48 protein-coding genes and 3 pseudogenes (2 of these 51 cut by a window edge) are annotated in these 57671 nt (G+C 65.2%); 17 read left to right on the top strand and 34 right to left on the bottom strand.

What is annotated here, in order from left to right:
- A protein-coding gene (locus XH87_RS17165; RefSeq protein ID WP_271588182.1) for an MAPEG family protein crosses the window boundary here: on the bottom strand, positions 1–68 show its start. 355 nt of this gene lie to the left of the window's left edge; the window shows 68 of its 423 coding nt (coding positions 1–68); it begins with the start codon at positions 66–68; its stop codon lies beyond the left edge, outside the window.
- A gap of 122 nt (positions 69–190) precedes the next feature.
- On the opposite strand from XH87_RS17165, the pseudogene XH87_RS36610 reads away from it, so the two are divergent.
- Positions 191–286, top strand: a pseudogene (locus tag XH87_RS36610) (acriflavin resistance protein); the annotation flags it as partial.
- 69 nt (positions 287–355) lie between these two features.
- The gene (locus XH87_RS17160; RefSeq protein ID WP_271588181.1) at positions 356–1198 is read left to right on the top strand and encodes a metallophosphoesterase family protein; all 843 of its coding nucleotides are present in this window, start codon (positions 356–358) and stop codon (positions 1196–1198) included.
- 13 nt (positions 1199–1211) lie between these two features.
- Here XH87_RS17160 and XH87_RS17155 read toward each other — a convergent pair whose 3' ends face one another.
- The 3 genes from XH87_RS17155 to guaB all read right to left on the bottom strand — a co-directional run bounded on the left by XH87_RS17155 (position 1212) and on the right by guaB (position 4444).
- The gene (locus XH87_RS17155) at positions 1212–1508 is read right to left on the bottom strand and encodes a hypothetical protein (protein ID WP_271588180.1); all 297 of its coding nucleotides are present in this window, start codon (positions 1506–1508) and stop codon (positions 1212–1214) included.
- A 150-nt stretch (positions 1509–1658) separates the two neighbouring features.
- Positions 1659–2681 (bottom strand): NADP-dependent oxidoreductase, encoded by a 1023-nt coding sequence (locus tag XH87_RS17150; protein WP_271588179.1) that lies wholly within the window; start codon positions 2679–2681, stop codon positions 1659–1661.
- Positions 2682–2950: 269 nt separating this feature from the next.
- A complete protein-coding gene (guaB, locus tag XH87_RS17145; RefSeq protein WP_035706054.1) occupies positions 2951–4444 on the bottom strand; it encodes an IMP dehydrogenase in 1494 nt (497 codons plus the stop codon).
- Positions 4445–4834: 390 nt separating this feature from the next.
- Between guaB and XH87_RS17140 the strand changes: the two genes are divergently transcribed.
- Positions 4835–6325 (top strand): MFS transporter, encoded by a 1491-nt coding sequence (locus tag XH87_RS17140; RefSeq protein WP_271588178.1) that lies wholly within the window; start codon positions 4835–4837, stop codon positions 6323–6325.
- Between the two features lie 82 nt (positions 6326–6407).
- On the opposite strand, the gene XH87_RS17135 is transcribed toward XH87_RS17140, so the two are convergent.
- Together XH87_RS17135 and XH87_RS17130 are read right to left on the bottom strand one after the other, a co-directional pair.
- Positions 6408–7100, bottom strand: coding sequence for an RlmE family RNA methyltransferase (locus tag XH87_RS17135; RefSeq protein WP_271588177.1), 693 nt, complete (start codon positions 7098–7100; stop codon positions 6408–6410).
- A 1-nt stretch (position 7101) separates the two neighbouring features.
- Positions 7102–8175: a Ppx/GppA phosphatase family protein gene (locus tag XH87_RS17130; RefSeq protein ID WP_271588176.1), complete on the bottom strand. Its 1074-nt coding sequence runs from the start codon at positions 8173–8175 to the stop codon at positions 7102–7104.
- 209 nt (positions 8176–8384) lie between these two features.
- Here XH87_RS17130 and XH87_RS17125 point away from each other — a divergent pair, with 209 nt between their 5' ends.
- Positions 8385–10757: a xanthine dehydrogenase family protein molybdopterin-binding subunit gene (locus XH87_RS17125; RefSeq protein WP_271588175.1), complete on the top strand. Its 2373-nt coding sequence runs from the start codon at positions 8385–8387 to the stop codon at positions 10755–10757.
- 169 nt (positions 10758–10926) lie between these two features.
- Here XH87_RS17125 and XH87_RS17120 read toward each other — a convergent pair whose 3' ends face one another.
- Entirely contained in the window at positions 10927–11727 is an 801-nt protein-coding gene (locus tag XH87_RS17120) for a hypothetical protein (protein WP_271588174.1), read from the bottom strand.
- 106 nt (positions 11728–11833) lie between these two features.
- Between XH87_RS17120 and XH87_RS17115 the strand changes: the two genes are divergently transcribed.
- From XH87_RS17115 to XH87_RS17105, 3 genes are all read left to right on the top strand, one after another.
- Positions 11834–12325 (top strand): YaiI/YqxD family protein, encoded by a 492-nt coding sequence (locus XH87_RS17115; RefSeq protein ID WP_271588173.1) that lies wholly within the window; start codon positions 11834–11836, stop codon positions 12323–12325.
- Between the two features lie 2 nt (positions 12326–12327).
- Complete coding sequence (locus XH87_RS17110; RefSeq protein WP_271588172.1) at positions 12328–14139, top strand: ABC-F family ATP-binding cassette domain-containing protein; 1812 nt, start codon at positions 12328–12330, stop codon at positions 14137–14139.
- A 112-nt stretch (positions 14140–14251) separates the two neighbouring features.
- Positions 14252–15331, top strand: a complete 1080-nt coding sequence (locus XH87_RS17105) for a D-TA family PLP-dependent enzyme (RefSeq protein WP_271588171.1) — start codon at positions 14252–14254, stop codon at positions 15329–15331.
- Positions 15332–15412: 81 nt separating this feature from the next.
- Here the strand turns inward: XH87_RS17105 and XH87_RS17100 are convergent, their stop codons facing one another.
- The 8 genes from XH87_RS17100 to XH87_RS17065 all read right to left on the bottom strand — a co-directional run bounded on the left by XH87_RS17100 (position 15413) and on the right by XH87_RS17065 (position 24665).
- Positions 15413–16651 carry an NAD(P)/FAD-dependent oxidoreductase gene (locus tag XH87_RS17100; protein WP_271588341.1) on the bottom strand — a complete coding sequence of 413 codons (1239 nt, stop codon included), beginning with the start codon at positions 16649–16651 and terminating at the stop codon, positions 15413–15415.
- On the bottom strand, positions 16648–17565 hold the full coding sequence (locus XH87_RS17095; RefSeq protein ID WP_271588170.1) for an SDR family NAD(P)-dependent oxidoreductase: 918 nt from the start codon (positions 17563–17565) through the stop codon (positions 16648–16650). The genes XH87_RS17100 and XH87_RS17095 overlap by 4 nt, the downstream gene beginning before the upstream one ends.
- Positions 17566–17681: 116 nt before the next feature.
- Positions 17682–18161, bottom strand: a complete 480-nt coding sequence (locus tag XH87_RS17090) for a MaoC family dehydratase (RefSeq protein WP_271588169.1) — start codon at positions 18159–18161, stop codon at positions 17682–17684.
- Positions 18162–19880: an AMP-binding protein gene (locus XH87_RS17085; protein ID WP_271588168.1), complete on the bottom strand. Its 1719-nt coding sequence runs from the start codon at positions 19878–19880 to the stop codon at positions 18162–18164.
- On the bottom strand, positions 19880–20770 hold the full coding sequence (gene mmsB, locus XH87_RS17080; protein ID WP_035706117.1) for a 3-hydroxyisobutyrate dehydrogenase: 891 nt from the start codon (positions 20768–20770) through the stop codon (positions 19880–19882). The genes XH87_RS17085 and mmsB overlap by 1 nt, the downstream gene beginning before the upstream one ends.
- A 26-nt stretch (positions 20771–20796) precedes the next feature.
- Positions 20797–21864 carry an enoyl-CoA hydratase/isomerase family protein gene (locus XH87_RS17075; protein WP_271588167.1) on the bottom strand — a complete coding sequence of 356 codons (1068 nt, stop codon included), beginning with the start codon at positions 21862–21864 and terminating at the stop codon, positions 20797–20799.
- On the bottom strand, positions 21861–23006 hold the full coding sequence (locus XH87_RS17070; RefSeq protein ID WP_271588340.1) for an isobutyryl-CoA dehydrogenase: 1146 nt from the start codon (positions 23004–23006) through the stop codon (positions 21861–21863). Before XH87_RS17070 ends, XH87_RS17075 begins: the two co-directional genes overlap by 4 nt.
- A gap of 162 nt (positions 23007–23168) precedes the next feature.
- Positions 23169–24665, bottom strand: a complete 1497-nt coding sequence (locus XH87_RS17065; protein WP_271588166.1) for a CoA-acylating methylmalonate-semialdehyde dehydrogenase — start codon at positions 24663–24665, stop codon at positions 23169–23171.
- A gap of 102 nt (positions 24666–24767) precedes the next feature.
- Between XH87_RS17065 and XH87_RS17060 the strand changes: the two genes are divergently transcribed.
- Positions 24768–25676 (top strand): LysR family transcriptional regulator, encoded by a 909-nt coding sequence (locus XH87_RS17060; protein WP_271588165.1) that lies wholly within the window; start codon positions 24768–24770, stop codon positions 25674–25676.
- 154 nt (positions 25677–25830) lie between these two features.
- Here XH87_RS17060 and XH87_RS17055 read toward each other — a convergent pair whose 3' ends face one another.
- The gene (locus XH87_RS17055) at positions 25831–26457 is read right to left on the bottom strand and encodes a TetR/AcrR family transcriptional regulator (RefSeq protein ID WP_035706132.1); all 627 of its coding nucleotides are present in this window, start codon (positions 26455–26457) and stop codon (positions 25831–25833) included.
- A gap of 64 nt (positions 26458–26521) precedes the next feature.
- Positions 26522–27055, bottom strand: coding sequence for a PaaI family thioesterase (locus XH87_RS17050; protein ID WP_271588164.1), 534 nt, complete (start codon positions 27053–27055; stop codon positions 26522–26524).
- A 156-nt stretch (positions 27056–27211) separates the two neighbouring features.
- On the opposite strand from XH87_RS17050, the gene XH87_RS17045 reads away from it, so the two are divergent.
- The 3 genes from XH87_RS17045 to XH87_RS17035 all read left to right on the top strand — a co-directional run bounded on the left by XH87_RS17045 (position 27212) and on the right by XH87_RS17035 (position 30890).
- Complete coding sequence (locus tag XH87_RS17045; protein ID WP_271588163.1) at positions 27212–27982, top strand: enoyl-CoA hydratase; 771 nt, start codon at positions 27212–27214, stop codon at positions 27980–27982.
- A 312-nt stretch (positions 27983–28294) separates the two neighbouring features.
- Positions 28295–29491, top strand: a complete 1197-nt coding sequence (locus tag XH87_RS17040) for an acetyl-CoA C-acyltransferase (protein ID WP_271588162.1) — start codon at positions 28295–28297, stop codon at positions 29489–29491.
- Between the two features lie 109 nt (positions 29492–29600).
- Positions 29601–30890, top strand: a complete 1290-nt coding sequence (locus tag XH87_RS17035; RefSeq protein WP_271588161.1) for an MFS transporter — start codon at positions 29601–29603, stop codon at positions 30888–30890.
- Here the strand turns inward: XH87_RS17035 and XH87_RS17030 are convergent.
- The 3 genes and pseudogenes from XH87_RS17030 to XH87_RS17020 form a co-directional block, all read right to left on the bottom strand.
- Positions 30887–32263 (bottom strand): carbohydrate porin, encoded by a 1377-nt coding sequence (locus XH87_RS17030; protein ID WP_271588160.1) that lies wholly within the window; start codon positions 32261–32263, stop codon positions 30887–30889. The two genes, XH87_RS17035 and XH87_RS17030, sit on opposite strands and share 4 nt — an antisense overlap.
- Positions 32264–32300: 37 nt before the next feature.
- Positions 32301–33316 (bottom strand): annotated as a pseudogene (locus tag XH87_RS17025) (transporter).
- A gap of 110 nt (positions 33317–33426) precedes the next feature.
- A complete protein-coding gene (locus XH87_RS17020) occupies positions 33427–34206 on the bottom strand; it encodes an acetoacetate decarboxylase (protein ID WP_271588159.1) in 780 nt (259 codons plus the stop codon).
- 233 nt (positions 34207–34439) lie between these two features.
- Between XH87_RS17020 and XH87_RS17015 the strand changes: the two genes are divergently transcribed.
- A complete protein-coding gene (locus XH87_RS17015) occupies positions 34440–35615 on the top strand; it encodes a patatin-like phospholipase family protein (RefSeq protein ID WP_271588158.1) in 1176 nt (391 codons plus the stop codon).
- Between the two features lie 1125 nt (positions 35616–36740).
- Here XH87_RS17015 and XH87_RS17010 read toward each other — a convergent pair.
- The 3 genes from XH87_RS17010 to XH87_RS17000 are packed head-to-tail and all read right to left on the bottom strand — an operon-like array spanning position 36741 to position 39409.
- Positions 36741–37394 (bottom strand): TadE/TadG family type IV pilus assembly protein, encoded by a 654-nt coding sequence (locus XH87_RS17010; protein ID WP_035706166.1) that lies wholly within the window; start codon positions 37392–37394, stop codon positions 36741–36743.
- A 14-nt stretch (positions 37395–37408) separates the two neighbouring features.
- Entirely contained in the window at positions 37409–37969 is a 561-nt protein-coding gene (locus XH87_RS17005; RefSeq protein ID WP_035706169.1) for a TadE/TadG family type IV pilus assembly protein, read from the bottom strand.
- Between the two features lie 12 nt (positions 37970–37981).
- Positions 37982–39409, bottom strand: a complete 1428-nt coding sequence (locus XH87_RS17000) for a TadE/TadG family type IV pilus assembly protein (RefSeq protein WP_035706236.1) — start codon at positions 39407–39409, stop codon at positions 37982–37984.
- Positions 39410–39908: 499 nt separating this feature from the next.
- Between XH87_RS17000 and XH87_RS16995 the strand changes: the two genes are divergently transcribed.
- Positions 39909–41381 (top strand): FAD-binding oxidoreductase, encoded by a 1473-nt coding sequence (locus tag XH87_RS16995; protein ID WP_271588157.1) that lies wholly within the window; start codon positions 39909–39911, stop codon positions 41379–41381.
- 74 nt (positions 41382–41455) lie between these two features.
- Here XH87_RS16995 and XH87_RS16990 read toward each other — a convergent pair whose 3' ends face one another.
- From XH87_RS16990 to XH87_RS16975, 4 genes are all read right to left on the bottom strand, one after another.
- Complete coding sequence (locus XH87_RS16990; RefSeq protein WP_035706177.1) at positions 41456–42049, bottom strand: hypothetical protein; 594 nt, start codon at positions 42047–42049, stop codon at positions 41456–41458.
- Between the two features lie 251 nt (positions 42050–42300).
- Positions 42301–43998 carry a GMC family oxidoreductase gene (locus XH87_RS16985; RefSeq protein ID WP_271588156.1) on the bottom strand — a complete coding sequence of 566 codons (1698 nt, stop codon included), beginning with the start codon at positions 43996–43998 and terminating at the stop codon, positions 42301–42303.
- A 277-nt stretch (positions 43999–44275) separates the two neighbouring features.
- Entirely contained in the window at positions 44276–45835 is a 1560-nt protein-coding gene (locus XH87_RS16980; protein ID WP_271588155.1) for an acyl-CoA carboxylase subunit beta, read from the bottom strand.
- Complete coding sequence (locus tag XH87_RS16975) at positions 45765–46739, bottom strand: IclR family transcriptional regulator (RefSeq protein ID WP_035706186.1); 975 nt, start codon at positions 46737–46739, stop codon at positions 45765–45767. The genes XH87_RS16980 and XH87_RS16975 overlap by 71 nt, the downstream gene beginning before the upstream one ends.
- A 93-nt stretch (positions 46740–46832) precedes the next feature.
- On the opposite strand from XH87_RS16975, the gene XH87_RS16970 reads away from it, so the two are divergent.
- The 4 genes from XH87_RS16970 to glsA all read left to right on the top strand — a co-directional run bounded on the left by XH87_RS16970 (position 46833) and on the right by glsA (position 52388).
- Positions 46833–47054 (top strand): acetyl-CoA carboxylase biotin carboxyl carrier protein subunit, encoded by a 222-nt coding sequence (locus XH87_RS16970; protein WP_035706189.1) that lies wholly within the window; start codon positions 46833–46835, stop codon positions 47052–47054.
- 161 nt (positions 47055–47215) lie between these two features.
- Positions 47216–48382 (top strand): TAXI family TRAP transporter solute-binding subunit, encoded by a 1167-nt coding sequence (locus XH87_RS16965; RefSeq protein ID WP_271588154.1) that lies wholly within the window; start codon positions 47216–47218, stop codon positions 48380–48382.
- Positions 48383–48443: 61 nt separating this feature from the next.
- Positions 48444–50519 (top strand): TRAP transporter permease, encoded by a 2076-nt coding sequence (locus XH87_RS16960; RefSeq protein WP_271588153.1) that lies wholly within the window; start codon positions 48444–48446, stop codon positions 50517–50519.
- Positions 50520–50540: 21 nt separating this feature from the next.
- Positions 50541–52388, top strand: coding sequence for a glutaminase A (gene glsA / locus XH87_RS16955; protein ID WP_271588152.1), 1848 nt, complete (start codon positions 50541–50543; stop codon positions 52386–52388).
- A 53-nt stretch (positions 52389–52441) separates the two neighbouring features.
- Here glsA and XH87_RS16950 read toward each other — a convergent pair whose 3' ends face one another.
- The 7 genes and pseudogenes from XH87_RS16950 to XH87_RS16920 form a co-directional block, all read right to left on the bottom strand.
- Positions 52442–52744, bottom strand: a complete 303-nt coding sequence (locus tag XH87_RS16950) for a nucleoside triphosphate pyrophosphohydrolase family protein (protein WP_035706239.1) — start codon at positions 52742–52744, stop codon at positions 52442–52444.
- Positions 52745–52770: 26 nt separating this feature from the next.
- The gene (locus XH87_RS16945; RefSeq protein ID WP_271588151.1) at positions 52771–53298 is read right to left on the bottom strand and encodes a carboxymuconolactone decarboxylase family protein; all 528 of its coding nucleotides are present in this window, start codon (positions 53296–53298) and stop codon (positions 52771–52773) included.
- Positions 53299–53782: 484 nt separating this feature from the next.
- A pseudogene (locus XH87_RS16940) lies at positions 53783–54143 on the bottom strand (Zn-ribbon domain-containing OB-fold protein).
- Positions 54140–55276 carry a thiolase family protein gene (locus XH87_RS16935; protein WP_271588150.1) on the bottom strand — a complete coding sequence of 379 codons (1137 nt, stop codon included), beginning with the start codon at positions 55274–55276 and terminating at the stop codon, positions 54140–54142. The pseudogene XH87_RS16940 and the gene XH87_RS16935 overlap by 4 nt, the downstream one beginning before the upstream one ends.
- A gap of 143 nt (positions 55277–55419) precedes the next feature.
- The gene (locus tag XH87_RS16930; protein WP_271588149.1) at positions 55420–56619 is read right to left on the bottom strand and encodes a CaiB/BaiF CoA transferase family protein; all 1200 of its coding nucleotides are present in this window, start codon (positions 56617–56619) and stop codon (positions 55420–55422) included.
- A gap of 125 nt (positions 56620–56744) precedes the next feature.
- Positions 56745–56951, bottom strand: a complete 207-nt coding sequence (locus tag XH87_RS16925; protein ID WP_158669597.1) for a hypothetical protein — start codon at positions 56949–56951, stop codon at positions 56745–56747.
- A gap of 126 nt (positions 56952–57077) precedes the next feature.
- Positions 57078–57671 carry the 3' portion of an acetyl-CoA acetyltransferase gene (locus XH87_RS16920; RefSeq protein ID WP_035706215.1) on the bottom strand. 576 nt of this gene lie beyond the right edge of the window, so the window shows 594 of its 1170 coding nt (coding positions 577–1170); the start codon falls outside the window, past its right edge; its stop codon occupies positions 57078–57080.

The raw sequence follows: 57671 nt of genomic DNA, 5'->3' as shown, positions 1-57671 counted from the left end.
CCGATCAGAAGCGCGAAGGTGAGAGCGACCTGCACGAAGACCGGGAGCAAAACCATTTGAACGGACATCGGAACTTTCCCGAGAGGCGAAATGCCGCCGACCGTCATTAGCCGCGACTTTTGCCGCTGACAATGAACGACTTGAACCGGCGTTCCCGGCCTTGCGACCAACCATCGACAGCTAAAGCGATTTCGGCCCCTGGCATCTCGCCGACCGCATCGCCTCGCCGATCGCCGGCCCCGTCGCCCCGCAGGACGGCTACACGATCCGCTACCGCGTGCTTTAAACTTTGTTCGTTGCGATCCATGCCCGCGCCGTCATCGTTCCGACGCGAGACACCGGGTAAGCTGGTTGCATGTCCGAATTTCGCCTGACCCAGATTTCCGACACCCATCTCGGCCGGCGCTTTCCCGGCCTGATCGCCAACTTCCACCGCATCAGCGAGCACATCGACGCCGACAGGCCCGATCTCGTCGTCAACACCGGCGACGTCTCATTCGACGGGCCGACCAGCCGGGACGATGTCGAATTCGCAAAAGGCCTGCACGAGGCCCTGCCCGTCAGCTGCCGCTACCTCCCCGGCAATCACGACATCGGCGACAATCCGACCGCGATCGGGCCGGCGCCGAAGCCGCCGGTCAGCGAGACGCACCGCCAGCTTTTCTGCGACATCATCGGCGAAGACCATTGGTCGTTCGAGGCCGCGGGCTGGCGCTTCATCGGCCTCAATTCGCTGGTGATGAATTCAGGCCTCGCCTTCGAGGCCGAGCAGTTCGACTGGCTCGCCTCCGAGATCGCGCGCACGAACGGCAGGCCGGTCGCGCTGTTCCTGCACAAGCCGCTGTTTCTCGGCCTGCCCAACGACCCGGAGACGCCGGAAACCTCGATTCGCTACGTGCCACAACCGGCGCGGGCGCGGCTGATCGAGATGTTCGGCACTATCGACCTGCGTCTGATCGCCAGCGGCCATGTGCACCAGCGGCGTGACTTTACCCATCGCCACACCCGCCACGTCTGGGCGCCGTCGGCCGGTTTCGTCATCAACGATCAGCGCCAGGACCGCGTCGCGATCAAGGAAGTCGGCCTCGTCGAATACCGCTTCCAGCCAGACGGCCTCGAGGTTCGCCACGTCCGCGCGGCGGGCCAGGTGGACGTCGACATCGAGGAGCTTCTCGCCCAGATGGGCGGCGAGCACTGACGCGCCTGGCCGCTCAGGCGACGCTCTTGAGATCCTGCTGGATGGCGGCGAGCAGGGATTGCAGCGCCTCGCTGTTCACCGGCCTGGCCGCGGGATCATCGGCAGGCGGCTGCCGGGCAGTTTGCACGGCCTTGCCCGGTCGCTTCGGAAATGGCGGCGGCGCCGGCATCGCGGGGCGGGCTAAATCGCCCTCCTCGTCGACATGGACGAACTTGCCATGGATGACGTCGTCGCGACGGCCCATGACGAACATGGTCGTCCAATAACCGGCGGCCAACAGGATTACGCAGAAAAAACCAATCTCTAACATCGCAGCACCTGAAATATGCGCGATGATTCAACGTCTTCGCCTTGGGGTCAATGAACCGGCGATCACACCTGCGGCTTTTGCGGAGCAGGTGTGGCCGATTGATCACTCTTTGTTAACCATGTCCGCCGTCCCGGAGGCGGAAGCGGCGTGTCAGGCCTTGTCCGGTCCGACCCGGACCAGCTGCTTGCCGAAATTGGCGCCCTTCAACAGGCCCATGAAGGCGCCGGGGGCGCTTTCCAGGCCCTCGGTGACGAACTCCTTGTATTTGACCTTGCCGTCACGAACCCAGCCGGACATGTCGCGCAGGAAGTCGCCATGGCGGGCGGCGAAGTCGGAGACGATGAAGCCGCGGAAGGTCAGGCGCTTGGTCAGCGTCGCGCGCATCAGGCTGGCGGCCCATTTCGGCGGCTTGGCCTCGGTGTCGTTGTAATGGGCGATCAGCCCGCAGACCGGCACGCGCGCGAACGGATTGAGCAGCGGAAACACCGCCTCGAACACGGCACCGCCGACATTCTCGAAATAGACGTCGATGCCCTTCGGGCAGGCCTCCTTGAGCTTGGCGGCGAGATCGGGATCGCGGTGATCGATGCAGGCATCGAAGCCGAGCTCCTTCACCACGTAGTCGCACTTGTCCTTGCCGCCGGCAATGCCGACCGCGCGTGCGCCCTTGATCCTGGCGATCTGGCCCACGGCCGAGCCGACCGCGCCGGAGGCGCCGGCGACGACGACGGTCTCGCCGGGTTGCGGCTTGCCGATGTCGAGCAGGCCCGTGTACGCCGTCATGCCGGGCATGCCGAGCACGCCGATCGAGGTCGAGATCGGACCGAGCTTGGGATCGACCTTGATCAGCCCCTTGCCGTTCGAGATCGCATGCGTCTGCCAGCCCGAACGGATACGCACGATGTCGCCTTTGGCAAAATCAGGATTGTTGGAGGCCGCGACCTCGCTGACCGCCTCGCCTTCCATCACGCCGCCGAGCGGCACCGGAGCTGCATAGGACGGCCCCTCGCTCATGCGGCCGCGCATATAGGGATCGAGCGACAGCCAGATCGTGCGCAACAGGACTTCGCCCTGCCCCGGTGTCGGGACAGCGAATTCCTCCAGGCGAAAATCAGACGGCTTGGGCTCGCCGACGGGACGCGCGGCGAGAACAATGCGTTTGGCTTGGGACATGGCTTCCTCCGGATTTTGTTTCGGCGTGAACGGAAGCGGAGGCAGCGAGGCGCGTCAATACAAAAGGATTGGAGAAGATGGTCGCAGAGGCGGTCACCACTCTCGTGTCCCGGACGCGCTGCAACGCGCAGCGTTGCTGCGCAGAGCCGGGACCCCAGAACGCAACACGGCAAAAGCGGAGATATGGGCCCCGGCTCTGCAGCGCATCACCGAAGAGGCGCTGCGCTGCGTCCGGGGCACGAGACCGGAGCTGAAAGCGCGACCGGCGACTAACCCCCGCCCGGATAATTCGGGCTCTCGCGCGTGATCGTGACGTCGTGAACGTGGCTTTCGCGCAGGCCCGCGCCGGTGATACGGACGAACTGCGCCTTCTCGTGCAGCTCCTTCATGTCGCGCGCGCCGACATAACCCATCGCGGCGCGCAAGCCGCCGGCGAGCTGGTGCATGACGTGGCCGACCGCCCCCTTGTAGGGCACCTGGCCCTCGATGCCTTCGGGCACGAGCTTGAGCGTGTCCTTGATGTCCTGCTGGAAGTAGCGATCGGCCGATCCCCGCGCCATCGCGCCGACCGAGCCCATGCCGCGATAGGCCTTGTAGGAACGGCCCTGCCACAGGAACACTTCGCCGGGCGTCTCGTCGGTGCCGGCGAGCAGCGAACCGACCATGGCGATATCGGCGCCGGCAGCGAGCGCCTTCGCAAGGTCGCCGGAGTATTTGATGCCGCCGTCGGCGATGACGGGGATGTCCGACTTCTTCGCCGCCTCCACCGCATCCATGATCGCGGTGAGCTGGGGAACGCCGACGCCGGCGACGATGCGGGTGGTGCAGATCGAGCCCGGGCCGATGCCGACCTTGATGCAATCCGCGCCTGCATCGATCAGCGCCTGCGCGCCTTCCGTGGTGGCGACGTTGCCGGCGACGACCTGCACCGAGTTGGACAGGCGCTTGATGCGGTTCACCGCGTGCAGCACGTGGCGGGAATGGCCGTGCGCGGTGTCGACGACGACGAGATCGACGCCGGCATCGATCAGCCGCTCGGTGCGCTCGAAGCCTGTGTCGCCGACGGTGGTGGCCGCAGCGACGCGCAGGCGCCCTTGCGCGTCCTTGCAGGCGAGCGGATGGGCGACCGCCTTCTCCATGTCCTTCACGGTGATGAGACCGACGCAGCGATACTGCTCGTCGACGACGAGCAGCTTCTCGATGCGGTGCTGGTGCAGCATCCGCCGCGCCTCGTCCTGGCTGACATTCTCACGGACCGTGACGAGGTTTTCGTGCGTCATCAGCTCGGAGATCTTTTGCTGGCGATTGGTCGCAAACCGCACGTCACGGTTGGTGAGAATGCCGACCAGCTTGCCGGGCGTCGACTTGCCGGCGCCGGTGACGACGGGAATGCCGGAGATCCCATGGTCGCTCATCAGCTTCAGCGCGTCGTCGAGCGTGGCCTCGGGGCTGATGGTGAGCGGGTTCACCACCATGCCGGATTCGTAGCGCTTGACCTGCCGCACCTGGGCAGCCTGCCCCTCAGGATCGAAATTGCGGTGAATGACGCCGAGGCCGCCGGCCTGCGCCATGGCGATCGCCATGCGGGCCTCGGTGACCGTGTCCATGGCGGAGGCCATGATCGGGATGTTGAGCGGAATGGCGCGGGTGACGCGGGAGCGAATGTCGGCCTCGCCCGGCATGACGTCGGACAGGCCCGGCTTCAACAGCACGTCGTCGAACGTAAAGGCTTCGCGGATGCCTTGAAGTTGCACCGTGGCCATATGCCAACTCCTTCCTGCGGCCCTGCCGCAAATGCTTATGGATGAGCGCCGCCCTCGGCGTACCTTGCGGCATCGCCTTAAGAATCGGAGCCCATCGGTGGGGTTGACGCCGGTCGATAGCACGGCCGCGTGACGAATCAAAGCAATTCGGGCCGCCTGCCAGCCATGCACAGGCTTTTTTGGCCGATTCAGGCTGGGATAGCCCGGTGGGGCAACCCTCGTCATTCCGGGGCGCGGCGAGGCCGCGAGCCCCGGAATGACGAAGGGGGAAGGTCACACCGTTGTTACGCGGGATCTAGGTGCCATGCACCGATCCGCAATGGTCCCCGGCAGACGGCGGTGATAAGCCGCAACTCCGCCGGTCCTTCCGATTTCAAAAACCAATCCGTCATGGTCGACAAGCAACGCGTCATTCCGCTGATCGTGGCCACTGCTCTCTTCATGGAGAACATGGATTCGACTGTCATCGCCACCTCGCTGCCGGCGATCGCGGCCGACATCGGCACCAGCCCGCTGACGCTGAAGCTCGCGATCACGTCCTACCTGCTGTCGCTGGCGGTGTTCATCCCGGCGAGCGGCTGGACTGCCGACCGGTTCGGCGCGCGCATGGTGTTCGCGATCGCGGTCGGCGTGTTCATGGTCGGCTCGGTCGGCTGTGCGCTCTCGACCTCGGTCACGGATTTCGTATTCGCGCGCATCCTGCAAGGCATGGGCGGGGCGATGATGACGCCGGTCGGACGCCTCGTGCTGCTGCGCTCGGTCGACAAGAGCGCGCTGGTCAATGCCATGGCCTGGGTGACGGTCCCCGCCCTGATCGGCCCCGTGATCGGCCCGCCGCTCGGCGGCTTCATCACCACCTATGCGTCCTGGCACTGGATCTTCCTGATCAACATCCCGATCGGGCTGCTCGGCATCTTCATGGCGCTGCGCTTCATCGATCCCATCAAGAGCGAAACTCAGGAGCCGTTCGATCTCTACGGCATGGTGCTCGCGGGTATCGGGCTTGCCGGCATCGCGTTCGGCCTCTCCGTTGCCGGACTGAACCTTCTGCCGTGGAGCACGGTCGCCACCCTGGTCATGGGCGGTGCGATCTCGATGACACTGTATGTCCTGCACGCCCGGCGCACGGGCTCGCCGGTGCTCGACTTCTCGCTCCTGAAGCTGCCGACACTGCGCGCGGCGGTGTTCGGCGGCTTCATGTTCCGGCTCGGCATCGGCGCGCTGCCGTTCTTGCTGCCGCTCCTGATGCAGATAGGCTTCGGGCTGTCGCCGTTCCATTCCGGCCTCGTCACCTTTGCCTCTTCGCTCGGCGCCATGGGCATGAAGACGCTGGCGGCGCGGATCATCCGCACCTTCGGCTTCCGCAATCTGATGACAGTGAACGCGATCGTCAGCGCCTTCTTCCTCGGCGTCTGCGCGCTGTTCACGGTGACGACGCCGCTGCTCATCATCATGGTCATCCTGGTGGTCGGCGGCTTCTTCCGCTCACTGGAGTTCACCGCGATCAACACGGTCGCCTATGCCGACGTCGAGACCGCGCAGATGAGCCGTGCCACCACGCTCGTGAGCGTCAACCAGCAGCTCGCGGTCTCCGCCGGCGTCGCCGTCGGCGCGGCCTCTGTCGAGACCACGATGTGGTTCAGCCATGTCAGCGAGCTCAACGCCACCGTGTTCGCACCGGCCTTCGTCGTGGTGGCGCTGACCTCGGCCGCCTCGAGCTGGTTCTTCTGGCAGATGCCTGCGGATGCCGGCCACGAGATCTCCGGCCGCAAGGCGGTGGAGATCGCGAGCCGCAAGGGCGCCGGCAAGGGCGCGGCCAAGGCCGCCGTCAAGGCGGCGAGCGAGGATACGCAGGACGTGCGGGATCAGCGGCTGGGGTAGTCGGCAACGGACGAAGACACCACACATTCGGTGTCGTCCCTGCGAAGGCAGTGCGTTCGCAGGGACGACAGCGGAGGTCGGCTCAGACAGCTCCCCGAAATCCCGTCGCCAGCACGTAGCGCTCCGAGGAATCCTGCCGGCTCGCCGCCGGTTTCACATGACGCACCGTTGCAAAATCGCGCTTGAGCTGGGCGAGCAGGTCGGCGTCGGCTCCGCTCTGGAACGTCTTGGCGAGGAACGTGCCGCCGGGCTTGAGCACATCGCAGGCAAAGGCTGCGGCGGTCTCGACCAGGCCGACGATGCGGAGCTGGTCGGTCTTGCGGTGACCTGTCGTGTTGGCGGCCATGTCGGACATCACGACGTCGGCGCCGCCGCCCAGCATCGTGGTGAGTTTTTCGGGCGCGTCGTTGTCCATGAAGTCGAGCTGCGCGAAATCGACGCCGGGAATCTCCGGCATCTCCAAGAGATCGATCGCGACCACCTTGCCCTTGCCTTCCGTGGAGCCGACGCGCTTGGCGGCGATCTGGCTCCAGCCGCCGGGGGCCGCGCCGAGGTCGACCACGGCCATGCCGGGCTTCAAGAACCGGAACTTGTCGTCCATCTCCAAGAGCTTGAACGCGGCGCGGGAGCGATAGCCTGCCGCCCTGGCCTTGGCCACATAGGGATCGTTGAGCTGCCGCTCCAGCCAAAGCTTCGACGACAATTTGCGCTTGCCGCCGGTCTTGACCTTGGTCTTGACCTGGACGTGCAAGCGGCCGGTGGTGTCCTTGGCCATCTCACCAGCTCCTGAGCGCGCCGTCCTCGCGCATCATCTCGACCAGCATGCCTTCGCGCAGACCGCGGTCGGCGACGCGCAGGCGCGGCAGCGGAAAGGCGCGGCGGATGGCATCGAGGATGGCGCAGCCGGCCAGCACGAGGTCGGCGCGCTCGACGCTGATGCAGTTGTTGTTCGCGCGCTCCTCGTAGCTCATGCCGAGCAGCTTGTTGATGGTCGCGGTGATGTCGGAATCGTTCATCCAGATGCTGTCGATGCGGCGGCGGTCGTAGCGCGCAAGATTGAGATGGATGCCGGCGAGCGTCGTCACCGTGCCGGAGGTTCCGAGCAGATGCATGTCCGCGAGATCGCGGCCGTGCTCCTCGGCGAACGGCGCGACGTGGTTCGCGACCTCCTGCTCCATCGCAGCGTAGATCTCCGGCGTGACGTCGCGGCCGCCGAACTGCTCGGCAAGCGTGACGACGCCATAGGGGATCGACATCCAGGCTTTGATGCGCGGCTGCGGATTTTCAGCGTCGCGCTCGATCCGCACCAGCTCGGTCGAGCCGCCGCCGATGTCGAACAGGATGGCGCCGCGTCCTCTGGAGTCGACCAGCGGCGAGCAGCCGAGCACGGCGAGCGAGGCCTCGGTCTCGCGGTCGATCACCTCGAGCTCGATGCCCGTCTCGGCCGCAACCCGGCTGCGGAACCCCTCCGCATTCGATGCGGCGCGGCAGGCTTCGGTCGCGATCAGCCGCAGCCGCCGCGCCTTCCGCAAGTTGATCTTGTCGCGGCAGATGCTGAGCGCCGCAATGGCGCGCTCGATCGCGGCGTCGCTGATGCAACCGGTCGCCGAGACGCCCTCTCCGAGCCGGATGATGCGCGAGAAGGAATCGACGACGCGAAAGCCGTCATGAGTCGGACAGGCGATCAGCAGCCTGCAATTGTTGGTGCCGAGGTCCAGCGCCGCATAGACGCCGGTTCCCGGCGCTTGCGCACCGACGGCCGGACCGGCGGCCAGCGCCACCGCCGCCATCGACCCCTCCAGCTCGCCGTGCGGCCGATGGCCGTCGCGGAGCCGCGTGTGGTCATTCATACAAACTGTCTTTCCGCGGCCGGTCGGGCCGGTCTGGAATTGATTTTTCGCCTGAAACATTAGCAGCGCGGTCGCCCTGCGCAACAACGCATCACATGGGACCATGCCCATTCGTGCGTTGTCGTGAACGGGGCGGTGGGTTATCTGAACAGGGTCCGGTCCTCCGCTGCCGCGAAAATGCGCAAATGCCGGCTTTTCAGGTCAATTCCATGCAAGAACACACCAAATCGTCCACGATCGAGAACGCTATTGCACTGCAAAAATATGGCGTCGGGCAACCGGTTCGCCGCAAGGAGGACGACACGCTGGTGCGCGGCAAGGGCCGCTACACCGACGATTTCAACCTGCCCGGCCAGGCCTATGCCGTGATCGTCCGCTCCACCCATGCCCATGGCGTCATCCGCGGCATCAACAGCGAGGCCGCCAAGGCGATGCCGGGCGTGTTGGGGGTGTGGACCGGCAAGGATCTCGATGCCGCCGGTTATGGCCCCTTCACCTGCGGCCTGCCGCTGAAAAGCCGTGACGGCTCGCCCCTGCTCCAGACCAACCGCCAGCCGCTGGCGACCGACAAGGTCCGCTTCGTCGGCGATCCCGTCGCCTTCGTGGTGGCGGAGACGCTGGCGCAGGCGCGCGACGCCGCCGAGGCGGTCGAGCTCGACATCGAGCCGCTGCCGGCGGTGACCGATCCCGAGGAGGCCGCCAAGCCCGGCGCGCCGCAGCTCTACGACCACATCCCGAACAATGTCGCACTCGACTACCACTTTGGCGACATGGACAAGGTCAACGCGGCCTTTGCCAGCGCCGCCCATGTCACCAAAATCGACATCGAGAACACCCGCGTCGCCGTGGTCTCGATGGAGCCGCGCGTTGGCCTTGCCTCCTACGACAAGAAGACCGAGCGCTACACGCTTCAGGTGCCGACGCAAGGCGTGGCCGGCAACCGCGCCAATCTCGCCAAGAATCTGAAAGTGCCGAACGAGAAGGTACGCATCCTCACCGCCAATGTCGGCGGCTCCTTCGGCATGAAGAACGTCAACTATCCCGAGTACATGTGCATCCTGTATGCGGCCAAGGCGCTGGGACGTCCGGTGAAGTGGCTGGATGAGCGCTCCACCAGCTTCCTCTCCGACAGCCACGGCCGCGCGCAAAAGATCCATGCCGAGCTCGCGCTCGATGCCGAGGGGCATTTTCTCGCGGCGAAGCTGTCCGGTTACGGCAATCTGGGCGCCTACATCACCGGCGTCGCGCCGGGGCCGCTCTCGCTCAACACCGGCAAGAATTTCTCCAGCGTCTATCGCACGCCGCTGATGGCGGTCGACATCAAGACGGTGCTGACCAACACCACGTTGATGGGCGCCTATCGCGGCGCCGGCCGGCCCGAGGCGAACTACTACATGGAGCGGCTGATCGACCGCGCCGCCGACGAGATGGGCATCAACCGGCTGACCTTGCGCAAGCGCAACTTCATCAAGCCGAACCAGATGCCGTTCCCGGCCTCCTCCGGCGTCACCTATGACAGCGGCGACTTCCAGGCGGTGTTCAACAAGGCGCTCGAAATCTCCGACCACGAGAATTTCGCCAAGCGCAAGAAGGAGAGCAGGAAGGCCGGCAAGCTGCGCGGCATCGCCGTCGGCTCCTATCTCGAAGTCACCGCGCCGCCGAGCCCGGAGCTCGGCAAGATCGTGTTCGATCCTGACGGCACCGTGCAGCTCATCACCGGCACGCTCGATTACGGCCAGGGTCATGCGACCCCGTTCGCGCAGGTGCTGTGCCAGCAGCTCGGCGTTCCGTTCGAGAGCGTCAAGCTGGTGCAGGGCGACAGCGACATCGTCCACAGCGGCAACGGCACCGGCGGCTCGCGCTCGATCACGGCGAGCGGCATGGCGATCGCGGGCGCTGCCAAGCTCGTGATCGAGAAGGGCAAGCGCGCCGCTGCGCATATGCTGGAGGCCTCCGAGGCCGACATCGAGTTCGAAGGCGGCAGCTTCACCATCGCCGGCACCGATCGCAGCATCGACATCATGGAGCTGGCCAAGCGCCTGCACGACGGCAAGGTGCCGGAGGGCGTGCCTGACTCGCTCGACGTCGACCATACCAGCGAGCCGGTGCCCTCGGCCTTCCCGAACGGCTGCCACGTCGCCGAGGTCGAGATCGATCCCGAGACCGGCGTCGTGCAGATCGTGCGCTACAGCGCCGTGAACGATTTCGGCACGGTGATCAACCCGATGCTGGTCGCGGGCCAGCTCCATGGCGGCGTCGTCCAGGGCATCGGCCAGGCGCTGATGGAGCACATCCGCTACGACGAGAGCGGCCAGCCGATCACGGGCTCACTGATGGACTACGCCCTGCCGCGCGCCGAGGACGTGCCGAACATGACGGTCGGCGATCATCCGGTGCCCGCCACCACCAATCCGCTCGGCAGCAAGGGCTGCGGCGAAGCCGGCTGCGCCGGCAGCCTGTCGACCGTGGTGAATGCGGTGATCGATGCACTGTCGGAGTACGGCATCAAGCACATCGACATGCCGCTGACCCCCGAGCGGGTGTGGCGCGCGATCCAGGAGGCGCAGGCCAAGGCGGCGTAAGGGGCACTGTCGTCGCCACAAACTCTACTGTCATCGCCCGCGAAGGCGGGCGATCCAGTACTTCGAGACGGCAGCGATTGACCGAAAAGCTGCGGCGTACTGGATGCCCCGCCTTCGCGGGGCATGACACCGTCTTTGGAGTGACGGGCTTGGCCTTTCCTGTCCCCCGCTACGCCGCCGCCTGCTCGCGCGGCTGGTAGATCGCGGTGTGCTGGCAATGCGCGAGCGCCGTCGTGCCGTTGGCGACGACGAGCGCGTCTAGCTCGACGAAGCGGTGACCCTTCTTCTCGTAGTTCGCGGTGACCTTCGCCCGTGCGGTGATCTCGTCGCCGGCGCGTGCGGCGGACAGCAGCTGCATGCGGCTGCCGACGTGGATCCACGGGCCCAGGATGGTGTTGTCCACCAGCACGCGGTTCATCACGCGCTGGATCAAGCCGGGATGGCCAAGCCCCTCGCGCGCGAAGATCGGATCGGTCTCCCTGATGTCGGCGAGATAGTCGGTCGCATCTTGCCCCACCCATCGGCGCGGCACTGTGCCCAGGCATCTTCCGGTCTCGAAGGTGGCCGGGCTGACCGGCTTGCGCTCGGCGACCGCGGGGACCGCAACATAGTCGCTCAATGACACGGCAGGCGCCTTCGCCGGCAGCGAAGCCGTCCCCGTGGCGCAAAGCTCGGTGCGGCTGAACACCTCGATGGTGAGCAGGTCGTTGTGCTCGGTGGCATCGACGTCGGCGGTTTCGCCGTCATAGACCGGCTTGATGAAGCGGGCCTCGACCAGCCCGCGCGACAGAAAATCGCGCCCCCAGCGGGCGATCGGCACGTGCATCATGTAGGCGAAGACATCGACGCCGGGGACCAGTCCGCCGGAAAAGCCGAAGCGGCGGGCGACCGTATCGTCATGCATCTTGTTTTCGGACTGCTTGGCGGTGTTGTAGGCCTCGACGCGCCAGGTTTCGAGCCGGTTCGGCATGGCTTGGCTTTCCCCATATTCTTGTTGTTTCAGGGCGATCGTAGGGCCTGAGGAACCAGGGTCAATCCCCTCGCCTTTGCGGCGCGAATGGGGTACCACGCGGCGAATGAATGTCGCCCCCACCCGCATCTATGTCGACGCCGACGCCTGTCCGGTGAAGGACGAGATCTACCGCGTCGCGCTCCGGCACGGCGTGCCCGTGAGCGTCGTCGCCGGCAACTTCATTCGCGTGCCTCAGGATCCGCTGATCGAGCGCATCGCCGCAGGTGCCGGCATGGACGCAGCGGACGACTGGATCGCGGAGCGCGCCAGGTCCGGCGACGTGGTCGTGACATCGGATATTCCGCTGGCGAGCCGGTGCGTGAAGGCGGGCGCCGACGTGATCGCGCCGAACGGCAAGCCGTTCACCGAGGAATCGATCGGGATGACGCTGGCGGTGCGCAATCTGATGACCGATCTGCGCTCGGCCGGCGAAGTCACCGGCGGGCCGCGATCGTTCGCGCCGCGCGACCGCTCCGCCTTCCTCTCGGCGCTCGACCAGACGCTGCGCCGGATCCAGCGCCGCCGCGCCGACCAGGCCGCTACGAGTCAGGGCTGATCATGGCGCCGCCGCTGATCCAACTCAAAGACATCAGGCTGACCTTCGGCGGCACGCCGCTCCTCAGCGGGGTCGAGCTCAACGTCGCGCCGGGTGAGCGCGTCTGCCTGATCGGCCGCAACGGCTCCGGCAAGTCGACGCTGCTCAAGATCGCCGCCGGCCTCGTCGAGCCCGATGGCGGCACCCGCTTCGTGCAGCCCGGCGCCACCGTGCGCTACCTGCCGCAGGAGCCGGATTTCGGCGAGCACAAGACCACGCTTGCCTATGTCGAGTCCGGGCTCGCGCCCGGCGACGACCAGCACCAGGCGCGCTATCTGCTGGAGCAGCTCGGCCTCACGGGCGACGAGAACCCGCATGATCTCTCCGGTGGCGAGGCCCGTCGCGCGGCGCTGGCCTATGTGCTGGCTCCCTCTCCCGACATTCTGCTGCTGGACGAGCCGACCAACCATCTCGATCTCGCCACCATCGAATGGCTGGAACAGGAACTCGATGGCCGCCGCAGCGCACTCGTGATCATCAGTCACGACCGCCGCTTCCTCACCAATCTGTCGCGCTCCACGGCATGGCTCGACCGCGGCAAGATCAAGCAGATCGACCGCGGCTTCGCCTCGTTCGAGACCTGGCGCGACGAGGTGCTCGCGGAAGAAGAGCGCGACCAGCACAAGCTCGACCGCAAGATCGCCGACGAGGAGCACTGGCTGCGCCACGGCGTCTCGGGTCGGCGCAAGCGCAACGTCAAGCGCCTCGCCAATCTGCATGCGCTGCGCGACCGGCGCCGCAACTATCGCAGCACCGCCGGCAGCGCCAATCTCGCAGCTAGCGAAGCCGAGCAATCCGGCAAGTTGGTGATCGAGGCGAAATCCATCACCAAGGCCTATGGCGATCGCAAGATCGTCGAGAACTTTTCGACCCGCATCCAGCGCGGCGACCGGCTCGGCATCAGCGGGCCGAACGGTGCCGGCAAGACCACGCTGGTCAACCTGCTCACCGGCGGCATGCAGCCTGATTCCGGCACGGTACGGTTAGGCGCCAATCTGGAGATGGCGACGCTCGACCAGCACCGCGAAAGCCTCGATCCCAAATCGACGCTGGCGGAAGCCCTCACCGGTGGCCGCGGCGATCACGTCATGGTCGGTGGCAAGCCGAAGCACGTCGTCGGCTACATGAAGGACTTTTTGTTCGCGCAGGAGCAGCGCGGCACGCCGCTCGAAGTGCTCTCCGGCGGCGAGCGCGGCCGGCTGATGCTGGCGCGCGCGCTGGCCAAGCCGTCCAACCTGCTGGTGCTGGACGAGCCGACCAACGATCTCGATCTCGAAACGCTCGACGTGCTCGAGGAGATGCTCGGCGATTACGAAGGCACGGTCATCCTGATCAGCCACGACCGCGACTTCCTCGACCGCGTCGTCACCTCTGTGATCGCGCCCGAGGGCAATGGCAAGTGGATCGAATATGCCGGCGGCTACAGCGACATGCTGGCGCAGCGCGGCGCGGACCTGAAACGCGAAACGGCGAAGGCGCAAGCCCCGGCGGAGAAGAAAGAGGAGCGGCCTGCTGCTCTAGCATCCGCGCCCAAGCGAAAGCTGAGCTTCAACGAGAAGCACGCGCTGGAAACGCTGCCGAAGAAGATGGAAGCGTTGCAGGCCGATATCGCCAAGCTGCAGCGCGTGCTCAACGATCCCAGCCTCTACGCCAGGGATCGCAAGACATTCGACGACACCTCCGCCGCGATCGCCAAGGCGCATGAAGAATTGTCCGCTGCCGAAGAGCGCTGGCTCGAACTCGAAATGCTCCGCGAAGAGATAGAACAGGCTTAAATCGTAGGATGGGTAGAGCGAAGCGAAACCCATCGACACCTGCCCGGTTGCTGCAAATGATGGGTTTCGCTGCGCTCTACCCATCCTACAGAACCGAACATAGAGACATCATATGACAACTCCCCTCGCCGCCAGAATCGCCCGCGAATACGGTACGCCCTGCGCCGTCATCGACATGGACCGGGTCGAGCGCAACATCGCGCGCATCCAGAAGGCCTGCGACGACGCCAGCATCGCCAACCGTCCCCACATCAAGACGCACAAGAACCCGACCATCGCCAGGATGCAGGTCGCAGCCGGCGCCAAGGGCATCACCTGCCAGAAGCTCGGGGAAGCCGAAATCATGGCCAATGCCGGCATCGACGACATCCTGATCAGCTACAACCTCCTCGGCGACGAGAAGATGGCGCGCCTCGGCGCGTTGCAGGCGAAGGCGAACATGACGGTGGCCGCCGACAATTCGACCGTCGTCGCGGGGTTGCCCAAGGCAGCGGCAGCATCGGGGCGTCCGCTCTCGGTCGTGGTCGAATGCGACACCGGCCGCAAGCGCGCGGGCGTCGAGACCCCGGCCGAGGCGATTGCGCTGGCGCGCGAGATCGCGGCGTCCAAGGGGCTGCAGTTCGCCGGATTCCTGCTGTACCCGACCGAGACCGGCTGGGCTGAGGCACAGAAGTTCTACGACGAGGCGCTGGCCGGTGTGCGGGCGCACGGGCTCGATGCCAGGATCGTCTCGACCGGCGGCACGCCGAACCTCGTCAACATCGGCAAGCTCAAGGGCGGCACCGAGCATCGCTTCGGCACGTATATCTACAACGACCGCATGCAGGTCGCCGCAGGCTCGGCGACCTGGGACGATTGCGCCCTGCACATCTATTCGACCGTGGTGAGTCGCGCCGCGCCCGAGCGCGGCATCCTCGATGCCGGGTCGAAGACGCTAACCACGGACACCGGCGGCCTCGACGGCCACGGCCTGATCCTGGAGCATCCCGAAGCCAAGATCGCAAAATTCGCCGAGGAGCACGGCTTCCTCGACCTCTCCCGCAGCAACACGCGGCCGAATGTCGGCGACGTCGTCCGCATCGTGCCGAACCACGTCTGCGTCGTCGTCAACATGATGGACGAAGTGGTGATGGTGCGCGGCGAGGAGATCATCGGCACGCTGCCGGTCGCGGCGCGGGGGAAGTTGCGGTAGGCGCGCCGCTTCCACACTCGTCATTGCGAGCGTAGCGAAGCAATCCAGAATCCCTGCGCAGAGACAGCCTGGATTGCTTCGCTACGCTCGCAATGACGGCGTTGCACCGGCAAGCCACTCCAGAGCACCCCTGCCCGCGGCAGCGCCCGTCGCGAACGAGGCCTGCAACAGATAGCCACCGGTCGGCGCCTCCCAGTCCAGCATCTCGCCCGCGGCAAACACGCCTGGCAACTTGCGCAACATGAAGTGTTCGTCGAGTTCGTCGAAAATGATTCCGCCTGCCGTCGAGATCGCCCGATCGATCGGGGCGACGCCGGTGAGCCGAACCGGAATTGCGTTGATCAGGCGCGCGAGCTCGGCCGGTGCGAACGACGCCAGCGGCCGGCCGGATGCGATGGCCGCCTCCTGCATCAGGCCGATACCGACCGGCGACAATTGCGCCGCCTTGCGCAGAAAGTTTGCCAGCGATTGCTTGCCGCGCGTGCCAGACAGGCGCGTTTTCAGGTCGGCGACGGCAAGGTCCGGCCGCAGCGCGATCATCAGCATCGCCTGCCCGAGATTCAGCACCGCCTCGCGCAGCTCGGCCGACAGCGCGTAGATCGCACCGCCTTCGATGCCGCTGCGCGTCACCATCGCTTCGCCGCGCACCGTGTGCGCACCAATCGTCAGCGCCACGCCCTTGAGCGGCTGGCCCTCGAAGCGGCCGCGAAACACATCGGACCAAGCCACAGTGAAGCCGGAATTCGCCGGCCGGAGCTTCGAGACGGCAATGCCCCTTGCGGCGAGAAGATCGACCCAGCCGCCGTCCGATCCCAGCCGCGGCCAGCTTGCGCCGCCGAGGGCGAGCACCACTGCCCTGGCCTCGATCGACCGTTCGCCGTCGCCGGTGCGAAACAGCAACCGGCCGTGCTCGTCCCGGCCAATCCAGCGGTGACGAAACGCAAAGCGCACCCCGGCGGCATCGAGCCGACGCAGCCACGCGCGCAGCAAGGGCGAAGCCTTGAACGCTTTCGGGAACACCCGCCCGCTGGTGCCGACGAAGGTCGCCTCGCCCAGCGCCTCGCTCCAGGCGCGCAGCGCGTCCGGCGGGAACGCCTCGATTGCCGCTTGCAGCTTAGGTGCTGCCTCGCGATAGCGTGCCAAGAACTGCGGCAGCGGCTCGCTGTGGGTGAGATTGAGGCCGCCGCGGCCGGCCATCAGGAATTTGCGGCCTGCGGACGGCATCGCGTCGTAGACGGTGACGCGGACGCCGCCCTGCGCCAGCACCTCCGCCGCCATCAGCCCGGCGGGACCGGCGCCGATGACGGCGACGGCCGTCAGAGCTTGATCCCCGCCCGTGCCGCGGCCTGCGCGACGTATTTCTGCGTCTGCTCGAAGGCGCCTTGCAGCGCTTTCGCCTTCGACATGTCGCTGATCTCTGCGAAATGTGCGGCAACCGCATCGGGCGTCCACTCGCTCTCCGGCAGGTTGATGCCTTCGCTCTCCAGAATCTTGATCACGGCGAAGGAGCCGGCACCGGCGCCCATGATGGTGCGGGTGGGCGCGTCCTCGCTGAGCATATACTCGACCGCGGGCGTGATCGCGTTCGGCTTCATCAGTTGCAGCGCCTGGGGCGGCAGCAGCTCTTCCGTCATGCGGGTCGCCGCCGTCGGCGAGATGATGTTGACGCGGATGTTGTTCTTGCGCCCCTCTTCGGCGAGCACGTTCATCAGGCCGACCATGCCGGATTTCGCCGCGCCGTAATTGGCCTGGCCGAAATTGCCGTAGAGGCCGGAGGACGAGGTGGTCAGCACGATGCGTCCATAGTTGCGGTCGCGCATGCCGGCCCAGGCCGCCTTGCAGCAGTAGAAGGTGCCGACGAGATGCACGTCGAGCACCTTCTGGAAATCGGCCGCTTCCATCTTGCCGAACGACTTGTCGCGCAGGATGCCGGCATTGGCGCACAAGAGGTCGACGCTGCCCCACTCCCTGGTGGCGCGCTCGACCATGGCGGTGACCTGCTCGAAGTTCGAGACATCAGCGCCGTCGGCCATCGCCGTGCCGCCGGCCTTGCGGATCTCCTCGACCACGGATTCGGCCGGCGACAGCGAGCCGCCGGTGCCGTCACGCGCGCCGCCGAAATCGTTGACCACGACTTTCGCGCCTCGGCTGGCCAGCCCCAGCGCATGCGCCTTGCCAAGACCATTGCCCGCGCCGGTGACGATGGCGACGCGTCCGTCGAACCTGATTGCCATGAATGCTTTCCTACATGCTAGTCGTCATGGCCGGGCTTGACCCGGCCAGCCGTCAAATCGACAGGCTTTTGAGCAGCGATGGGTTGCCGGGTCAAGCCCGGCAACGACACGCGGTATCAGGCGAAATAGATCAGGCCGAGCCAGTCGGCGACCAGCGCGGGCTTGTCCTCGCCTTCGATCTCCACCGTGACATTGGTACGGGATTGCAACTCGTTCGGCTTGCGGAGCTTGGCTTCGGCCAGCACGAAACGGCCGCGGATGCGCTTGCCCGAGCGGACCGGCGAGATGAAGCGCAATCTGTCGAAGCCGTAGTTCACCCCCATCGTGGTGCCTGCGATGACGGGCATCACCTCATAGGACATGATCGACAGCAGCGACATCGTCAGGAAACCGTGCGCGATGGTGCTGCCGAAAGCGGTCTCTTTCTTCGCTCGTTCCGGATCGACATGGATGAACTGGTGATCCTCAATCACGTCGGCATAGGTGTCGATGCGGGGCTGGTTGATCAGGTGCCACGAGGACACGCCGATCTCCTTGCCGACCATGGCCTGATAGGCCTGAAGCGTAATCGGCGGCTTCTTCCAGACTTCGTTCACTTAGGTCTCGCTCCGTGTCTTTGCCAGCTCCGGAAACTCCTCCTCGCGGAATTCCCGGCCGCGCAGCGGATCGTCGCGATCATTGTCGCGTTCCAGCCGTCGTAGCTGGACGCGACGGATTTTTCCAGAGATCGTCTTCGGCAGCTCGGTGACGATTTCGAGGCGGCGGATGCGCTTGAATGGCGCGAGGCGCGTGTGCAGATGTTCGAAGATGGAGAGCGCGGTCTCGGGTGACCGCTCCGCGCCCGACGTCAGCAGCACGAAGGCCTTGGGGATGGCGAGCCGGATCGGGTCGGGGCTCGGCACCACCGCGGCTTCCGCGACCAGCTCATGCTCCAGCAGCACGCTCTCGAGCTCGAACGGACTGATGCGATAATCGGACGACTTGAATACGTCGTCGGAGCGGCCGACGAAGGTGAGATAGCCCTCGTCGTCCTCGAACACGACATCGCCGCTGCGATAGAGCTCGCCTTCGGCCCCCAGCAACTCGCCATGGTCGCCCTGATAGCCTTGCATCAGGCCGGCCGGGCGCCCAGTCCCAAGCACCAGCGTGACCTCGCCTTCCCTGGCCGGGCTCCCGTCGGCGTCGCTGATCTGCACGCGATAGCCCGGCAGCGGCCGGCCCATCGAGCCGACCTTGATCTTCTGGCCCGGCGAGTTGCCGGCGAGCGCCGTGGTTTCGGTCTGGCCGTATCCGTCACGGATGGTGAGGCCCCAGGCCGCGCGCACCTGATCGATCACTTCAGGGTTCAGCGGTTCGCCGGCGCCGCAGACTTCGCGCAGGGCCACCTTAAACGATGCAAGATTCTCCTGGATGAACAGCCGCCATACCGTCGGCGGCGCGCACAGCGTGGTGACGCCGCAGCGGCCGATGGTGGCGAGCAGCGCTTTGGCATCGAAGCGCGGCTGGTTGACCACGAATACGGTCGCCCCGGCATTCCACGGCGCGAAAAAACAGCTCCAGGCATGCTTGGCCCAGCCGGGCGACGAAATATTGAGATGGATATCGCCGGGCTTCAGACCGATCCAGTACATGGTGGAGAGATGGCCGACCGGATAGCTGCGCTGGCTGTGCCGCACCAGTTTTGGTTTTGCGGTCGTACCCGAGGTGAAATAGAGCAGCATCGGGTCGTCGGCATTGGTTGGACCGTCAGGCGTGAAGCTCTCCGACGCTTTCGACGCCTCGTCATAGGCCAGCCAACCATCGGAAGCCGCGCCGACCACGATGCGAGCGACATTCCGGGTGCCAAGGCTCGCAAACTTCGCCACCTGGTCCTCAGCGGCCACCACCGCCCTCGCCTTGCCACGATCCAGCCTGTCGCGAAGTTCTTCTGCGGTGAGCAACGTCGTCGCTGGAATCACGACGACGCCGAGCTTCATCGCCGCCAGCATCGTCTCCCACAGCGGAACCACGTTGCCGAGCAGCAGCAAAAGGTGGTCGCCGCGCCTCAAGCCCTGCGCGCGGAGGAAGTTGGCGACCTGGTTCGAGCGCTTCGAGAGGACCGAGAAGGACAGCTTGGTCTGCCGATCCTGCGCAGCATCGACGATCCAGAGCGCCGGACGATCCCTGCTGTCCGCATTTGTCGCCAGCTCGGCGTCGAACCAGTCGAGCGCCCAGTTGAAGGGCGCCGGATCGGGCCAGCGGAATCCTTTGACCGCTGCCTCGTAATCCGTGCGGTGCTTTAGCAGAAACGCGCGCGCTTCCTGGAATGTCGTCATCAAGCTTTCCCGGCCAGGCTCCTAACGTGCTTGATAATTCCGGAAAAATCCACCCCACCCTGACCGGCTGCGTCGAAAGACTGATAGATCTCCTGCGCATGCTTGCCGAGCGGCGTCGCCGCGCCCGCAGCCTTCGCGGCGTCCTGCGCCAAGGTCAGGTCCTTCACCATCAGCGCCGAGGCAAAGCCCGGCTTGTAGTCGTTGTTGGCCGGCGAGGTCGGCACCGGGCCCGGCACCGGGCAATAGGTCGTCAACGACCAGCACTGGCCGGAGGAGGTCGAGGCGACGTCGAAGAGGGCCTGATGCGAAAGCCCGAGCTTCTCGCCGAGCGCAAATGCCTCGCTCACCGCGATCATGGAGATGCCGAGGATCATGTTGTTGCAGATTTTTGCCGCCTGGCCCGCGCCGGCGCCGCCGCAATGGACGATCTTCTTGCCCATGTTCTCGAGCACCGGCTTTGCCACCGCAAATGCCTTGTCGTCACCGCCGCACATGAAAGTGAGCGTCGCCCCCTTGGCACCGCCCGTGCCGCCGGAGACCGGCGCGTCGACCGAGAGCACACCTTGCTTGGCAGCCAGCGCATGCGCGGCCCTCGCGCTTTCGACGTCGATGGTGGAGGAGTCAATGATCAGCGCGCCCCTGGTCATGGCTGGCACGACCTCGTTCCAGACGCCGAGCACGTGCTTGCCTGCGGGGAGCATGGTGACGACGACATCGGCGCCCTTCACCGCACCGGCTGCGCTCTCGGCAATGCCGGCGCCATCGGCCTTGGCCTGATTGCGCGAGGCCTCGACGAGATCGAACGCCACCACCCTGTGGCCGGCCTTGACCAGATTGGCGGCCATCGGACCGCCCATGTTGCCGAGACCGATGAATGCGATCGTGGCCATTGTCGTTTCCTCCGCTGCAGCGTTGACTAGTTAAACTTCAATTCGTCGGCGCCGATCTCGGCGAGATACGGCGCAAGCATCTCCGGCGTCACATCCTCGATCCGCGGCGGCGACCAGGTCGGGTTGCGGTCCTTGTCGATCACGGCGGCGCGCACGCCTTCGCGGAAATCGTCGCTGCGGAAGACTTCCAGCGCGGCGCGGTACTCGCGCACCAGGCACTCTTCCAGGCTCGACGATTTGCGCGCGAGCCGCAAGAGCTTCAGCGTCACCACCATGCCGCGCGGCGATTTCTCGTTGAGCGTCTTCAGCGTGGCCTGTGCGAAGTCGGAGCCGTCACGGTTCAGCGCCGAGAAAATGTCCTCCATGCGATCGAAGCCGAACAGCGCATCGATCGCCGGCTCCTTCGCCGCGACCGGCCCTGCGATCTCGCCGGTTGCAAAGCCGTCGATGAACTTGCCGACATCGGCTGCGTTCACCCCGGAGCGCAGCCTCGTCAGCGCCTCGCGCAACTCCGGGAGCTTCAAAGCCGGCACCACCCAGTCCGCGAACTTCGCGTGGATTGCGTCCGGCCCGTTCATGGTCTGGCCGGTCAACCCGAAATAGGTGCCGATCTCGCCCGGCGAGCGCGACAGCAAATAAGTGCCTCCGACATCGGGAAAGAATCCCAGCCCGACCTCGGGCATCGCCAGCTTCGTGCGATCCGTGACAACGCGGTGGCTCGCATGGGCGGAGAGCCCGACACCGCCGCCCATCACGATGCCGTCCATGAAGGCGACATAGGGTTTAGGAAATTTCTTGATCCGGGCATTGAGGATGTATTCCTCGCGCCACAGGATCTTGCCGAGGTCGCCATTGACCTTCGAGCTTTCCCAGAGCGTGCGGATGTCGCCGCCGGCACACAAGCCGCGCTCGCCGGCGCCTTCGAGCAGGATCACGGCCACGGCCGGATCGGCCTCGAAGCGGTCGAGCGCCTTCTCGACATCGCGAAACATCTCCAGCGTGACGGCATTGATCGCCTTGGGACGGTTGAGCCGGATGATGCCGGCCGTCCCCTCGACACGGGCGACCAGATCGCCCTCCTCCACTGACGTCATCGCGCACCCTCGATCAGTTTGCGCGCCACGATGAGCCGCATGATCTCATTGGTGCCTTCGAGGATCTGGTGCACGCGCAGGTCGCGCACGATCTTCTCGATGCCGTATTCGCTGAGGTAGCCGTAGCCGCCGTGAAGCTGGAGGGCGTGGTTGGCGACCTCGAAACCGACGTCGGTGCCGAAGCGCTTGGCCATCGCGCACAGCATGGTGGCATCAGGGTCCTTGCGGTCCAGCGCCGCAGCTGCGCGCCACAGGAACGTGCGGGCGGCCTCCAGCTCGATGGCCATGTCGGCGAGACGGAATTGCAGCGCCTGGAATTCGTCGAGACGCTTTCCGAATGCCTTGCGTTCCTTCATGTAGGCGCGCGCCTTGTCGAGCGCGGTCTGCGCGCCGCCGAGCGAGCATGCCGTGATGTTGAGGCGGCCACCGTCGAGGCCAGCCATCGCGATCTTGAAACCTGTGCCTTCCTCGCCGAGGCGATTGGCCACCGGCACCCGGGCGTTCTCGAACATCACCGTGCGGGTCGGCTGCGCGTTCCAGCCCATCTTGCGCTCATTGGCGCCGAACGACACGCCCGGCGTCTTGCCGTCGATGACGAGGGTCGAGATGCCGCCGGGGCCGTCGCCGCCGGTCCTGACCATCGCGACCAGGAGATCGGTGCCGCCGGCGCCCGAGATGAACTGCTTCTGGCCGTTGAGAACGTAATGATCGCCGTCGCGCACCGCGCGCGTGCGCAGCGCTGCCGCATCCGAGCCGGCGCCCGGCTCGGTCAGGCAGTAGCTCGCAATCAGCTCCATGGTGCAGAGCTTAGGCAGCCATGTGTGGCGCTGGGTGTCGCTGCCGAAGGCATCGATCATCCAGCTCGCCATGTTGTGGATGGAGATGAAGGCCGAGGTGGTCGGGCAGCCCGTCGCCAGCGCCTCGAAGATCAGCGCGGCATCGAACCGCGTCAGGGCGGAGCCGCCGACATCGTCGCGAATGTAGATGCCGCCCATGCCGAGCGTGGCAGCCTCGCGCATGACGTCGACGGGGAAATGCTTCTCCTCGTCCCAGCGCAGCGCGTGCGGCGCGATCTTTTCCGCCGCAAACACCAACGCCATGTCGCGAACTGCGATCTGATCCTCGTTCAGAGCGAACTGCATGCTGCCGCTACCCTCTTGCCCCATCGTCATTGCAAGCCACCGGGTCCGCGCGAAGCGCGGCCCCGATGACAGGCTCCGCGAAGCAATCCAGGCTGCCTCCGCGGAAAGACTCTGGATTGCTTCGTCGCTACGCTCCTCGCAATGACGGGCTGGGCTCCAGCCTTACTTCATCAGGGGGATCGAGAACTCCGCACCTTCCTTGACGCCGGACGGCCAGCGCGAGGTCACCGTCTTGGTCTTGGTATAGAAGCGGATCGAGTCCGGGCCGTGCTGGTTGAGATCGCCGAAGCCGGACTTCTTCCAGCCGCCGAAGGTGTAATAGGCGATCGGCACCGGGATCGGCACGTTGATGCCGACCATGCCGACGTTGACCTTGGCCGCGAAGTCGCGCGCAGCGTCGCCGTCACGGGTGAAGATGGCAACGCCGTTGCCGTAGTCATGATCAGATGGCAGCGCCAGCGCTTCCTTGTAATCGTGCGCGCGCACCACCGAGAGCACCGGCCCGAAGATCTCTTCCTTGTAGATTCGCATGTCCTTGGTGACGTTGTCGAACAGTGAGCCGCCGAGATAGAAGCCGTTCTCGTAGCCCTGCATCTTGAAACCGCGGCCATCGACGGCGAGCGTCGCGCCTTCCTTGACGCCGATGTCGATGTAGCTCTTCACCTTCTCGACAGCTTCGCGCGTGACCAGCGGACCGTAGTCGGCCGACGGATCGATCGAGGTGCCGATCTTGAGCGACTCGACACGCGGGATCAGCTTTTCCATCAGGCGATCGGCGGTGGACTTGCCGACGGGCACCGCGACGGACACGGCCATGCAGCGCTCACCGGCCGAGCCGTAGCCGGCGCCGATCAGCGCGTCGACGGCCTGGTCCATGTCGGCGTCGGGCATGACGATGGCGTGGTTCTTGGCGCCGCCAAAACACTGGCAGCGCTTGCCGGTCTGGGCGGCGCGCTCATAGATGTACTGCGCGATCGGCGTCGAGCCGACGAAGCCGATGGCCTTGATGTCGGGATCGTCGAGGATGGCGTCGACCGCTTCCTTGTCGCCGTTGACGACGTTGAGGATGCCGGCCGGCAGGCCCGCTTCCATCATCAGCTCGGCGAGCAGCATCGGCACGCCGGGATCGCGCTCCGAGGGCTTGAGGATGAAGGCATTGCCGCAGGCGATCGCGGGGGCGAACTTCCACATCGGGATCATCGCCGGGAAATTGAACGGCGTGATGCCAGCGACGACGCCGAGCGGTTGGCGCATCGAGTAGATGTCGATGCCGGGGCCGGCGCCTTCGGTGTATTCGCCCTTCATCAGATGCGGGATGCCGCAGGCGAATTCCGCGACTTCGAGGCCGCGCTGGATGTCGCCCTTGGCGTCGGGCACGGTCTTGCCGTGCTCGCGGGCGAGCAGTTCGGCGAGCTTGTCGTAGTCGCGCTGCACCAGCTCCACGAATTTCATCATGACGCGGGCGCGGCGCTGCGGGTTGGTCGCGGCCCATTCCGGCTGGGCGGCACGGGCGTTTTCCACGGCGGCGCGGACTTCGGCCTTGGACGCCAGCGCCACCTTGGCCTGGACGTCACCGGTCATCGGCTCGAAAACGTCGGCGGTGCGGCCCGAGGTGCCCTTGACCTCCTTGCCACCGATGAAATGTCCGATTGAACGCATGGAATGATCTCCTTCAGGCCGAGCGTGGTCGCTTTGACAAATCCTATTGACCTGCATTTTATAGGATTCAAGTCTGATATATTGCACCATAGATGTGCGGAAATGCTGGATCAAGGCGCTATCGACTGGGACGACTTTCGCTTCGTGCTCGCCGTCGTGCGGGGCGGCTCGGTATCGGCTGCGGCAAAACAGCTCGGCGTCGACCACGCCACGGTGATCCGCCGCGTCGACCGGCTGGAAAAGCACCTGTCGGCCAAGCTGTTTGACCGGCGCAAGACCGGCTATCTCCTCACCGAGGCCGGCCAGCGTGTCGCCGACAGCGCGGAGGCCATGGAATCGACCATCGTCGCCAACCAGGAGCAGGTCGGCGGGTCCGTGGCCCGGCTGACGGGCACCGTGCGGATCGGCGCGCCTGATGGGTTCGGCACCGCCTTCCTGGCGCCACGGCTCGCCCCCTTCGCCGACCGCTATCCCGATCTCGATCTGCAACTTGTGGCCACCGCGCGGCTATTCAGTCTCTCCAAGCGCGAGGCCGATATCGCCATCAGCCTGACCATGCCGAAGGAAGGCCGCATCGTCGGCCGCAAGCTGCTCGACTACCGCCTCGGCCTCTATGCCGCGCCGGCCTATCTCGACCGCTTTCCCAAGATCTCTTCACGGCAAGACCTGCCGCCGCACCGCTTCGTCGGCTACATCGAGGAGCTCCTGTTCACGCCGGAGCTCGACTACCTGCCGCAGGTGTCGCCGCGAATTTCCGCGCGCTTCCGCAGCGCCAATCTGATCGCGCAGCTCAATGCCACGCTCTCCGGCTTCGGCATCGCGGTGCTGCCGCATTTCATGGCGAGCGACCATCCGCAGCTTGAGGCCGTGCTGCCGGAGGAGATCTCGATCACACGCACGTTCTGGATGCTGATGCACGCCGACAGCAAGGACCTCGCGCGGATCAGGGCCGTGGCAGATTACATCAGCGAGATCGTCGAGCGCGAGCGGGCGCTGTTTGCGGGACGGTAGAAATTCGCAGGAGCGAGGCACAAAGCCAGCCCCTCATGGTGAGGAGGCGCGAAGCGCCGTCTCGAACCATGCAGGCCCAAATCTCGTCCGCGGCCATCCTTCGAGACGACCGCTTCGCGGTCTCCTCAGCATGAGGCCCGGCGCATACCCGGTGCTAGTTCTGCTTCTCGCGCGGCTTCTTCGCAGCAGGCACCTTCGGCTCGCGCTTCGCACCGCCCAGCGCGCTGTCCCGGCCCGCCTTCAGCACTTCGTCCGACAGTTCGCTCGAGCCGGCGATGCGCGCCAGCAGCATGGTGCCGGCCATCGTCGCCAGCGTCGCGATCGCCTGCTTGCGCGCGGCCTTGCGCGGCATGTTCGGGATGTAATCGGTCATCATCTCGATCATCTGGTCGAGCTTGCCGGCAAACGCCTTTCGCGTCTTCGGGCTCTCGCGGGCGATCTCGGCGCCCAGCGCGGGAATCGAGCAGCCATGGCCGGGATTGTCGCGATGCAGCGTCGAGAGATAGCTTTCCGCGACCAGCGCCAGCCGCTTTTCAGGAGCGGCTTCGCCGGTGAGCTTGCGCCAGTGCTCCATCGAGCGGTCCATGGCATAGGCAAACGCTTCGATCACCAGCGCCTCGCGGGAATCGAAATGCGCGTAGAAGCCGCCATGGGTCAGGCCCGCCTCCTTCATGAGGTCGGCGACGCCGATGCCATGAGCGCCCTTCTCGCGCAGCCGCACGGAGGCCTTCTTCACGATCCGATCGTGGGTTTCCTGCTTGTGTTCCCGGGAATAGCGCATGCGGATCTCATTGAATGTCGGAGATCATCCCATAGCACGAAAGTGGGCCGAACGGTGCATTAATTCATGTTAAGTTGTTGCCGATCATGGAGAAGGTTGCAGTTGCATGCACCGCCAGGGCCCCCTTACCGTCGCGGACGAAACCTTCGGTGTAGCTGGTCTGGCGTCCCAGCTTGATGATCTTGCCTTCGGCGGAGATCAGCCCGGAACGAACCGACAGCGGGCGCAAATAGGTCAGTTTCAGATCGAGGGTCACCGAGCTTTGTCCGGCCTCGAGCCGGGTCGAGATCGCACATCCCATGGCCGTATCGAGCAGCGCCGCTGCGGTCGCGCCGTGGAGCAGACCGATGGTATTCTCAAGATCCTCGCGCGGCTCCAGTTCCATGACAATCCGGCCCTGCTCGACCACTCCCACCGTGAAACCGATCAGTTTCGCAAAAGGCGGCGGCGGCAGACGGCCGTCGCGAATTCCCAGCATGGTGTCCATGCCTGACAGCCCCATGGCCGCTCTCGCGACCGGCGCCGGCACCTGCCAGTCCACCACGCGCTCACGCCGCTGCGCTGGCGAAAACAGGGCGATTTGATCGACATCGGTCATGGCCACCTCATTGTATGACATCAATCATACTATGCTACGGACCTCGCGCTGGCAACTCAGTCCCGCCAGCCCGCTTGACAAGCGGCGCATTTGGGCCCGGAAGTGCTCTCGACCAGTGCGCTTCGCACGCGTCCACGAAACTTTCGAGATGCCACGATGGAAATGCTCAACAACCACTGCGGGGTGACGCGCGACACGCGCGGCGTCGCCCATGTCGCCATCTGCAACGCCGGCACGCTCAACATTCTCGGCTCGCCCGTGACCGACGCCGTGCGCGAAGGCCTCCAGCAGCTTGCATCCGACCGCAGCATCCGCGTCGTGGTGCTGCGCGGCCAGAGCGAGAAGAGCATGATCGGCGGCGCGGACATCAAGGAGATGGCCAGGCTCGACCAGAAATCCGCCGAAGCCTTCATCACTCGCCTGCGCGATCTCTGCGAGGCGGTGCGCGCCTTCCCTGCCCCGGTGATCGCGCGCATGCCCGGCTGGTGCCTCGGCGGCGGGCTCGAAGTGGCGGCGGCCTGCGATTTCCGCATCGCCGCGCATGATGCCCATTTCGGCATGCCGGAGGTGCGCGTCGGCATCCCCTCGGTGATCCATGCCGCACTGTTGCCGCGCCTGATCGGCTGGGCCCGCGCGCGCTGGCTGGTGATGACGGCGGAGAATATCGACGCAGCCACCGCGCTCGCCTGGGGTCTGATCGACAAGGTCGCCCCCGTGGGCGGATTGGATGCCGAGATCGAGCATCTGGTGAAGGCCTTGCTTGAATGCGGCCCTGAGGCGCTGCGGTCGCAGAAAGCGCTGCTGCGGCAGTGGGAAGAATTGCCGCTGACGGAGTCGGTGAACCTCAGCGTGAAAGTGTTCGGCGAGTCGTTCCTGACGGACGAGCCGACGCGACTGATGGGCGCGTTTGTGAACCGGAAGCGCTAGGTTCTGGGCGGAGGCATGGTGATCGCTGCGCGCGACGCTGTCATCGCCGGCGCGACCGGTTGAATCCGCCCAGTAGGCCGAGACAGTTATGGTTTGAATCGACAAGCCGCGGCGTACTGGATGCCCCGGTCGAGCCGGGGCATGACTCCGTCTTTGGAGGAGCGCCCTCGTTCCTAGAGCCTGCCCAGCTTCGCTTGCACGACCAAATCTCATGCGAACCGCAAGATTTTCTCATCCCGGCCGCGGTTGCATTTTTTGCGCCGCATCATATGATGACCATAATCTTACCCATCATTGCCAGGGAGTTCCGTCATGGCCGCAGCCGCCGATCCCATCGTCATCGTTTCCGCCGCCCGCACCCCGCTCGGCCGCTTCATGGGCGAGCTATCGCCGCTTCCCGCCCACAGGCTTGGATCGCACGTGATCGGCGCGGCGCTGGAGCGCGCCAAGCTTGCGCCCGAGAAGGTCGACGAGGTCTTCATGGGCTGCGTGCTGCCGGCCGGACAGGGCCAGGCCCCCGCGCGCCAAGCCGCGCGCGCAGCGGGTCTGCCCGACGCCACGGGCGCGACCACCGTCAACAAGGTCTGCGGCTCCGGCATGAAGGCGACCATGTTGGCGCACGACATCATCCGCGCCGGCTCGGCAGAGATCGTCGTCTCCGGCGGCATGGAGAGCATGAGCAACGCGCCCTATCTGCTCGCCAAGGCACGCGGCGGCTATCGCGTCGGCCATGACCGCATCATCGATCACATGATGATGGATGGGCTCGAGGACGCCTACGAGACCGGCCGCTCCATGGGGGATTTCGGCGAGGCCACGGCTGAAGCCTATCAGTTCACCCGCAAGGACCAGGACGCCTACGCGATGGAGACGCTCAGTCGCGCGCGCAAGGCGGTCGAGGGCGGCGCATTCAGGGCCGAGATCGCGCCGATCACGCTGAGCGAAAAGGCCGGCCCGCGCGTCATCGCCAATGACGAGCATCCGCTGAAGGTCGATCCGGCCAAGATCCCCGGATTGAAGCCGGCGTTCCGCGCCAACGGCACCATCACGCCCGCCGCCTCCTCCGCCAATGCCGACGGCGCCGCCGCGCTGGTGCTGACGAAGCGCTCGCTCGCCGATCGGCTTGGCCTGCCTGCTTTCGCCGAGATCAAGGGCCACGCCACCCACAGCCAGGAGCCGCAATGGTTCACGACGGCGCCGATTCCGGCGATCCGCAAGCTGCTCGACAAGGTCGGCTGGGCTGCCTCCGATGTCGACCTGTTCGAGATCAACGAGGCGTTCGCCGTGGTGGCGATGGCGGCGCAACGCGATCTCGGCATTCCCCGCGAGAAGCTGAATGTCAACGGCGGCGCCTGCGCGCTCGGCCATCCCATCGGCGCGACCGGCGCGCGGCTGATCGTGACCCTGCTGCACGCACTGGAGGCGCAAAATCTCAAGCGCGGTATCGCCGCGCTCTGCATCGGCGGCGGCGAGGCCACGGCGATCGCCGTGGAGCGCCTGTCGCACTAGCGCCGATGTCCGAAATTGAGGGAAGTCTGGCATTTAAGACTTTCCTTCTCTGTGTCAGATTGCAACGATGGCGCGGGTCCCAAAGGCCCGCCAACAACATTGAGGCCCAATGATCTCGAACTGGCTCGCGGCAGCACTTTCCCGCCGCAACATCCATTATGGCTGGGTGATGGTCGGCGTGACCTTCCTCGCCGCGCTGATCAGCGCCGGAACGGTCGGCGCGCCCGGCGTGTTCATCGTGCCGCTTCAGAAGGAGTTCGGCTGGAGCACGGCGGAGATCTCCTCCGCGCTGTCGATCCGCTTCATCCTGTTCGGGCTGATGGCGCCGTTCGCGGCCGCCCTGCTCAACCGCTATGGCCTGCGCAACGTCACGCTCGCCGCCCAGCTGATCGTGGTCTCAGCGCTCGTGCTCTCGCTCGGCATGACCGAGGTCTGGCAGCTCGTCGCCCTATGGGGCGTGGTGATCGGGATCGGTACCGGCATGACCGCGCTGGTGCTGGGCGCGACCATTGCCACGCGCTGGTTCGCAGCAAGACGCGGCCTCGTCGTCGGCATCATGACCGCGAGCGTCGCCACCGGCCAGCTCGTGTTCCTGCCGCTGCTGGCAAGCCTCACCGAACGCTATGGCTGGCGGCTCGCGCTCGGTTTCGTCTGCGTCATGCTCGGCGTTTCCGCACTGGCCGTGCTGCTCGCGATGCGCGACCGTCCCAGCGATGTCAGCCTGCGGCCGTTCGGCGACGAGGGCTCCACACCCCAGCCCGCACCGCCGGTGAGTCACGGCTCGATCACGGGCGTTGCGCTCGGCACGCTGCGCGATGCCTCGAAGTCGACTGCGTTCTGGATCCTGTTCGCGACCTTCTTCGTCTGCGGCGCTTCGACCAACGGCCTCGTCCAGGTGCACCTGATCCCGATGTGCCTCGATTTCGGCATCCCGCAGGTGCAGGCCGCGAGCCTGCTCGCCGCGATGGGCATCTTCGACTTCTTTGGCACGATCATGTCGGGCTGGCTGTCGGACCGCTACGACAATCGCTGGCTCCTGTTCTGGTACTACGGCCTGCGCGGGCTCTCGCTGATCTTCCTGCCCTTCAGCGATTTCTCGTTCTACGGCCTCTCCGTCTTCGCGATGTTTTATGGTCTCGACTGGATCGCCACGGTGCCGCCGACGGTGCGCCTCACCGCGCAGAAATTCGGGCCCGAGCGCGCCAATCTGGTGTTCGGCTGGATCTTCGCCGGCCATCAGCTCGGCGCAGGCACGGCCGCGTTCGGAGCCGGTTTCTCGCGGACGGTCTATCAGAGCTACCTGCCGGCGTTCTTCATCGCCGGCGCGCTCTGCGTGTTCGCTGCCCTGATCGTGCTGGCGCTGTCCCGGCAGCCGAAACTCCAGCCGGCGACGGCCTAATACCTGATCGTGGTGGTGACGCCGAACACGGCGGCGTCACCGATCCGCGAAACTCCGGCCGGATCGTTCGGATTCGGGATGCCGCCGGAGGGACGGAGCACATACTGGAAGTACGGCGCGACCAGCCAGCCCGGCTTGATGTGCGCCTCGTAGATCATCTCGATCAGGGTCTCGGTGCTGCGCACCGGACTCCGGATGCCGGCGAAGGCCTGCGTGTCGAGATCGAGATTGCGCGCGGTGTTCGATATCCGCATATAGGCCATCGCCACCCCGAAGCGGTCGAGCGGCCGGCCCGGCGTGAAGCCAACGAAGCCGATGCCGCCGTCCATGTACAGATCGATCAGATTGCGGTCCGGCGGGCTGTAAGCGATGCGGCCGAACGCCGTGACGCCCGGGAGCGAGGCCGAGGTGCTGGTCTCGGTCACCGACGGCGGGCGATAGAGCACCTGCTCGATCACGGCGAAGATGCCGTAATTGCCGCGAAGTTTCGCCGGGATGCCGCTGCCGCCGGGATCCGCGATCGAGAAGCCCTCCGCAGTCAAGCGCTGGCTGTCGAACGAGCCATAGTGCTTCCATGCGCCCGGCGTGAAATTGCCGGCGAGCGGGCGGTCGCCGACATCGATATCGTAGTTGAAGCGGACCTGTCCGATCAACCAGGGCGGATCGTTGACGCGGAAGGCCAGACCATGATGGTCGCGCAGCTGCGGATCGATATCGCCCGGGCCCGACGGATCCCCATTGAACACCGCGCCATAGGCGGTGACCCTGTCCGTCAACACAGCCTTGATGCGGATTCCGGGCACCGCGATCGGCGGCGCCGGGCCGCCGGCCGGGAGGTTGCTCGCCTTGATGGCCGGCCAGCCGAAGGTGCCGTTGACGAAGAGATCGTCGGTCTGGCTGTCGAAGAACTCGACGTCGGCCGCCTGCTGGCCTGCCCTGATGTTCAGGCGATCATTGAAGAAGCTCTGCTCGACATAGGCGTTGTAGAGCCGCTGATCGGGCAGCGCCTCGCTCTCGCTGATGGTGGCGAGGTTCTGGACGTTGTTGCGGGAGAGTCCGCGGCCGTAGATCACGAAGGCATTGGCGTAGAAGCGGCCGCCGGTCCAGCCGACCAGCTTGTCGAGATCGGCATCGACCGAGAGGTCGAGGCGTCCGAAATGGATGGCGCCGCGCTTCACGCCACCCGTGGCGTTGGCGATATTGTCCGCGATATAGATCGCACCGAAATTCAGGCCCTTGTCGGCGAGGCCGTCATGCCACTCGTTGAACCATTTCGGGAACAGCCATGCAGCCGCGCTCTCATCCTTGGCGCCGGCAAATGCACTGGTACTCCCCGCCGTGCACGCCAGCGCAATCGTGGCCGCGCGTCGCAACGGAGCTCTCTCGGCAAGCCAACTCACGATCGATACGCTACTTGAAGATGCCCGCCCGCCGCATGAAGAGGTAGGCCGCAGCAACCGAGGAAGCCATCAGCACCGCCGCCCAGAGGAATCCAGTCTCGACTTCGGTGAGCGGCAGGCCCTTGGTGTTCATGCCGAAGATGCCGGTGACCAGCGTCGGCGGCAGCAGCAGCGAGGTCACGATCGAGAGGTATGGAGGTGGCGGTTGCTTTCCTCCTCGTTCTTGAAGCGCAGCTCCTCCTCGAGCAGCCGGCTGCGCTCGCGCAGCTCGACGATGTCGTGATCGAGGCCGTCGAGCCGCTGCGCCAGCTTGCCGGCGCGGATGCGCAACGCCGGCGACAGGTGATCGGTGTCCTTCTGGTCGAGGCGGTGGAACAGCACGCGCAGGCCGGTGAGCTGCCGATGCAACCTGACACAGGTCCGGCGCAGCCGGCCGAGATTGCGGCGCATCTCCGGCCTCGCATCGTCGGCGAGGATGCGTTCCTCGATGTCGTCGATCTCCTGCCCGAGCGTGTCGGCCATCCTGTCGAGCGTGTCGGCGACCTCGTCGACGATCTTCTCCAGGAGATGGGCGACATTGTCGACGCGGTAGCCACCTTCGAGCACGCGGCGCGTCGCATCCGCCGAGCAGAGCGCCTGATGGCGGCCGCTGACCAGGAGGCGCTCGGTCATGGCAAAGTGCAGGAACGCGGTCTCCTCCGTTGGACTGCCGATCTCGCGCACGAGGTCGGAGAACACGCCATAGACGCAGTGATCGATGACGTGAAGCTGCTGGAAGGTATCGTTCGACAGCAATAGCTCGCGCGCCAGCTGCGGCAGTTGTGATGCCGCGATCCACGGCCGAACGCGCGCGTCGGTCAGATTGAAATGCAGCCAGAGACGGCCGTCATGACTGAACTCGATCGGCCGGTCGATCGGGAGCGCCTCGGCGCTGCCGTCGCTGTGCAGGCGGAACGCCCAGACGAGGCCGGGAATGGCGGGGTCAGCGTTCGACAGCGCGCTGACAAGCTTCGCCGGCTCAACCATGGCCAACCCCAACCATCAACAGATGCCTCGTATCCGGAGGATAGCCGACGGCGTCTTCCGGACCCACGCGGGTACTCAATTACGCCAGTGTTACAGTTTGATGATGGACCCTACTCCGCGGCCAGGCCGGTTGCGGCGGCCTCGGCTTCCCTGATGTAGTCATGGACGACGCGACCGAACGGCAGCGTCAGGTCGGCGATGTAATGATGCGCGCCGAGGCAGCGGCGGACCGGGAAATCCGCAACCGGCGCATTCACGTGCGGCACCAGATGCAATCGGCCGGGTCCCATCCAGGAGCCCCTCGGCACGATGTCGGTGAGGTTGATGGCCACGAGCTGGCAGACTTCGAGGCGGCCGTCGACCCCTGGGATCATCTTCAGATTGATCTGCGTCTTCGACAGCGTGGCGCGGGTGAGATCGCCGTTGCCGGCCATGCTCTCGTGCTTGTAGCCCATGGTGCCCATCGCGACGAGCTGGCCGGCATATTCCAGCGTGCCTGTCAGCGTATCCTTGACGATCTCGAGTTTTGGATGTGCGTACTTCTTCGGAAAGCCCCAGATCTCGCGGCCCGCCGCGATCGGCGGATCGTCGTCCAGGTACATCTGGGAGACGAAGTTGACCTCCTCGCCGTTGAGGCGTGCGGGAATGACGAGGCCGGACTCGGTGTAGCTGCCGAAGCCGGAGGAATCCGGCATCTTGATCCATTCGTAATGCACGATCGGCTGCTCGACCGGCTCCAGCGGCTCAGGCAGGCCGGCGCGGATCAGTTCCGGATCGGTCTCGTAGGTGATGACAAGGAATTCGCGGTTGACGAAGCGATAGGGCCCGGCCGGATAGCTCGGTCCGGCGGCCGGCATGGACGGAAGCCTCAGCACGTCTTCCCTGCGCATCGGTTGTTCTCCTGCTGTGCGATGTCTCCGATGCCGGCCCGGCAGCATCATGCGGCGACGCAAATTGCTAGCCGGCCTCATTGACTGCGATGTGATGGATTTCCGTCAGGCGCATGACCCGCGGCCATTCCGTTGCAGCCACCGTGCATGCAGCCGATGCATCGGCGCCGACCTTGTCATCACGCCGTCACCGCAGGACGCAATCGTTTGAGAATACGCAGGGAGGCACCAGCATGGACGCCCGCACGTCGCAACCGATGCATTCGACTCATCAGCCGCCCGCGCGGGGCTGGCGTCCCGAGCGCTGCGACCGGGTCGCGCTGGTGCTGCAAGGCGGCGGCGCTCTCGGCGCCTATCAGGCCGGCGTCTACCAGGCGCTGCACGAGGCCGGCATCGAGCCGGACTGGGCCTGCGGCGTCTCGATCGGCGCGATCAACTCCGCCATCATCGCCGGCAACAGGCCGGAGAAGCGGCTCGATGCGCTGCGCATCTTCTGGGAGCGCATCACCAACCGCAAGATCTGGCACTACACGCCCGATGGCGACGTCTTCCGCCAGTGGCGCAATCTCACCAGCGCGTGGATGACGTCGGCGCTGGGCCAGCCCGGCTTCTTCACCCCGCACCAGGTCAATCCCTGGTTCAGCCCGGTCGGCGCGCGGACCGCGACCAGCTATTACGACACGATGCCGCTCAAGGAGAGCCTGCTCGAGCTGGTCGACTTCGATCTCATCAACGAGAAGAAAGTCCGTTTCGCGGTCGGCGCGGTGAACGTGCTCTCGGGCAATTTCATCTATTTCGACAACGCCCATGACGAGATCGAGCCGGAGCACGTCATGGCTTCCGGCGCCCTGCCCCCGGCGCTGCCGATGGTGCGGATCGGCACCGATCATTTCTGGGACGGCGGCATCGTCTCCAACACGCCGCTCCAGCATCTGCTCGACCAGGAGGATTCGCTCAATTCGCTGGTGTTCCAGGTCGACCTGTTCAGCGCGCGGGGCGTGCTGCCGCGCTCCATCCAGGACGTGATGGCCCGCCACAAGGACATCATGTACTCCTCGCGCACGCGCCACAACACCGACGTCTATCGCCGCACGCACAATCTCAAGGTCCTGCTCTACAAGGCGCTGGCGAAGCTGCCGGACGAGCAGCTCTCCGAGGAGGAGCGCAAGCTCAAGGCGAGCCTGCGCAACATGCCGGAGATCGCGATCCTGCATCTGATCTACCAGCAGAAGGCCTATGAGGGCGACGCCAAGGACCACGAGTTCTCGGGCACCTCGACGCGCGAGCACTGGACCAGCGGCTATGAAGACACCAAGCGCACCCTGAAGCGCCGCGACTGGATAAAGATGCCGGAGCAAGGCATGGGCCTCGTGGTGCACGACGTGCACCGGGAAACGGAGAGCGCGTAACTCCATCCTCCTCGTCATTGCGAGTGCCGCTCGCAATGACGATGTGGAAACAGTTTCGCGCCAAACTCCGCTCTCGTGCCCCGGACGCTGCGCAGCACGAAGTGATGCGCTGCAGAGCCGGGGCCTATGTTGCAGCACGTGCTGTAGCCCGCTGGGTCCCGGCTCTGCGCAGCAGCGCAAGAACGCTGCAGCGCGTCCGGGACACGAGAGGGATGCGCGTCATAGCCACACAATCCGTCATTGCGAGGAGCGAAGCGACGAAGCAATCCAGACTGCCTCCGCGGAGAGATTCTGGATCGCTTCGCTTCCGCTCGCAATGACGGAGCAAGTTGCACCATCGCGATTGCCCAACTGACACTTGATCTGCAGACACGGCCTCGCATTCTCGCGACTCATTTCGCCCGAGCTTTGCTCTCTTCGTTGCCCCATCTCGCAAGAAAGGGCGCAGGGAAGGCCGGGCGCGGCTGGCACCCGCGGTCCCGTGTGCGAGCAAGACGCGCACGGGGTGGACTACAGGTGCAGCCGAGCGACCGGCCTTCCCTGCGCGGATGGTCTTACGGCTTATGTCGCGCTCTCCCCGGGGAGCGATGCACTATTGCCCCCGTCGCCTCGCGGATGGCTGACGTGCGCGCCCGGTCGGGCAACACACATCACCGCAAGACTTGACGCACAGACCCCGGTCGTCAGGACCACACGATTTTGCCGTCCGCGCACATCCCCGCTCCTGTCCCCGATGGCTGGCGTGCGCTCACCTTCGAGGCCGAACGAGGACGCTGTCGACGCCGTGTCGTACCGCGCCTGCTGCTGCTCACGGAGATTCCCGCCCTGCAGCTTGCCCAGCGCGCCGACGCCGTCGCGGCCACCGCACCCTGCCCGCGTCTCGTGACGATCGCGAAACGCCCCTTGTGGCGGGCGGGATGCGCAGAGATCTACGACAAATCCGAATTCTTGTAAAGCGAATTTTAAGACGTCATGCGGCGGCGCGATGGCCAGGCGGCCGCTATTCGACATTCTCCCGGCCATTCGCCCCTGTCCGCCGGCATCGGAACCCAAGAGCATGGTCAGCAGGCGCTGACGATATTGACGCCATTGCCCGCGGCCGGGTGCCGCGGCCGTGATTGATGATCAGCAGCTCTTCTGCTGCAAATGCTGCACGCAGGTGCAGGTCGCCGTCGCCGGATATTTCACGTCATAGTAGGGAAAGCTCGACGTGGCCGGGCTGTTGGTCGAGCAGCGCGGGAACAGGTAGTAGCTGTCGGACAGCTTGACGGTGCCGGCGATGGTGAAGCCGAGGTTGGGCGTGTAGTCATAGGACACCTCGCTCAGGATGAGGGAGATGTTGGCGTTGCTGGTACCGCTCGGCGCGGTAAAGGACGACAAGGTCATCTGCTCACCAACGGTTCGTGCGCCCGACGAGCTCGTCGACTTGCTCCATTGCACCGTCGCCTTGCCATTGCTGTCGGTCGAGACCTCCGAGACCGTGATCGTCATCAGGGAAGAGCTGCCATTCTTGATGGGATATGGGGCCATGATGGCCGTCGCGGCCGCGAGAATGCCGTCCATCTGGGTCGAGGTGACGGCCGTGTTCTGCGTGATCATGTCGGCGACACTGTGCGCGGTCGCGCTGACCTTGACGTTCATGGCCAGCCCGTTGCCGAGCTCGACGCCGCCGACATAGAGCACCAGCATGAACGGGGTCACGATGGCGAACTCCGTCGCTGCAACGGCGCGGACGTCGGTCAACAGCTGCCGCGCGCGAGACGTCAGGGCGGAAATCATCAGGTGGCCGATCATCAGGTGGCTCCTGGCTCGTTCTGGAACGCGGCGGACGACATGATCAGCCGGTTGCCGTTGGAAAGGTTCGAGAGGTTGAAACCGAGCGGCCCGAGGACCACCGGCCACTCGTACATCACGCGGAGAACGACGATGTCGCCGGCATTGCCCGGATCGTATTGCCAGACATTGCTGACCTTGCCCGAGCCGTCGTAGGTCAGGGTGGGCATCGCCGTGTTCGCGGATGTCCACGCGGTCGCCACCTGCACGTCCACCATCAGGCCGCTGCAATTGAACAGGATCACGATCTGATCGCAGACCTTCTGCTTGAAGGCCGCCTGCGACATCTGCGCGGACTGAACCTGTCCGGTCATGACGAGGCGCGCCGACTGGCGCACGATGGTTTCGAGCGTCTGCTGGGCGAAGAAGACGAGAAAGGTCTGGATCAATGCGATGAGGAGGGCGAGGAACGGCGCGGCGACCAGCGCGAATTCGACGGCCGTGGCGCCCCTGCTGTCCCGCGCGAAAGCGGCGCAGCGATTGCGGCGCCTCTTTTTCGTTGCACTACCCGGTCCAGTCATGGCGGCTCTTCTCTACTGCACGAGGCTGGCCGTGCTGGACGCAACCTTGATGAAGAGGTTGGTCAGCGCCGCGGAAATGTCGCCACCGGTCTGAACACTCGCGTACAGACCCGGCGAGGCGCATGATTGCAGCCTCTGCGCGATCTGGCCCGTGGATGAGGACGGATTGTTGAATTGCGCGATGCGGCTGTTGTACCAGCTGTCGCTCGGAAGTTGCAGATACTCGGTATAGAGAACCGCGATGCGAATGCCGCGGTTCTTGATCGTCGTGCAGACCGTCGTGTTCAGCGGCTGCTGGCAGCGCACGGTCGTGCTGCTGCCCGTCGGGAGCGGATAGGTGGCATTGGGGTCGCAGGTCCCTGGCTTCGGCATCAGCTTGTCTTCGACACCGTCGGTGACGAGGAAGACCACCTCCTGCGGCGTATCGCCCGCCTGGTTGGTGCCGGTGCCCGGCGCCGGCATCACCGCGTTGACGCCCGTGAGCCCGCCCGAGATGTCCGTGCCGTAGTCAGTGCTGTAGACGCAGTTGCCCTTGCTGTCGGTAACGATGCAGTTCTGGTGGTCGACCGTCATCAGCTGAATGTTGGCGATCTTCGTGCCGGCGGTGGTCGGGGTGGTCAGCGTCTGGATCGTATTCAGGCCGTAGTCGAAGGTATAGATGGCGGCCTTGTAGGCGGTGTTGTTGAGCGCCGACATGCACTGCATGACGCCGCCCGAAACACCCGACTGCGGGCACGACCAGGGCCCCACGAGCAATTGTTTGACGGCATTGGTCACGAGATCGATACGCAGCGCGATGTTGTTGTTGCGCGCGATCGTGAGGTTATCCTTGGTCGAGGATGTTGCGCCGCTGTCCTTTTGCGGGTTCGTCTCGTGACACGCGAACGCGCAGTTCTTCGAACCCGAAGGCTGGTTCTTCGTGGCCGTGATCATGTTGTTGATGTCGGTCTGCGTCGCAGCAATCGCCATTGACGGCGAGTCGTCCAGCAACAGGTAGAAATTCATGTTGGGCGCGCTGGACGCCTTCGCCGTCGCCGAACCGGCCACCTGCCAGGTCTGCTTGCCGAGCACGCCGGGAAAATTGTTCACGGACTGCGCGGTGTAGGAAACCGTGATGCTCCGCGCGAGACCGGAATCCGTGACCGTGATCGTCGGCGTCGGCACGGCCGCCAGACCGGGAAGATTCGCCTTCGCGGCAAAGACGGCGGCCGCAGTCGCCTCGACGACGGCCTTGTCGGTCTGCGTCAGCATCGCAGGCCTCACGGCCGCAATCGCGGCCGCGTCGGCGGCTGCGTTCAATTGCTCGCGCTTGCGCAAGGCCAGCGTGTAGTCGAGCGTCATGCCCAGGAGAAAGATGATAGGGACCATCGTCAGCGCGAAAATGACGGCGACGTTGGCCTTCCGATCTCTCGCGAAACAGAGCACTACGCGGCGGAGCATGACCTTCATCCTGAATGCCGCCGTTGCGGCAAAAACACTTCCCTGAAATCTCGTGATGGGGGAGGCCGCAGCGTTCTTGCTGCCGATCGCCCGCGCGTCGCAGGCCGGAATATGGATATGGCCTTCTTAATCAACACTTACGGGCAATCCACAAACATGGACTGCAGCAAAGGGAGATGTGTCGCATCGAGAAAGAATCATTAACGCCGCCTAAACGCGATCGCAGAGATCGACGGTTAACGGAATCATCCGCGGGGTACCGGCGGGTACACGACGTGCACCGGCAGACGAAGGGCGCGTCAGGCGCGACTTGGGGGCGGCGCAAACAAGACCGCCGAAAACGACCCCATGAACGGTGGTCGACGCAAGAAGCGCCCTGCTCGCCAGGCTTTACGGGCCAAGAACCATATTGCCGTTAGACTCCACGGCGCAAACGTGGACAATACCCCAAACGCACGTTACGTGCGCAGTGCACACCAAGATGCGCCAGGGGAAGCAAATGCCGGCTGCCGGTCCGTCCGAACCCATCATTCCAACCGCTCCGCTGACCGCCCAAATGCGCGATTCGCTGCGCGCGATCGTCGGCGAGAAGGGCCTGATCGAGGACGAGCACGGCAAGCAGCCGTTCGTGACGGATTGGCGCGGACTGCTGGTTGGACGTGCCGGAGCCGTCGTTCGTCCCGGCAGCACCGAGGAAGTCTCGAAAGTGGTCCGGCTCTGCCATCGGCACGGCGTCGCGATCGTGCCGCAGGGTGGCAACACCGGCCTGATGGGCGGGGCCACGCCCTGGCCTGCGCACACCGGCATCGTGCTGTCGCTGGGCCGCATGAACCGCGTGCTGGATGTCGATCCCGTCGGTTACGCGATGACGGTCGAGGCCGGCTGTGTGCTGCAGACGCTTCAGGAGACAGCGGCCGAACACGACAGATTCCTGCCGCTCAGCCTTGGCGCCCAGGGCTCGTGCATGATCGGCGGCAACCTCTCGACCAACGCCGGCGGCGTGCAGGTGCTGCGCTATGGCAATGCCCGCAACCTCGTCCTGGGGCTCGAAGTCGTCCTGCCCAACGGCGAGGTCTGGGATGGATTGCGCGCGCTCAAGAAGGACAACACCGGTTACGACCTCAAGCACCTCTTCATGGGCGCCGAAGGCACGCTGGGCATCATCACCAAGGCCGTGCTCAAGCTATGGCCGGCGCCGAAGGACGTCTGCACCGCATGGCTGGCGATCCGGGATCCACGCGCGGCGCTGGAGATCCTGTCCGAAGCCCATGCCGCGTCCGAGGACAATGTCGGCTCCTGCGAGTTGATGAGCCGCAGCGCGATCGACATGGTGCTGCGCCATATTCCCGGCACCCAGGATCCGCTCAGGGCGGACACCCCGTGGTATCTCCTGCTGGAATGGTCGTCCGCGCGGGCACGCCGGGACGGGACCGAGGGCATGTCCGAGAAGCTGGAGCAGTTTCTCGCCGATCAGCTCGAGGCCGGTCGTGTGCTCGATGCCGCGATCGCTCATACGGTCAGCCAGTCGCGCAACATGTGGCGGATTCGGGAGGGTGTCGCCGAGGCGTCCCGCGCCGAAGGACCTGGGCTGAGCTACGACGTGTCGGTGGCCATTTCCCGGATACCGGAGTTCATCGACAAGGGGACAAAGGCCGTGCTCGACATTCTCCCGAGCATCAGGCCCTACCCGCTCGGACATATCGGCGACGGCAATCTGCATTTCTCGTTCATGGGGCCGGTCGGCATGGATCAGCAGACGCTGGCCCAATACAAGGGCGCGATCACGCGGGCCGTGAACGATCTCATCACTTCGATGGGCGGCTCGATCTCGGCGGAGCACGGCATCGGCATCGACAAGCTCGACGAGCTCAGCCACTACCGGTCGAAGACCGAACTCGACATCATGCGCACCATCAAGCGGGCGCTCGATCCGCAGAACATCATGAATCCCGGCAAGGTGCTGCGACTGTGATCGAGGCTGCGCGGACGGGTGGCAAAGATGTTGCGACCCGTCCGCGGTCTTGTCGAGAGCGGCGTCCGCTGTCCTCAAGCCGTCGAACCGCCGCGCGGGTTGACGATCGTATACCCCCGCAATGAACGCGCATGGATTCGCGTCGAGTGCCCGCCCGAATTGGCGTCATAGGCCAGCCAGACGTCGCCTCCGAGATGCTGCTCCAGGACGAAGACGTGTCCTCGTCGCGCAGCAACCATTCCCGGTGCGGGCGATGTCCGCGGAAAGCGCAGCCAATTGGCCGCAAGATTCAATTCCGGCACGATACGGCCGAACACGCGCAGGGCCGCGCCGCAGCCGCAGAAGGACGAAGGGCAACCGGCCGGACGGCCCCCGACAATGCGAGCGCCGGAGACACTGGAGACGGTCGCCGGCGCGGCGGTGCCCCCAGCATCGGTCACTGTCAGTTGCGTCGAGCGATAGGCTTGTAGTGAGGACCTGGAAATCAGAGAAGATCTGGTCGCTGGTGAGGATCTGGAAGTCCGCTCGCGTCGCGTCTGCGAATACGAGAAGTCGCAAGGCATGGTGACATTGCATTCAGGGGCTTGATGAATACGATAGGGTCGAGCTTCCGAAGCGACACAACCAAAAACAACGAAAAGGCACGCAGAAAATACTCGCTTGAACATTGCAGGACTCCAAATGAGAGGCCCTGCCCCGGTCACCGAGAAATCAATAACAGTTTGGCTGAAATGGGCCTAAAGAGCGGCTGAAAATGGCTGCATTGCGCCCACGACCTGCAATCGTCAAATAGACTACGCGTAGCGGCTGAGACGATTAACTCGCAGTGCACGAATGCCCGCCCAGCGGGTCAAGCTTGCAGCATGCAATCAAGTCGGATTCGCGTCTTGAGCGTTGCGAAGGCAGAACCCGCTGCCGCTCACTGCATCATCGCGGCAGCGATCTTCTCCGCCGACATCAGGACCGGGAAGTTGGTGTTGGCGCAGGGCACCACCGGGAAAATCGAGGCGTCGACGACGCGCAGGCCCTGAATGCCATTGACCCGGCCCTGATTGTCGACCACCGCCATCGGATCGTCGGCCCGTCCCATGCGGCATGAGCAGGAGGCGTGCCAGACGCCGATCGTCGCCTTGCGGACGAAGGCTTCCAGCGCGTCGTCGTCGGTCATCACCTGGTCGAAGGTGAAACCTTCGACCACGAAATTGTCGATCATGTAGTGACGCAGCGCCGCCGGTCCGTCCATCAGGGTCGCGGCGATCTTGGTGAGGATCCTGTTCCTGGTGTTGACCACGCCGATCTTGCGGACCTTGTCGGTGTAGGCGGCCGGGAACGGCTTGTCCGTCACCGCCTTGACCACATCGCTCATCTGCACCGCGGCCATGTTGCGGAAGCCGCTCATCAGGCGATCGAGATCGCGCCGGTCGGACAACAGATTGAACTCGACGATCGGCTCGGCGGACGGATCACGCGAGGCGAGCTTGACCTGGCCGGTCTCCGAATAGGTCTTGTTGACGAAGGTCAGAAGCGAGCCGATCTGCTCGCCGACCGCATGCCAGGCCGACTTCGAGAGCAGGACGACGAACATGTCGCCCTTCGGCACATCAGGCAGCCCCGACGAGTAGCGCAGGCCCAGCTGCATGTGGCGCCTGGTGTGCTCGTTCATGCGCGCGCCGCGGCGGACGAAGGACGACAGCGAGATCGAGGGATGATCCATCAGGCGCTGCCCGACGCCCGGCAGTCCCATCAACACGGGAACGCCCATATCCTTGAGGTGGCCGACCGGCCCGATGCCGGCACGCAAGAGATGCGCCGGCGAATGGATCGCACCGCTGGAGAGGATGATCTCCCGGCCGCGGAATTCCTGCTCGCGTCCATCGACGACAGCTTTCACGCCGACGCAGCGCGTGCCTTCGAACAGCAGCTCCCGCACTTGCGTGTTGGTGGAGATGGTGAGGTTGGTACGCTTGCGGGTGTCGCGATCGAGATAGCCCATTGCGGCCGAGACGCGCTGCTCGGCCTGGTTTGAATGCGTCACCGGGAAAAAGCCGTCGACGAACTCGCCGTTCTGGTCCGGCAGGAATTTGTGACCGGCCTGCTGGAAGGCTTGCGCGAACGCCTCTGAATGCCGCGTCCAATGCTCCCGGGGGATACGACGGACCGGAATCCGGCCGTCCTTGCCGTGGTACGGTCCGTCGAAGTCCAGGTCGCGTTCGACCTTCTTGAAGAAGGGCAGCACGTCATTCCAGTTCCACCCCTCGGCGCCGCGCGCCTCCCATTCGTCGTAGTCGGTCGGCGCGCCGCGATTGGCCATCTGGCCGTTGATCGACGAGCCGCCGCCAAGCACGCGCGCCTGTTCGTATTTGCGCAACGGGGGACGCGATTCGTTCGGATTGTTATGGCTGACGACCTGCGTCGTGACCTTGAGCTCGGTCCAGTGAAAGCGGGGATCGAAATAGGCCGTGCCCGGATAGCTGTCCCTGATCTCGGCCGGCTCGTTGCCCGGTGGGGTGTCCTGCCCGGCCTCGCACAGCAGGACCTTGTTGGCGCTTCTGGCGGAGAGCCGGTGGGCCAGCACGGACCCCGCCGAGCCGCCGCCCACGATGATGAAGTCGTACACGATTGGCGCTTCCTGTTGTTCTTGTTTAGCGAGCTTAGCTCGTTATCGATTGACCATGGAAGGATTTTGGATTGCATCCACGCCAACCTTCTCTCGTGTCCCGGACGCGCTGCAACGCCTCAGGCGTTGCGGCGCTGAGCCGGGACCCAGGCGAGTCCGAGTTCGCTGTTGGATGGGCCCCGGCTCTGCAGCGCACCGCTGCCGGACGATGCGTCGCATCGCCGCGGAAGCGCTGCGCTGCGTCCGGGGCACGAGCTTCACGGCTGGCACAAGGATGCTACGGCCTGATCGTCATGTTCTCCGGCGGCCCCGGCTTGCGCAAGGGCTCCGCCAGCCGGGCGAACTCGCACAGCAGCGACCGCGTCTTCCTGGGATCGATGATCTCCTCGACCCAGAACTTCTCGGCCGAGCGGAACGGCGAGCGCAGCTTGTTGAGGCGCTCCTCGATCTCCCTCAGCTTGCCCGCCTTGTCCTCGGCCGAGTCGATGTCGGCGCGGTAGGCGGCTTCAATGCCGCCTTCGAGCGGGAGCGAGCCCCAATAGGCCGACGGCCAGGCGTAGCGGATCGAGAAACGGTCGGCGGGCTGATGCACCACGCCGGCGACGCCGAAGGCGTTGCGCAGGATCACGGTGCACCAGGGCACGGTGGTCTGGTTGACCGCGGCCATGACGCGGACGCCGTGGCGGATGGTGGCCGCCTTCTCGGCATCGAGGCCGATCATGAAGCCGGGGCAGTCCATGAGATAGACGATCGGCAGATGGAAGGTTTCGGCGAAGTCGACCCAGCGCACCACCTTCTGGCAGGCATCGGCCGTCCAGGAGCCGCCATAGTGGAAGCTGTCGCTGGCCAGCAGCAACACCGCCCTGCCCTCGAGCCGCGCGAGGCCGACGATAACAGGCTTGCCGAAATTCCTGGAGACCTCGAAGAACGAGCCCTTGTCGACGACGGACTCGATGATGGGCCGCATCTTGTAGACCTGCTTGCGGTTGCGCGGCACCGCATTCATCAGCGCCTCATCGCTGCGTTCGGGATCGTCGCTGCAGGGCAAGGTCGGCGGCAGCTCGTAGACCGATGACGGCAGATAAGAGAGGAAACGCCGCGCGCAGGCGAATGCCTCCTCCTCGGTGTCGACCGCATGATCAATCGCGCCGGCGCGGGTCTGGATGTCGGCGCCGCCGAGCTCCTCCTTCGTGAGGTCCTGCCCCAGCGCCTTCACCACCGGCGGGCCAGCGACGAACATCGCGGACTTACGGGTCATGATGGAATAGTGGCTGGCGGCAAGACGCGCGGCACCCAGGCCCGCTACCGAGCCGAGACCGAGTGCGACCACCGGCACGCGCGACAAATTTTCCGTCGTGAAACGATACCAGCGCGTGCCGCCGATGCCGCCCGGCAAATTCGCCGCGCCCTTGGTCTCGATGGTCTTGACCGAGCCGCCGCCGCCGGAGCCCTCGATGATGCGGATGATGGGCAGGCGAAAGTCGTGCGCCATCTCCTCCGCCATCAGCGGCTTTGCGGAGATCGACGCATCGGCCGAGCCGCCGCGCACCGTGAAATCGTCGCCGACCACGACCACGGTGCGGCCGTCGACACGCGCACGGCCGAACACGCAGTTCGCCGGCGTCAATTTCTGCAGCTCGCCGCTGGAATCGTACTCGCCGATGCCGGAGACGGCACCGATCTCGTGAAAGCTGCCTTTGTCGATCAGCTTGTCGATACGCTCCCGAACAGTCAGCCGGCCCTGGTCATGCTGTCGCTTGACCTTGTCAACGCCGCCCATCTCCCGCGCGAAGGCTTCGCGCCGGGCGAGCTCGTCGAGTTCCGGCTTCCAGTTCATTCACTCCCTCCGAATTGATCGGCTTGTTATTGTTGTGCACGGCCATGGCGACCGGCCTGCGCGAGATGCGGTTGTTGAAGGCGTCGCCTTCCGCGCCTTCCATCAGGCTGCCGAGCGAGCGGCCAAGCTCGAGCATCAGCGGGGCGACTTCGTCATGCAGACGCTGCTCGTCATACATCGCGGACAGAAGGCCGATCGTGATGACCACGAAGGTCTGGTATTGCGGCGACCAGATCGGCACCGCGAGGCCGTTGATGTGCGGACTCCACAAGCCGCAGGCCGTGACGTAGCCGCGCTCATGCAGCGATTGCCGGTTGGCCTCGATGCGAGGCCTCAGGATCTTGGCGGCCTCGGGCGCTTCCCGTTCCATGTCGGCGACGAAGGCATCGCCGACCTCGGGCGCCAGGGCCGCGGTGTAGGCCGCGCCCGCGGCGGTCGAAGCCATCGAGATGCGGCTGCCGGTGCCCTCGTGCAGGCCGAGCGCGGTCGCCGAGCGCGCGAACTGGAGATAGACGAGATGGAAGCGATCGGGAACGACGAAGCCGACGGTGCCCGGCAGTTGCTCGGCAACTTCCTGGAGCCGTTGCCGGATCATGCTGCGCAGCTGCGCGCCCTTCATCATCGAGGCGCTCATCGCCACCGCGCTCGGGCCGATGCGATATTTCTGATCGCGCGGCAGATAGACGAGCTGGCCCATGCGGGTCAGCGTGTGCGTGAGCCGCGACACCGTCGAGCGCGGCAGCCCGCAGCGGTTCGAAATCTCGAGATTGCCGAGCCTGCTATCGTGGCCCTCGAAGCATCGCAACACGTCAAACGCGCGCGAGACCACCTGGATGACATCACCCTCACCGGCATCGCCAGCGAGCATGCCTTGCCTACTCAACCGCTCCGATCGTCGTCCCATGTTTCCTACCGCCTGTTCCGCTCTGCGGAATTAAATTCCACTTGAAGACGACGCTACCTCAGGCATTTTGCGACGACAACAAAAAGGGATGGCATGCCAGAAATTAAGATCATCACGGAGGTCGCGGGACGCATCTGCGCAACTCCCGTGCAAGTTGGAGGAACCGTTGCCGATGGCGATGAAATTGTGGTCGTCGAAGCGATGAAGATGGAGATCCCGGTGTCCTCGCCCGCGAGCGGCACCATCACATCGCTGCTCGTCAAGCTCGACGACGTCGTTGCCGAAGGACAAGCGATCGCGATTGTCGCGAACTGACCCTCTCCGTCATTCCGCGACAATCTGTCAGTCTCATTCCCGCATGCACGGTACGGCGTTGCCATCGCCTGATGGCGGTGACATGATCTGTTGCAAGCAAAACGTTGTTTCAAACAAAGAAAGAAATCTTCGCGGCAAAGCGAGGATCATTGGAGGGAAACATGCTTCGTGGGCTGCTCGTGCTCGCGCCTGCCTTGGTGGCGGGCATTTCTTTTGCGTCTACACGCTATTCGTTCGCCGAAGACATCAAGCTGCCGGCGACATTGACGTTCACCGCCTACGACACCGGCACCGCCGGCTTCAACATCGCGGTCGGCGTCGGCAAGATGATGAAGGACAAGTACGGCACCGACGTGCGCGTGCTCCCCGCAGGCAACGACGTCGCCCGCCTCGCGCCACTGCGCGCCAAGCGCGCGGCGTCCGCAGCGATGGGATCCGGCACCTATTTCGCGCAGGAAGGTGTGTTCGAGTTCGGAGCGAAGGAATGGGGCCCGCAGCCGCTCCAGATCCTGCTTTCGACCGTCGACTGCAATTGCGGCTCGCTCGGCGTCGCCGCCGACACCGGCGTGAAGGAGCTGAAAGACCTCAAGGGCAAGCGTGTCGGCTTCGTGGTCGGCTCGCCGGCGCTGAACCAGAACTCGCTCGCGGTGCTGGCCTTCGCCGGGCTGACGCAAAAGGACGTCAAGGCCGTCGAGTTCGCCAGCTACGGCGCGATGTGGAAGGGCCTGATCAACAACGACGTCGATGCCGCCTTCGGCACCACCATCACCGGCCCCGCCAAGGAAGCCGAGACCTCGCCGCGCGGGCTGATCTGGCCGCCGCTGCCCGCCAAGGACAAGGAGGGCTGGGCGCGAATGCAGAAGGTCGGCTCGTTCTTCTTCCCGCAGCTTGCGACCTGCGGCGCCGGCATCTCGCCGGAGAAGCCGGTCGAGCTCGGCAACTATCCCTATCCGATCTTCGTCGCCTATGCCTCGCAACCGGCCGACCAGGTCTATGCGGTGACCAAAGCCATGATCGTGAACTACGACGCCTACAAGGATTCCGCGCCCGGCGCCGGCGGGCTAGCGGCCGGGCGCCAGACCAAGAACTGGGTGGTGCCTGTACATCCCGGCGCCGTGAAGGCGCTGAAGGAAGCCGGCCAATGGAGCGACGCGCAGGAGGCGCACAACAACAAGCTGATCAAGCGCCAGGAGGTACTGGCAGCCGCGTGGGCCGATTACGGCAAATCCAGTCCGCCGTCCGACGACAAGGCCTTCCTCGACGGCTGGATGAAGGCGCGCGCCGCGGCGCTTGCCAAGGCCGGCATGCCCAACGGGTTCGAAGAATAGAAGGTGGTGATACCAGCGCCCATTGCACCAGCCAGCGTTCAATAGCCCACGCGCGGGATCGATGATGTCTTCTTCCACCTCCACCGCCCCGCAAGACGAGGCCAGGCGGGTCGTGTTCGACGATCCGCATGGCGCCGCCGGCAATATGCAGGAAGCCGAGGTGACGCGCGTTCGCACCCTGCGCGGCGCCTGGCGCTGGACTCTGGTCGCAGCGACCGCGGCGACGATCCTGCTATGCATCAACCAGCAATTCTCGCTGCGCTTCTTCATCGGCTACACCCAGCTCAACACGGAGTATTTCTACCTCCTGATCGCGTTGATGCTGCCGTTCACCTTCCTGATCTTTCCGGGCACCGCGCGCGCGCCGCTCGACCGCATTCCCTGGTATGACCTGCTGCTCTTCGTCGCGACCTTCGCCGCGGCGCTGCTGCTGATGTCGAACGTGCGCAAGGCGGCGGAGGCCGGCTGGGAATTCGGCGGCGCACCGAACAGCGTGATCGCGGCCGGCCTCGTAATGTGGGCGATGCTTATGGAGGCGCTGCGCCGCACCGGTGGCTGGAGCCTGCTGCTCAGCGTCCTGCCCTTCACCGTCTATCCCCTGTTCGCCGAAGCCCGCTGGCTCGGGCCGTTCCGCGGCACGCAATCGACGCTGGAGCAGGCGACGGCCTATCACGTGCTCTCCGGCGAGAGCCTGCTCGGCATTCCCATTCAGGCTTTCGCCGACACCGTGATCGGCTTCCTCGTGTTCGGCACCGCGCTGATGATGACCGGGGCCGGAAAATTCTTCATCAACCTCGCCTTCGCGCTGTGCGGCACCTTCCGCGGCGGCGCTGCAAAAGTCTGCATCTTTGCCAGCGGCCTGCTCGGCATGATGTCCGGATCGATCATCTCCAACGTGCTCACCGCCGGCACCATGACCATCCCTGTCATGAAGAAGAGCGGCTTCCGCGCCTCCTATGCGGGGGCGATCGAGGCCTGCGCCTCGACCGGCGCGGTGCTGGCGCCGCCGGTGATGGGCGCCACGGCTTTCGTGATCGCGCAATTCCTCAACGTCAGCTACGCCGACGTCGCACTCGCTGCGATCATTCCGGCCGTGCTCTACTATATCGGCCTGTTCATGCAGGTCGATGCCTATGCCGCCCGCCACGGGCTCAAGGGGATTCCGCGTGCCGAGCTGCCGCGGATCATGGATACGATCAAGGACGGCTGGTACTACGTCTTCGTCATCGCGCTTCTGATCGTGATGCTGCTCTACTTCAAGCGCGAGAGCCACGCGCCGTTCTATGCGACCGCGCTATTGCTGGTTCTCAACCAGTTCTTCTCCAAGGACACGCGCTGGACGCTGGCGACGATCAGCCGATTCCTGGAAGTGAACGGGCGCACCTTCGTCGAGCTCGTCGGCATCCTCGCCGGCTGCGGTCTCCTGATCGGCGCATTCTCGATGACGGGCGTCGTCTCGAGCCTTGCCAACGACCTCTTGCATATTGCCGGCGACAGTCCCTTCCTGCTGCTCGGCATGTGTGCGCTCACCAGCCTCATTCTCGGGCTCGGGCTGACGACGACGGCCTGCTACATCTTCCTCGCCATCCTGGTCGCGCCCGCGCTGGAGAAGCTCGGGCTCAACCGCATGGCGGTGCACATGTTCATCTTCTACTGGGGCATGCTGTCGTCGATCACGCCGCCGGTCGCGATCGCCTCGTTCGCGGCCGCGGGCATCGCCGGCTCGCCGGCGATGAAGACCGGCTGGGAATCGATGTGGGTCGGCAGCATCATCTATTTCCTGCCGTTCTTCTTCGTGCTCAATCCGGCGCTGGTGCTGCAGGGGCCGAGCCCCTATCTCGCCGGCCTCGGCCTGATGGGCCTCGCCGCCTTCGGCACATTGTTCATCTGCGGCGGCATCCAGGGCTACCAACCATTCGTTGGCAATCTACGCGGCGCCGGGGCGCTGGAATGGCCGATCCGCGTGCTGCTGGTGATCGGCGGCTTCGTGGTGGCGACCCCCGGCGGCGGAATCATGCCGCTGTCGCAGATGCAGGTGACGTTGCTCGGCCTTGGGATCCTGCTGCCGACGATCCTGATCGCGCTTGTCCTGGTCCGACGCCAGCCTGTGATGCCGGACGGGTTGCGCGTGCCTTAATTGCGTTGCACAAGTGCGGCGATGAAGCCGCACCTGCCCGCCGCCTCGGCCTGGACCCGCTCGAAACCGCCTTTGCTGCGGTTTCTGGACAATTGCCTCAGCGAATTCTCCGCCGAGGCCTCGGGCCATGTCGCGGACTACATTCCGGAGCTGAGCAAGGCCGACCCTGCCTATTTCGGCATCAGCCTGGCGACGCTGGACGGCCATGTCTATGAGGTCGGCGACAGCCGGATGCCCTTCACCATCCAGTCGATGTCCAAGCCCTTCGTGTTCGCGCTGGCGCTGGACCTGCTCGGCGCCGGCAGGGTCGAGAGCGCGATCGGCGTCGAGCCCTCGGGCGATCCCTTCAACTCGATCCGGCTCAATTCCGAGAACCATCCGTTCAACCCGATGGTCAATGCCGGCGCGATCGCCTGCACCGGGCTGATCTATGGCAGCAAGGGCGTGGCGGCCTTCGAGCAGATCCGCGCCGCGCTCGGCCGCTTTGCCGGACGCGACCTCGCGGTCGACGAGACCGTCTACGCTTCCGAAAGCCAGACCGGCGACCGCAACCGTGCCATCGGCTATCTGCTGAAGACCAACGCGGTCATCTCGGACGACGTCGCCGGCGTCCTCGACGTCTATTTCCGGCAATGCGCCGTGCTGGTCACCGCGCGCGACATCGCGGTGATGGCGGCGACGCTCGCCAATCGCGGCATCAACCCCGTCACGGGCGAGCAGGTGCTGAGCGCTTACGCGATCTCGCGTACGCTCTCGGTGATGACGTCCTCGGGCATGTATGACTATGCCGGCGAGTGGATCTACCGGATCGGCATTCCCGCCAAGAGCGGCGTCGGCGGCGGCATTCTGGCCGCCCTCCCCGCGCGACTCGGCCTCGGCAGCTATTCGCCGCGCCTCGACAAGCACGGCAACAGCGTGCGCGGCATCAAGGTCTGCGAGGCGCTGTCCTCGCATTACGATCTGCACATGCTCAACCGCAGCGACGATGCGCGCAACGCCGTCATCGCGGACTACGACATCGGCAGGAGCCCCTCGCGCCGCGTGCGCCGCCCGCAGGAGCGCGAGATTCTGGCGGCACATGAGCAGGAGGTGCGGATCATCGAGCTGGTCGGCACGCTGTCGCTGTCGGCGGTCGATTACGTCTCGCGGCGGCTTGCCGGGCGACCGCGGCCGCAATTCGTGATCTTCGATCTCCACCGCGTGACCTCGACCACGCGCGCCGGCGCACGGCTGGTTGCCGAAGCGTTCGAGGAGCTTGCGGCGCTGAACGTGACGGTCGTGCTGTCAGGCGTCAGGCGTGCCTCCAAGGAATGGAACACGTTGCGCGAATGGACCGCCGAGCTCAAGAACGTCCGCGACTTCTACCTGCTCGACACCGCGATCGAATGGGCCGAAGACCAGATCGTGTATCGCTACGGCGGCTCGATCGATTTTCACGAGACCACCGAGCTCGCCGAGCAGCCGCTGCTGGCGGGGCTGAGCGAGGAAGAGCTGACCGATCTGGCCTCGCTCTGCACCATCAGAACCTATCAGTCCGGCGCGAAGATTCTGACGACTGGCGATCCTGCGGATGCCCTGTATTTTCTGCGTAGCGGCGCGGTGCACGTCACCTTGCCCGACGGCGTACGGCTGGCGACGCTCACCGCGGGCATGGCGTTCGGCGAGATGGCACTGCTGGAGGCAACGCGTTCTGCCGACGTGTTCGCCGACATGGCGGCAACCGCATTCGAGGTGCCGCTGAAGGATTTCGAACGCTTTCGCAAGCAGCACCCGCGCGCCAGCGAAAGCATCATGCGCAACCTCGCCCGGCTGCTGGCCGACCGCCTGATCGTCGCCAACGCGAAGGTGGATATTCTGACGTCGACGTGAGCGCTTGACGTTCATCCAGATGAGGTCGTCATGCTCCCGCATCCGCCTCTTGCTCAGCGGCTCGCGGCTTCACTCAGCCGCCGCTTGATCTTCTTTGCGCTCGCTTCGAGCAGTTCGGACGGCTTCTGGCCGGTCGCGGCGCAGAGGCAGGCCCAGTAGTAGATGACGTCGCCGAGTTCATCAACGAGACCCGCCTTGTCGAGCCAATCATCGCGCAAGAGCTTCTTGATGTGATCGGCGACCTCGCCGGCTTCGCCGGCAAGGCCGAGGCCGAGATAGGACAGCCGCTCGTTGGACGGACGCTCGTCGACTTTCGCAATGCTCGCGGCCCAGGCCGCATATTCATCGATCGTCATCGGCATTCCCCGCCGCTTGCGTCGATCTAGCCCACCACTTCGGTGACGGGCTGGAGATCGATCTCGAAGGTCTCCAGGAATTTGGAGGTCATGATGTAGAAGCCGACCGAGAGCTGCAATTCGACCAGCGCGGCCGGCGTCAGCTTTGATGCGATCGCCTTGAAGGTCGCGTCTGTCGGCTTCTTCAGCTTCACGATCTCGTCGGTGAAGGCGAGCGCGGCGCGCTGCACCTCGTTGAAGCAGGTCGCGGCCTGCCAGTTCTCCAGCGCCTCGTTCTGCGCGTCGGTGACGCCGACATTCTTGCCGATCCGCTTGTGCGCGACGATCTCGTACGGCGCCTCGCACAAGATTCCGGTGCGGGTGATCGCGAGCTCGCGGACGATGGGATCGAGCTCACCCTTGTGCCTGATGGCGCCCCCCAAGCGGCAGTACTGCTCGAAATAGCTCGGCGAGTGCGCCATCATGCGGAAGATGTTGGCATCACGGTTCTTGTCCAGTATTTCGCGGGTGCGGTCGGATGCCTTGGACGGGTCGCTGTAGTCAATGCGGGCCATGATTTTCCTGAAGTTTTCCCTGAGCTTTTGATGTTTTTTGTCGTCGTGGGGATAAGTTCCCAAAGACTCTATTCGCGCGCGGACGCAGGAGCAACATCATCGAGTCAAATTGCCGCCGCATTGCTGATCGACCCTGCGACAGTCGATATTCGCCGCGTGGGGACAAATCGCGGTGAATACTCGCAAGTGGGGTGTTCCGAGTAAAACAATTGGCCATTGGGTGCGCTAGCCGCGCAACGATGAGTCACGCCCAAGTCTAGGGAGAGAACGGCATGAAGGAAGCCACCAAGGGGGCGGCCTCGGGAGCGCTCGCGCACATGCTGGCGGTGACGGCGATGCTCGTCATCGCCAGCATTTTGTTCTACGGGCGTTGAGTTAAGCGTTTCAGTGCTTTCGTCGTTCCGGGGTGGCCCTCGCACAGGCCAGGCCCAGAATACCCGTTCCAGGCTCGGTCCCTTGGACCGCCCCCGAATGACGAATCCCTCTACATGACCTTCGTGAAGAACGGCACCAGCTTGCCGGCGAACGGTTTGAAGCTCGCGACGACCGAATCGCCGATGGCGAGATCGTTCGCGCCGTGCGCCATCATGCGAAAACCCTCGGCACAATCGACGAGCAGGATGTTGTAGGGGCACGTGGGCGCGCGTCTCGGGCGTGGCGGCGCGGCAGACCAGCGAGGTCGCGTAGACCCTGCCCTTGCCGCTGGCGCGCTGCTCGCGCGGATCGGGTGCGCCGCAGGCCGCGCAGAAGGCGCGATGGAAATACTGCACGTGGCCGCAAGCGCCACAGGTCTGGAACGTGATCGCCTCTTCGCCCTTGGTCCAGTCCGCCAGACGTTCGCTCATCGCACCTGCTCCAGGAACATGCTGACGTGAGACGACAGCACGCCGCCATCGCCGTGCAGCAGCGCAATGGACGCGTCGCGCACCTGGCGGTTGGCCGCCCGACCCGTCATCTGCAAATGCGCTTCGACCAGATGCGCCATGGCGCCGCCGACGCCGCAATGGCCGTAGCTGAGCAGGCCGCCATGGGTGTTGAGCGGCATGGCGCCGTCGCGGCTGAAATGACCGGCGCGGACCCGCGCGGCCGCCTCGCCGCGGCCGGCAAGCCCGAGATCTTCCAGCAGCATCGCGAGCGTGATGGTGAAGCTGTCGTAGACGGCGGCATAGCGCACGTCGGAGATCGCAAGACCCGTCGCCTCCCTGGCGCGCGCGACCGAGATCTCGGCGCCGAGCTCGCTGAGGCCCGGCGCGGCCGTGACATGCTGATGGGTGTGCGCCTGGGCGCAGCCGCGAATGCGGACGCCCGCTTCCCCTGTCCGCTCGCGGCTGATGACGAACGCCGCGCCACCGTCGGAGACGGGGCAGCAGTCGAGCAGCTTGAGCGGCATCGCCACCGGCTTGGAGGCCATGACGTCGGCGACCGAGATGGGATCCTGGAATTGCGCGCCGGGATGGGTGCAGGCGTGCGCGCGCATCAGCACCGCGAACTCGGCGAGGTCCTGTTCGGTCACGCCATATTCGCGCATGTAGCGCGTAGCGACGAGGCCGTAATAGGCGGGAATGGTCGGGCCGAGCGGCACCTCGTAGTCGGGATGGCCGACCTGCGCCAGCGCCTGGATCGAGGCATCGCGGCTCTGCCCGGTGAGACGGTTCTCGCCGGCGACCACGAGCACGTGGCGCGCGACGCCTGCGTCGACGAGTTGATGCGCGAGCATCGTCATCGCGAGTCCCGTGGCGCCGCCCACCTGCACGGCGTGGGCATAGCTCGGACGAATGCCGAAATGCTCGGCGAAGACGGTGGCCAGCATGATGTGCGGCGAGACGGTGGAGTAGCCGCAGAGGATGCCGTCGATCTCGGCGCGCTTCAGCCCGGCATCGTCGAGTGCGGCTTGCGCGGCTTTGCTCATCAGGTCGAGCGAGGATGAGCCTTCGTGCTTGCCGAACGGCGTGAGGCCGACGCCGGTGATGAAGCTCATGCTCTCTCCTCCCTGTCATTCCGGGGCGCGCCGTCAGGCGCGAGCCCGGAATCCATACTCACGATGGTGGTTATGGATTCCGGGCTCGCGACTTCGTCGCGCCCCGGAATGACGGATGAGAGAGTCTTCATATCGTCTCCCCACTACTCCGGCGCCGATCGCGTGACGCCGTCGCGGACCATGGCTGCGATCTGGTCGGAGGAGTAACCGATCTCGCGCAAGATCTCGGCGCCATGCTCGTTGAGCCGCGGCGCCAGGCGCGCGGGCTCTGCCTCGGTCTCCGACCAGGTCGCCGTCACCTTCATGCTTCGGATCGGCCCTTCAGTCGGATGGGTCACGACCGGGAAGAAATTCGTCGCCTCCAGATGGTCGTCGTGCAGGATCGACGCGAGGTCGTGCATCGGCATGACCGGCACATCGGCCTTGGTGAGCAGGTCGATCCATTCCGCCGTGGTGCGCGTCTCGAAGATACGCGCGAGTTCGGCGTAGACCACATCGATGTTGGCGGCGCGGCCGGCGAAGGTCGCAAACCTGGGATCGGCGCGCAGATCGTCACGCCCTGTCGCCTTGAAGAAGTTCTCCCACTGCTTGTCGCTGTAGACGATGACGCTGAGATAGCCGTCCGAGGTCTTGTACGGCCTGCGGTCGCGCGAGAGGTGGCGGGCATAGCCGCCCTTGTCGAGCGGCGGCTCGAAGGTGAGCCCGCCCATGTGATCGCCCATGACGAAACCGGCCATGGTCTCGAACATGGGAATGTCTACGCGCTGGCCGCGCCCGGTGCGGTCGCGGTGCACGAGGCTGGCGCAGATCGCCCCGACGGCGGTGAGACCGACGATGCGATCGACCAGCGCATTCGGCACGTAGCGCGGCACGCCGTCGCCGGTCTGCGCCATCAAGGCCGGCAGCGCGGTGGCGCCCTGGATCAGATCGTCATAGGCCGGTTTTGCGGCGTAGGGCCCGTCCTGACCGAAGCCGAACACGCCGGCATAGACGAGGCGCGGGTTGATGGCGGAAACGACATCGTAACCGAGCTGAAGCCGCGCCATGGCCTGCGGACGGACGTTGTAGACGAGCACGTCGGCGTCCCCGAGCAGCCGCAGCACGGCTTCGCGCCCCGAGGGCTTTTTCAGGTCGAGACAGATCGAGCGCTTGCTGCGGTTGGTGTTAAGGAACACCGGGCCCATCCCGGCGTGACGCATCGGCCCGATCAGGCGAGTGACGTCGCCGTCCAGCGATTCCACCTTGATGACGTCGGCACCGTAGTCGCCGAGCATCTGGGTCGCATAGGGCCCCATCAGCACGGTGGTCATGTCGATGACCTTGATGCCCTTCAGCGGCCCCATCGTTCGCTCCCGAATGCGCGGGGCTCAGGCGCGGCCCGCGATTGCGGTCCAGCTAACGGCAGTGTCGCCGCTCGCGCAAGGGCGGGCGGCGTATGGCGGCATGCGCCGCGCGGCGATATCGGCCGCTATTTCTTCTGGCGGGATTCCCGGATCTTCAGGAGCCGGTCGAGCTCTTCGTTCTGCTGGCTGATCCGGTCGGCGATGCGCGACTCATTCTGCTCGCCCGAGGCGGCAGCGGCCTGCTCGATGAGCTGGCGGATATTGTCCTCGAGGATCGCAATGCGGTCGTTCAGCGCTTCCATCGATAGCGAGTCTTCGTAGTCAGTGCTCATAATGCTTTTCCCGCAAACACAATCAGAAGTCACAGGATGGCCAAAGCGAAGCGGCCCACCATGATCTAGCGCAAGAAAGAAGGCGGGCACGGCGCATGGCGCCTTTGCCCACCCTGCAGGCCGAGCCTACTTCAGCGGCTCCAGCACGGAGACGTAGTTGGCGACGGCAGCGCCGCCCATGTTGAAGATGCCGCCGAGCTTGGCGTTCTTGAGCTGCATGCCCTCGGGCGCCTGCCCTGCAAGCTGCATCGCGGTCATCACATGCATGGAGACGCCGGTGGCACCGATCGGATGGCCCTTGGCCTTCAGCCCGCCGGACGGGTTGACCGGCAGCTTGCCGTCCTTGAGCGTCCAGCCTTCCTTGATGGCGCGGGCGCCCTGCCCCCTCGGCGTCAGGCCCATCGCTTCGTATTCGATTAGCTCGGCGACCGTGAAGCAGTCATGGGTCTCGACGAAGGAGAGATCGGACAGCGTCACACCGGCTTTTTCCAGCGCGCGCTGCCAGGCGACCGTGCAGCCCTCGAACTGGAGGATGTCGCGCTTGCTCATCGGCAGGAAGTCCTGGGCGTGCGCGGTGGCGCGGAAGCCGATCGACTTGCTCATGCCCTTGGCGGTCTCGGCATCGGCCAGCACCAGCGCCGCGGCGCCATCGGAGACCAGCGAGCAGTCGGTGCGCTTCAGGGGGCCGGCGACGTAAGGGTTCTTCTCGCTCTCGGCGCG

The sequence above is a fragment of the Bradyrhizobium sp. CCBAU 53415 genome, assembly GCF_028128735.1.
In the GTDB taxonomy this organism is placed as follows: Bacteria; Pseudomonadota; Alphaproteobacteria; order Rhizobiales; family Xanthobacteraceae; genus Bradyrhizobium.
The sequence above is the reverse complement of the archived record's forward strand: the minus strand, read 5'-3'. Positions and strand labels throughout refer to the sequence as shown.

Coding starts and splice junctions, on each gene's coding strand:
- XH87_RS17160 (WP_271588181.1), top strand. CDS start 356: ATGTCCGAATTTCGCCTGACCCAGATTTCCGACACCCATCTCGGCCGG.
- XH87_RS17155 (WP_271588180.1), bottom strand. CDS start 1,508: ATGTTAGAGATTGGTTTTTTCTGCGTAATCCTGTTGGCCGCCGGTTAT.
- XH87_RS17150 (WP_271588179.1), bottom strand. CDS start 2,681: ATGTCCCAAGCCAAACGCATTGTTCTCGCCGCGCGTCCCGTCGGCGAG.
- guaB (WP_035706054.1), bottom strand. CDS start 4,444: ATGGCCACGGTGCAACTTCAAGGCATCCGCGAAGCCTTTACGTTCGAC.
- XH87_RS17140 (WP_271588178.1), top strand. CDS start 4,835: ATGGTCGACAAGCAACGCGTCATTCCGCTGATCGTGGCCACTGCTCTC.
- XH87_RS17135 (WP_271588177.1), bottom strand. CDS start 7,100: ATGGCCAAGGACACCACCGGCCGCTTGCACGTCCAGGTCAAGACCAAG.
- XH87_RS17130 (WP_271588176.1), bottom strand. CDS start 8,175: ATGAATGACCACACGCGGCTCCGCGACGGCCATCGGCCGCACGGCGAG.
- XH87_RS17125 (WP_271588175.1), top strand. CDS start 8,385: ATGCAAGAACACACCAAATCGTCCACGATCGAGAACGCTATTGCACTG.
- XH87_RS17120 (WP_271588174.1), bottom strand. CDS start 11,727: ATGCCGAACCGGCTCGAAACCTGGCGCGTCGAGGCCTACAACACCGCC.
- XH87_RS17115 (WP_271588173.1), top strand. CDS start 11,834: ATGAATGTCGCCCCCACCCGCATCTATGTCGACGCCGACGCCTGTCCG.
- XH87_RS17110 (WP_271588172.1), top strand. CDS start 12,328: ATGGCGCCGCCGCTGATCCAACTCAAAGACATCAGGCTGACCTTCGGC.
- XH87_RS17105 (WP_271588171.1), top strand. CDS start 14,252: ATGACAACTCCCCTCGCCGCCAGAATCGCCCGCGAATACGGTACGCCC.
- XH87_RS17095 (WP_271588170.1), bottom strand. CDS start 17,565: ATGGCAATCAGGTTCGACGGACGCGTCGCCATCGTCACCGGCGCGGGC.
- XH87_RS17085 (WP_271588168.1), bottom strand. CDS start 19,880: ATGACGACATTCCAGGAAGCGCGCGCGTTTCTGCTAAAGCACCGCACG.
- mmsB (WP_035706117.1), bottom strand. CDS start 20,770: ATGGCCACGATCGCATTCATCGGTCTCGGCAACATGGGCGGTCCGATG.
- XH87_RS17075 (WP_271588167.1), bottom strand. CDS start 21,864: ATGACGTCAGTGGAGGAGGGCGATCTGGTCGCCCGTGTCGAGGGGACG.
- XH87_RS17070 (WP_271588340.1), bottom strand. CDS start 23,006: ATGCAGTTCGCTCTGAACGAGGATCAGATCGCAGTTCGCGACATGGCG.
- XH87_RS17065 (WP_271588166.1), bottom strand. CDS start 24,665: ATGCGTTCAATCGGACATTTCATCGGTGGCAAGGAGGTCAAGGGCACC.
- XH87_RS17060 (WP_271588165.1), top strand. CDS start 24,768: ATGCTGGATCAAGGCGCTATCGACTGGGACGACTTTCGCTTCGTGCTC.
- XH87_RS17055 (WP_035706132.1), bottom strand. CDS start 26,457: ATGCGCTATTCCCGGGAACACAAGCAGGAAACCCACGATCGGATCGTG.
- XH87_RS17050 (WP_271588164.1), bottom strand. CDS start 27,055: ATGACCGATGTCGATCAAATCGCCCTGTTTTCGCCAGCGCAGCGGCGT.
- XH87_RS17045 (WP_271588163.1), top strand. CDS start 27,212: ATGGAAATGCTCAACAACCACTGCGGGGTGACGCGCGACACGCGCGGC.
- XH87_RS17040 (WP_271588162.1), top strand. CDS start 28,295: ATGGCCGCAGCCGCCGATCCCATCGTCATCGTTTCCGCCGCCCGCACC.
- XH87_RS17035 (WP_271588161.1), top strand. CDS start 29,601: ATGATCTCGAACTGGCTCGCGGCAGCACTTTCCCGCCGCAACATCCAT.
- XH87_RS17020 (WP_271588159.1), bottom strand. CDS start 34,206: ATGCGCAGGGAAGACGTGCTGAGGCTTCCGTCCATGCCGGCCGCCGGA.
- XH87_RS17015 (WP_271588158.1), top strand. CDS start 34,440: ATGGACGCCCGCACGTCGCAACCGATGCATTCGACTCATCAGCCGCCC.
- XH87_RS17010 (WP_035706166.1), bottom strand. CDS start 37,394: ATGATTTCCGCCCTGACGTCTCGCGCGCGGCAGCTGTTGACCGACGTC.
- XH87_RS17005 (WP_035706169.1), bottom strand. CDS start 37,969: ATGACTGGACCGGGTAGTGCAACGAAAAAGAGGCGCCGCAATCGCTGC.
- XH87_RS17000 (WP_035706236.1), bottom strand. CDS start 39,409: ATGCTCCGCCGCGTAGTGCTCTGTTTCGCGAGAGATCGGAAGGCCAAC.
- XH87_RS16995 (WP_271588157.1), top strand. CDS start 39,909: ATGCCGGCTGCCGGTCCGTCCGAACCCATCATTCCAACCGCTCCGCTG.
- XH87_RS16990 (WP_035706177.1), bottom strand. CDS start 42,049: ATGTTCAAGCGAGTATTTTCTGCGTGCCTTTTCGTTGTTTTTGGTTGT.
- XH87_RS16980 (WP_271588155.1), bottom strand. CDS start 45,835: ATGAACTGGAAGCCGGAACTCGACGAGCTCGCCCGGCGCGAAGCCTTC.
- XH87_RS16975 (WP_035706186.1), bottom strand. CDS start 46,739: ATGGGACGACGATCGGAGCGGTTGAGTAGGCAAGGCATGCTCGCTGGC.
- XH87_RS16970 (WP_035706189.1), top strand. CDS start 46,833: ATGCCAGAAATTAAGATCATCACGGAGGTCGCGGGACGCATCTGCGCA.
- XH87_RS16965 (WP_271588154.1), top strand. CDS start 47,216: ATGCTTCGTGGGCTGCTCGTGCTCGCGCCTGCCTTGGTGGCGGGCATT.
- XH87_RS16960 (WP_271588153.1), top strand. CDS start 48,444: ATGATGTCTTCTTCCACCTCCACCGCCCCGCAAGACGAGGCCAGGCGG.
- glsA (WP_271588152.1), top strand. CDS start 50,541: ATGAAGCCGCACCTGCCCGCCGCCTCGGCCTGGACCCGCTCGAAACCG.
- XH87_RS16950 (WP_035706239.1), bottom strand. CDS start 52,744: ATGACGATCGATGAATATGCGGCCTGGGCCGCGAGCATTGCGAAAGTC.
- XH87_RS16945 (WP_271588151.1), bottom strand. CDS start 53,298: ATGGCCCGCATTGACTACAGCGACCCGTCCAAGGCATCCGACCGCACC.
- XH87_RS16935 (WP_271588150.1), bottom strand. CDS start 55,276: ATGAGCTTCATCACCGGCGTCGGCCTCACGCCGTTCGGCAAGCACGAA.
- XH87_RS16930 (WP_271588149.1), bottom strand. CDS start 56,619: ATGGGGCCGCTGAAGGGCATCAAGGTCATCGACATGACCACCGTGCTG.
- XH87_RS16925 (WP_158669597.1), bottom strand. CDS start 56,951: ATGAGCACTGACTACGAAGACTCGCTATCGATGGAAGCGCTGAACGAC.